This is a genomic window from Citrobacter sp. NCU1, assembly GCF_010231475.1.
Classification (GTDB): domain Bacteria; phylum Pseudomonadota; class Gammaproteobacteria; order Enterobacterales; family Enterobacteriaceae; genus Citrobacter_D.
Map to the genome: position 1 here is coordinate 1 of NZ_NRDO01000014.1, position 42,973 is coordinate 42,973.

Below are 42,973 nucleotides of genomic sequence, written 5' to 3' on the forward strand. Positions count from 1 at the left end.
GGTGATATGGATGACGGATGGCTGGCCGCTGTATGAATCCCGCCTGAAGGGAAAGCTGCACGTAATCAGCAAGCGATATACGCAGCGAATTGAGCGGCATAACCTGAATCTGAGGCAGCACCTGGCACGGCTGGGACGGAAGTCGCTGTCGTTCTCAAAATCGGTGGAGCTGCATGACAAAGTCATCGGGCATTATCTGAACATAAAACACTATCAATAAGTTGGAGTCATTACCGCCAACCTTATGTCATTCACCGCAACAATCCGTTTTAAAATATGGATGATAAACCAGGTAAATCTCGCCATACCCATGATTAAATTCGTCGGGCCTGCCAAAAATTTTTACGCCAGTAGACATTGTCGAGAGACGAACGCATCACCCCTCTACTGGTCGACGCATGGATAAATTGATTATTGGTGTCATAAATTCCGACATGCAGACCGCTCTCCCCCGAACCGGTTTTGAAAAAAACCAGATCGCCGGGCAGGAGGTCATCTTTGTCGATTTCCGTACCAATTTTGGACTGTTGTCGGGTGTCTCGTGGCAGTTGCAGATCGAACTGGTCACGCATCGTCATCAAAACAAACCCTGAGCAATCCACGCCGCTACGGCTCATTCCGCCATAACGGTACGGTGTTCCGCGCCAGTTTTGCAACTGATCATTAAGACCCGCGATAACCGTAATGGAATCCGAAAGTCTGGCATTTGGCGCAGGAGCGCGATGGCTACTACACCCAGCTAACACCAGTGCTGCGATAAGAAGGAACCAAAAACGCATTCAGGACGAATCCTCTTTTTTATTTTTATATCTATATAGCGTGGAAAGTGCCTTATTTTCAAGAGACCATTTAACTTAAGTGGTTGATATGAGCATTCTGTGTCCTTCTACATCCAGTCGCCGGAAGTTTAACCCATAAGCACGCGCTAAATTGGGCGGCGTCAGCACGTCTTCACGCGGGCCACAAGCAATCAACGCGCCACGTTTCAATAGCCACGCCTGATGCGCATGGCGTAGCGTATGGTTAAGATCATGGCTACTCATCACGACAGCAATTCCCTGGAGGCACAGTCGACTGAGCAATCGGTCCAATGCGTTTTGTTGCGCAACATCCAGACTGTTCATCGGTTCATCCAGAAGCAATAATTGCCCGTGAGGATTAGAATCCGGTGAAATTTGCAGCATCACCGCTGCAAGACGAACACGTTGCCACTCGCCGCCGGAAAGCTGATTCGTGCCCCGCTCCAGTTTATCGCCCAATCCAAGCGCATCTGCCATCTCTTTGAGCAGATCGGTTCGTGTTTTATCGGGCTGATGAAGCGTCAGGTAATGCCAGACAGGCATGGCAAAAGGGGGATTTTGCTGCTGCGCAAGGTAAGCGCGATGTTGGGCAAGTTTGGCGGCAGGCCAGGATTCCAGAGCCGTACCGCCAAATACGACAGTTCCGTCGCCGCAGGTCAAGCCCGCCATCCGCGCCAGAAGTGTGCTTTTCCCCGCGCCGTTAGGTCCGACAAGGTGCAAGATTTCCCCGGCTCTGATCGAACCTGAAAGTGGACCAAGCCGGGAGCCTTCAGCCACGTCCTGTAACTGCATCAGCACAGACATTATTTCTCCAACGCCAGTTTGATGCTTTCCATGACAATGGGATCTTCAGGCGTCATGTCGGGTGAAAAACGCTGCACGACATGTCCATCCCGGCCCACTAAAAACTTCTCAAAGTTCCACAAAATATCATCAGGATACAGCGGCGCACGACCTTTACTGACCATCCGTTCGTAAAAACCGCTTGCCTGTGGAGCAATAGCCGCAGGCGCGGCAGCGATCAATTTTTGGTACAACGGATGACGCGCATCACCATTCACATCAATTTTACTGAACATCGGGAACGTCACGCCCCAGGTCGTGGCGCAGTACGTTTTAATCTCATCTTCGCTGCCCGGCTCTTGTCCGAGGAACTGGTTGCACGGAAAACCCAGCACGGCAAATCCACGCTCTCCCCAGGTTTTTTGCAAGTTTTCCAGTTGCTCATACTGCGGCGTTAAACCACATTTTGATGCCACGTTAACGATCAACAGTACATTTCCGGCATATTTCTCCAGCGAGATGTCCTCACCGTCGATGTTCGTCACTTGAGTGTTGAGAATAGTCTTTTGCATAGCATCTCCCGGGTTACAGACGAATGAGTATGGAACAATGTCAGCTTTTAATCATAGACCGAACAGCGATGACCTTTATAGTTAACGTCCTGCTTTTAATAGCAACCAGATGAAGACCGGCGCCCCTAATGTCGCTGTCACCACACCAATGGGGAGTTCCGCGGAGGCGAGCGCCAGTCGGGCGATCACATCAGCCGTCAACAAAGCAATCGCCCCCGCCAGCGCACAAGCAGGCAATAAGACACGATGGTCGGTTAACCCGCACAAGCGCAATATATGGGGAATAACCAAACCGATAAAGCCGATTGCCCCAGCCAACGCCACGCTTACGCCAACCATCCATCCTGTCGCCACCACAAGAAGATTACGCCAGAACCATAAAGGCAACCCAAGCTGGCGAGCCGAGGTTTCGCCTAATGCCAGCATATTCATAGGCTGCGACTGACAGCAAATCCAGAGCAGAACCGGAATCAATGCAATCATCAACCAGCTCTGTTGCCAGTCAACGCCGCCGAATCCTCCCATCATCCAGTACATCAACTGGCGCAGGTCAAAAGAGGTGGAAAAATAGATCGCCCACGTCATCAGTGCGCTACAAATAATGCCCAGCGCGACACCGGCGAGCAGTAAGCGACTGGTCGAAAGATGACGACGCGCGAAACGCAGAAGAATTAGCGTGATAATGAGCGCACCTGCAATCGCACATAGCCCCAACGCCCAACCCGGAAGCTTCCCCTGCCCTAACAGCACGGCCGCAATCAGCCCCACGCCAGCGCCGTTGGAGACGCCGAGCAGTCCCGGCTCTGCAAGTGGGTTTTCAAATAGTGCCTGCATCACCGCGCCAGAGAGCGCCAGCGCGGCGCCTACCAGCAAAACAGCCAACGTCCGTGGCAGTCGAATTTGCCAGACAAACAGCTCGCCACGAGTACCAAACCACTCACCAGGAGCGATCCACTGTTCTCCAGCACATAAACTTACGGTAGCGGCCAGCAGCGTTAGCGCCGTCAGACTCAGAATCCAGCGCACATGTCGTCGCTGTTGTTGGCGGGCAAAAGTCAGCATATTTTCCATTCTGCTGAAAAGGGATGATATTGATTTTACGGTGCTTATACGGCAGTGAAAAGAAAAAAGGCCGCAAAAGCGGCCTTTTTAGTTAGTGAAAATTACTCTTCTTTGGGCGTTGCGTTTTCAACCCGACTCTTTAACTTCTGTCCGGGTCTGAAGGTCACCACGCGCCGTGCTGTAATGGGAATATCTTCGCCCGTTTTCGGGTTACGTCCCGGACGTTGATTCTTATCACGCAGATCGAAGTTACCAAAACCAGAGAGTTTTACCTGCTCACCGTTTTCCAGAGCACGACGGATCTCTTCGAAAAACAGCTCGACCAGTTCTTTGGCATCCCGCTTGCTAAGCCCAAGCTTATCAAACAGATATTCTGACATTTCAGCTTTTGTAAGCGCCATAGGTTCAATCCCTCAATGATGCCTGGAATCGCTCTTTTAATGCCTCTACACATTTGGCGACGGTAGCGGCAATCTCCTCTTCTTCGAGTGTACGGCTGGTATCCTGAAGGATCAGGCTGATAGCGAGGCTCTTATAACCCTCCGCAACACCCTTACCGCGGTACACGTCAAATAAGTTTACGCCAACTACCTGATTTACGCCAACTTTCTTACACTCAGATAAAATATCTGCTGCAGGAACGTTTTCTTCGACCACAACCGCGATATCACGGCGGTTAGCCGGGAAGCGAGAAATCTCACCCGCCTGAGGCACCACGCGGTCTGCGAGCTTATTCCACTCCAGTTCAAACACCAGAGTGCGACCGTTGAGATCCAGTTTACGTTCCAGCTCAGGATGAACAACCCCAATAAAACCAATACGTTCACCTTTCAGATAAATCGCTGCGGACTGTCCAGGATGCAGTGCCGGATTGGCTTCTGCTTTGAACTGAACGTCAGCAAGTTTACCGGTCAGGTCCAGCACTGACTCCAGGTCGCCCTTCAGATCATAGAAATCAACGCTCTCTTTTGCCAGGTTCCAGTGTTCATCGTGGCGGTTACCACAAATCACCCCTGCCAGCATCAGGTCCTGACGAATGCCCAGGTTCGCCTGAGTATCAGGAACAAAACGCAGACCGCTTTCGAAAATGCGTACGCGATTCTGCTGACGGTTCTGGTTATAGACAACGGTCGCCAGTAAGCCAGTCCACAGAGACAGGCGCATTGCTGACATCTCGACAGAGATTGGGCTTGGCAACAGCAGCGCTTCAACACCCGGGTGAATCAATTGCTGTACTTTAGGATCAACAAAGCTATAGGTGATCACTTCCTGATAGCCTTTGTCATTCAGCATCGTTTTGACGCGCTTCAGCGACAGATTGGCTTCACGGTGTGTCCCCATGATCAGACCCGCCTGAACCGGCTCATCAGGGATATTGTTGTAGCCGTACACGCGCGCCACTTCTTCAACCAGATCTTCTTCAATCTCCATATCGAAGCGCCAGCTCGGTGCAACTGCTTTCCACTCGTCCTGACCGTCAGTGACTTCGCAACCCAGACGACGCAGAATATCGCTCACCTGTTCATCCGCAACGTGATGACCGATCAGGCGATCCAGTTTGCTGCGACGCAGGGTAATGGTCGCACGCTTAGGCAACGTCGCTTCATGGGTGACGTCAATAACCGGACCGGCTTCACCACCACAGATGTCGATCAGTAGGCGCGTCGCACGTTCCATGGCTTTGTGCTGCAGAGCCGGATCCACGCCACGTTCATAGCGGTGAGATGCGTCGGTGTGCAGGCCATGACGGCGTGCGCGCCCCGTAATGGAGAGCGGGCTGAAGAATGCGCATTCCAGCAACACATTTTGCGTTTCGTCGTTCACACCGGAGTGCTCGCCGCCGAAGATACCGCCCATTGCCAGCGCTTTCTGATGGTCGGCAATGACCAGCGTGTCAGCGCTCAGTTTGGCTTCAGTGCCATCCAGTAGCACCAGAGATTCACCCTCTTTCGCCATCCGCACGACAATCCCGCCTTCGATGCGGTCTTTGTCAAACGCGTGCATTGGCTGACCCAGTTCGAGCAGCACGTAGTTGGTCACATCAACTACGGCATCAATAGAACGGATACCACAACGGCGCAGTTTCTCTTTCATCCACAGCGGCGTTGGTGCTTTAACGTTGATACCTTTGACTACGCGGCCCAGGTAGCGCGGACAGGCTTCTGGCGCGTCTACTGCGATAGGCAACGTATCATTGATCGTCGCCGCAACCGGCGCGATCTCCGGCTCAACCAACGGCTCTTTGTTCAGCACAGCGACGTCACGTGCGACACCGATAATACCTAAACAGTCGGCACGGTTTGGCGTCACACTGATCTCGATGGTGTTATCATCAAGTTTCAGATATTCGCGGATATCAGTACCGATCGGCGCATCCGCAGGCAGTTCGATGATGCCGTTATGATCGTCGGAAATTCCCAGTTCGGAGAAGGAGCACAGCATCCCTTCCGACGGCTCGCCACGCAGCTTAGCCGCTTTAATTTTAAAATCGCCCGGCAACACGGCACCGATGGTCGCCACCGCCACACGCAGCCCCTGACGACAGTTTGGCGCGCCGCAGACGATATCCAGCAGACGTTCACCACCGACATCGACTTTCGTTACACGCAGTTTGTCGGCGTTAGGATGCTGACCGCACTCCACCACTTCGCCCACGACCACGCCGTTAAACTCGCCGGCTACTGGCTCAACACCATCAACTTCCAGACCCGCCATCGTGATTTGGTTCGACAGCGCATCGCTATCGATAGCCGGGTTAACCCATTCGCGTAACCACAGTTCACTGAATTTCATTATTTATCCCTGCCTTTATTTAAACTGTTTGAGGAAACGCAGATCGTTTTCGAAGAATGAACGCAGGTCAGTCACGCCATAACGCAGCATCGTCAGACGTTCCATACCCATACCAAAGGCGAAGCCAGAGTAAATTTCCGGATCGATGCCGACATTACGCAGTACGTTCGGATGCACCATGCCGCAACCCAGCACTTCCAGCCATTTGCCGTTTTTACCCATCACATCCACTTCTGCAGAAGGTTCTGTGAACGGGAAGTAAGAAGGACGGAAACGGATCTGCAAATCTTCTTCAAAGAAGTTACGCAGGAAGTCGTGCAGCGTGCCTTTCAGGTTGGTAAAACTGATGTTGGTGTCAACAATCAAGCCTTCCATCTGATGGAACATCGGGGTGTGGGTCTGATCGTAATCGTTACGATACACGCGGCCCGGCGCGATGATACGAATCGGCGGTTGCTGGTCTTTCATGGTGCGGATCTGAACGCCAGAGGTCTGCGTACGCAGCAGGCGGGTCGCATCAAACCAGAATGTGTCGTGGTCTGCACGTGCCGGGTGATGACCTGGAATGTTCAGCGCATCGAAGTTGTGATAGTCGTCTTCGATTTCCGGGCCCGTCGCCACGGTAAAACCAAGCTCGCCAAAGAAACTTTCAATACGATCAATGGTACGGGTCACCGGATGCAGACCGCCGTTTTCGATACGACGACCAGGCAGTGAAACGTCAATCGTTTCAGCGGCCAGACGCGCGTTCAGAGCAGCATTTTCTAAATCTGCCTTACGTGCGTTCAGTGCTTGCTGCACCTGCTCTTTCGCTTCGTTGATAACCGCACCAGCGGCTGGGCGCTCTTCTGGCGGCAGTTCGCGCAGGGTCGTCATCTGAAGGGTTAAATGCCCTTTCTTGCCCAAATATTCGACGCGTACATTGTCTAACGCGGCAACATCTGACGCCTGGTTAATGGCTGCCTTTGCACTGGCAACCAGCTCTGCGAGATGTGACATGGTTTTCCTCATTGTGTCGGTGAAGACACCGTTTGTGGTCATTATTTTTGCTCTAACTATTTCGAGTTGCAGTCTGTACGCCTGCTACTTGAAATAGATCGCGCAATTTTAGATACAAAAAAAGCCTCCACTGGGGAGGCTTTCTGGCGCTGTTTTCCGTTTCATTTCTCACGCGCTAGCCTCCTGAAGTCAGGTGCTAAAGTAAAAAAAGAAACGGAAAATAGCAGCATTCATGCTTGCGTTACCTTGTTGGGTAAAAACCGAAAGACCTTTATTGAAAAGGGTTACGGGTAAATTGTCAAATGATTGATTGCACTACAAATAAAAGAGAGGGAGCCAGGCTCCCTCTTTTCACTGGCTTATGCCAGAGCTGCTTTCGCTTTTTCGACCAGAGCGGTGAACGCTAATTTGTCGAATACTGCGATGTCAGCCAGGATCTTACGGTCAATTTCAACAGAGGCTTTTTTCAGGCCGTTGATGAATTTGCTGTAAGAAATGCCGTTCTGACGTGCTGCTGCGTTGATACGCGCAATCCACAGTTGACGGAACTGACGCTTACGTTGACGACGGTCACGGTAAGCATACTGGCCGGCTTTGATAACAGCCTGGAAGGCAACGCGGTATACGCGAGAACGCGCACCGTAGTAGCCTTTGGCTTGTTTCATGATTTTTTTGTGACGTGCGCGTGCAATTACACCACGTTTTACGCGAGCCATATGTGCTCTCCTGTATCTATATTCTTAGTGAAAAAAAGTTAAACGTTAACGGCTTATGCGTACGGCAGGCACGCGATTACCAGACCCAGATCGCCTTTAGAAACAAGGCCTTTTGGACGCAGGTGACGTTTACGCTTAGTCGATTTTTTGGTCAGAATATGACGCAGGTTTGCATGCTTACGCTTAAATCCACCACCACCGGTTTTTTTGAAGCGCTTAGCAGCACCGCGTACGGTCTTAATTTTTGGCATTTTAATAACTTCCACTTCGCATTGTTAATAAACGAAACATAGGCGAACAACAGCTGTGGAACCCGTAGGCTCCACAGACATTGCTACTTGAAGGCCTTACTGTTTCTTCTTAGGAGCGAGCACCATGATCATCTGGCGGCCTTCGATCTTCGTAGGGAAGGATTCGACTACTGCCAGTTCACTCAGATCGTCACGAACGCGCGTCAGCACTTCCATACCGATCTGTTGGTGGGCCATCTCACGACCGCGGAAACGCAGCGTGATCTTAGCCTTATCGCCATCTTCCAGAAAGCGTACCAGGCTGCGGAGTTTTACCTGATAATCGCCATCGTCGGTACCAGGACGGAATTTAATTTCCTTAACCTGGATAACTTTTTGTTTCTTCTTCTGTTCCTTAGAAGACTTACTCTTTTCATAAAGGAACTTGCCGTAGTCCATAATACGACAAACTGGCGGTTCGGCGTTAGGGCTGATTTCAACTAAATCTACTCCAGCTTCTTCAGCTTTTTCGATAGCTTCTCTCAGACTCACAATACCCAAAGCTTCGCCTTCCAGACCTGTTAAGCGAACTTCCAGGGCGCGAATCTCGCCATTGATACGATTCGGACGTGCCGTTTGAACTCGTTTTCCGCCTTTAATACCTTATTCCTCCAGTTGTTGAAGACTGCGGCTGCGAATCTCTTGTTGCAGCTTCTCGATAACTTCATTTACGTCCAGGCTGCCCAAGTCTTTGCCACGACGGGTACGCACGGCAACTTTGCCTGCTTCTACCTCTTTGTCGCCACAGACCAACATGTAAGGGACACGACGTAAAGTGTGCTCGCGGATTTTAAAGCCTATCTTCTCATTTCTCAAGTCTGCTTTTACTCGAATACCCGCATTTTGTAGTTTCTGCGTTAATTCGTTAACGTATTCAGACTGTGAATCGGTAATATTCATGACCACAACCTGAACTGGCGCAAGCCAGGTCGGGAAGAAGCCAGCGAACTCTTCAGTCAGGATACCGATGAAACGTTCCATAGACCCAAGAATTGCGCGGTGAATCATAACCGGCACCTGACGTTCGTTGTTTTCGCCAACATAAGAGGCGCTTAAACGGGACGGCAGAGAGAAGTCCAGCTGTACAGTACCGCACTGCCATGCACGATCGAGGCAGTCATACAGGGTAAATTCAATTTTCGGACCGTAGAACGCGCCTTCACCCAGTTGGAATTCAAACGGGATGTTGTTTTCTTCCAGCGCAACCGCTAAATCCGCTTCAGCACGGTCCCACATTTCATCGCTACCGATACGTTTTTCGGGGCGAGTGGACAGTTTGACGACGATCTTCTCGAAGCCAAAAGTGCTATACATATCGTAGACCATACGAATGCAGGCATTCACTTCATCACGGATCTGCTCTTCAGTACAGAAGATATGCGCATCATCCTGAGTGAAGCCACGTACACGCATCAGGCCGTGTAGCGCACCTGACGGTTCGTTACGGTGGCAACTACCGAACTCCGCCATACGCAGTGGCAGATCGCGGTAGGATTTCAGACCCTGATTGAAGATCTGAACGTGACCCGGGCAGTTCATCGGTTTGATGCAATATTCACGGTTCTCGGAAGACGTGGTGAACATCGCATCTTTATAGTTGTCCCAGTGCCCTGTTTTTTCCCACAGAACACGGTCCATCATAAATGGGCCTTTCACTTCCTGATACTGGTACTCTTTCAGTTTTGAACGAACAAAAACTTCCAGTTCACGGAAAATGGTCCAGCCGTCATTGTGCCAGAACACCATACCCGGCGCTTCTTCCTGCATATGGTACAGGTCAAGCTGCTTACCGATTTTACGGTGATCGCGTTTGGCCGCTTCTTCCAGACGTTGCAGGTAGGCGCTCAGGGCTTTTTTATCGGCCCATGCAGTACCATAAATACGCTGCAACATCTTATTGTTGCTGTCGCCACGCCAGTACGCGCCTGCGGTTTTCATCAGTTTGAAGTGATGGCAGAAACGCATGTTCGGCACGTGAGGACCGCGGCACATGTCGACATATTCTTCATGATGATACAAGCCAGGCTTATCATCATGAGCAATGTTTTCATCAAGAATAGAGATTTTATACGTCTCGCCACGCTTCACGAAGGTTTCACGAGCTTCGTGCCAACTGACTTTTTTCTTAATGACGTCGTAGTTTTTCTCAGCGAGCTCGTGCATCCGCTTCTCGAGCGCGTCGACATCTTCCTGGGTTAACGTACGGTCAAGATCAATGTCATAGTAAAAACCGTTGTCGACAACCGGACCGATAGCCATTTTGGTATTCGGCCAAAGTTGTTTGATCGCGTGCCCTAACAGGTGCGCACAGGAGTGACGAATGATCTCAAGACCTTCTTCATCTTTCGCAGTGATGATGGAAAGCGTTGCATCATGCTCGATCAGGTCGGAAGCATCCACCAGCTCGCCATTTACACGGCCAGCAATGGTGGCTTTCGCCAGTCCTGGACCAATGTCCAGCGCAACATCCATGGGGCTTACAGCGTGGTCGTAATGGCGTTGGCTGCCATCAGGAAGAGTAATAACAGGCATGTTATATCCTTATTTGCAGTGGTGACCCACACGAAAGATCACATACAAAGAGAAAATGTATTTGTTTACAGTTAGTTGTGCGACCATCTAACCAACAATTGCTAAATTGGTACACAATCTGGTACACAAATGAAAATCCGCTAGGCGCCATCTTCATTCGGTCGAATGATGGTAACACTAAAAAAAGGGAGAATGCACTACCTTCCTCATTCCCTTGAGGAAGATCGTCATCATCGTCAGGAGGTGGCCCCGGACTCGGTGGTCGATGCTGCATATCCCCTCCCCGCTGACTCATATCAGACAGGTGGCATCGTCTGGAGTGGATGTTCCTGGCAGAGTTCCTTTCTGCATCCGTCACAGATGATTGTGCGAAGCATTGGTTCTCCTAGATCTGATTATTAATCGCAAATGAATAATATCCACACAAAACTTACTTCATATAACGACAACATTACTGAATTGCAGTATCGATCGAGTTTAATAATGGTGATACACTTCTCATCCATTGATTGTCATAGTTTTCAATGAGAAAGCTATGTGCCAGAACAAACCGATCACATTTAAAGTGGTACAACAGATGGGAAACAACGAATGCTATACTCGTATCTTGTATCTATAACCATTATTGGTAGCTTTATAATTTTTTGTGGTATTTTATCAAGATTAAATACGCTACCGCACCTGTCATCAGGTGATGATGTTAGAAAAAGATACACGCACGTGGATGGTATAAGAGGTCTTGCTGCTGTATTTGTTGTTTGCGCTCACAGCTGGAGAGTTGGATTATCCGGATTTTCCAATCAAGAAATACTTGTACCAAGCTTCAAATACAATGTAGCTCTTGGTGCCATAGGCGTTCAGATATTTTTTTGCATCACCGCTTTCTTATTCATAAAAAAACTAATAAACAATAGAAATCAAGATTGGAGTAAATATTTTTGGTCTAGATTCAAAAGATTGGCCCCTCTTTACTCATTTTTTGTTTTGGTGGTTTTGTCAATAGGATTGGCCATGTCATCATCTATTGATGAAAGATTCATTGTTAATTCAATAAAGTTGATGACTTTTGGATTCCTTTCTGATTCATATTTGCTTACCGGATTTGATGGTAGTCAACTTGTTACTATGGTGTGGACTCTTCCATTTGAAATTAAGTTTTACATTACCCTTCCTTTGATTGCTGCAATAATGTCTTCAAGAAAAGCATCTGCAGTATGCTTTATATGTTTAATATCTTTAGCTTCCTTTGTTTTTTACATAGATGGGAAAAACATGTGGGCGTGCTTCATTGCCGGAGGAGTCGCAGCTTTAATTGAGTCAAAAATAAATAAAAATAATATAATCAAATACTCATCCACAATAATATTTATTATGTCCATTGTGTCTACTGCGTACTTAACAACGATAAACACACACAATTATAGTTACATTAAAATAATGTCAGTATCAATCATGTTTATATCATTCATAATAAGCGAGCCATCAATATTTAAATGCAAGTCTTTGCAGTATATGGGAGAAATCAGTTATAGTATTTATCTATTGCATGTGATTGCATTTTACGCCTTTGCTATTATAGGAGGTAGTTATTTAAACGGAATTTATGTTTCAGGAACTCAATTGCTTTTAATACAGTCTTCGTTATGCCTTATTATATGTATGGGTTGCTCGCTAACATTTAGATATATAGAATATCCTTTTATAAGAAAGTCTTGATTGTTTATATTGGGAGGGCGCTCGCACCCTTCCAATTTGTGGATTATGATTTCACGCTAAATTCATAATCAGCAGTTGACTGCTTAACTCCATTATCAAAGAAGATGCCATACTCAGATGCGCCACCCTCTTGGCCATACACTCTATTTCCTACGGAGCTGAAGCTAGAAGACGTTGAGATTATACACCGCCTAAATACTCCACCTTGTGAATTTTCGCTGTTCCATGTGTTGTGACTTAATGATGACCTCAAATAACCTCTGGTGTCAGTGAATCCTGACCTGGTCATTGTACATCCAGTTACTACAGCAAATAACCCCTGAACGATACTGCATTGCGCATTCACTGCCTGTGTTGATCCATCTATAGATATGCAATCAGAAACATGCACCTCCTGAACCTCGGTAGCAAAAGCTATATATCTTGAGAGCTTAATGGAGCACATCCTTACGTTTAATCGCACTCCAGTTATCGGGTTGGTAGAGTTATTAACTTGTACAAGCAATTGTGGCTGAGTTCCTATCACGCTTGATAGTTGGTTTCCAGAAAGATTTATAATAACATTCCTGGTTACAGACGCCGACCCTGTCAATGTGCTTATAAGAATCTCAGAGTCAGTGACAGCCTCTCCGCTTCTGGGTATGGTATTCCTATCGACATTAATAGTAGTACCAGATGACTCTACATATTCTGGTTTGTATGCTACACATAGGAATGGTCTCGACCTGATAGTGGAAGAACCATGGCCTATGTATACATTGTCTGATATATTTATAATTCCGCTAACAAATACATTTATTGCGGAAATTGCTTCAGTTCTTGGCACTCCAGGCGTGTACGGTGTAACCCTGTCAATAAAGCAGTTAGATATCGTTAAATTCTTTATTGCTGCTGACGCGCCTGGTGAATGACCACCTATTGGCCTTGGTGGGTATGATTTTATAGAGCCATCTAAGTTCAGTTTTGGTACAAATCTACAGTTGCTGAAAACAGCGTTGGTGGAGCTTCTTCCGTCGAAGAAAGTATCATACTCTGGATGTCTCCATGACTGCCCGGCAGGGTCAGCCTCTGCAAGCTGGAAGGCCTCTGCATATTTATTTACTTGTGACCCAAGATTGCTACCAACAACCTGGCAGTTTGCTACCATTATTTCTGAGCAGCCAATTGCGTCTAGGACGTGACCATTAACAACGCATTCTTCAAATATGCAGTTTTTAATTGTGATTCCAACAACCATGCTCATATCAAAACATGCAATTGCCGATGTGTTATTTCCTACAAACCTTATATTGTCCACCGATATATTTCTTCGAAATCCTCCAGTTGCATAAGGATAAGCGCCAATCAGGAATCCGATAGTTATATTAACTATCGCTCCATCCTCACCGTATATTGAAAAGTTATCAACCTTTATTTCATGTGCTACAGAGTTTACAGGCCACTCTCCGCTTGGTATATAGATGGTGCGATAATCACTCTTCTGAGTGAACATCATGATATTGTTTATGGCTCGCGTGGTTGCTGTTGCATCACCTTGCTTGGCTCCATAGTACCTTATATCAAGAGTATCGAATTTTGTTGTTCTTAATGCGTATCCATTATTTGTTTTGAAAACATAACCAAAGTCTTCATCAGTGTTACCTTCCTGAATGATGCAGTCGAATTCAGGGATATCACCTGCCTCATAATACCCAAGAACTCTAACTTTTGTTCCGATTGGTTCATTTAGGAGGTGGAGCTCGCTAACAGTTTCAACTCTGTGGAATAGGGTGTCATATTTATCTAATTTATCCTGTAGCGTTCCACCACCATCTACGCCTATTAATGAAGCGCCGCTATCACTTCCCAGCTCTTGTCTTAGTTGGTCTGGTGAATATTTTAATATGTCTGGGAAATAGAACTGCTGCGAGTTATATAAATCATACACTGCCATGCTATGGTTTTGCACTGTAACAAATTTCGCAATCTGCCCATTGTATACAGGATATCCTCCTGAGTTAATTACAAGTGGCTGATCAATTGGTACGTGTGAGCCATCTTCATTCTCCAGGTATACTTGAATTTGATTGGATGGCGATGTTGGGTCGGTATCAGGAAGCCCTATGTAGATCTTCCCGTTTGCTACGGCCTTGAATTGACGAGGCATCGTAAACAATTGGCTTGGCATTGATACGACAACGTTGGCAGTAATGTCTGACATTTATTTTGCTCCGGGCGCAGCAAAGCCGCACAAGCTAAAACTTGCGCAGCATTGCGTTAAATTAAGTTATTGGTTGTTATTGCTGAGTTGCTTCGTTAGCCAGTAGCGGTCTGATGGCAACTGCAGCCTGGTTCAACGCCTTTTCATGTGCAGGAGTACCTGCCTTTGTGTTTGCAAGACGTAGAAGCGCATTTCTGGCTGGCTGGCTTTCATACATTCGCAAGGCAAGTCCATATCCAGCCTCAGAAGCAAGAGATATACCAAGTGTTGGTATGGCCGCCGCCACTCTTAATGGATTTGCCAGCGCCTGCCCTGTCTGCGTTACCACATTTGCAGCATCAGATCTGGCCGTCTCTCTCAGAACATCATGCAAAGCATCCAGTTCCTTCATGTGCTTCCCGCTGAAAATGGTGTTGTAGATCGCACCGCCAGACTGAGATTTTAGCTTGTTAACTTCCGTCATGAATTTTGCAGGTGAATCACCGGCGCGCTCTGCAATCTTGCTGATGTACGCCGCCCGCATTGCATCCTTGCCCTTATCATCAAGGGCGCTCCAGATGCGTTTAACATCTGATGGTTTGCGGCTATACACTACGCTGTTAATCAGTTCAGGGGTCGATTCACTGCTGGCCTTGTTCAGTTTATTGGCAATGTTCTTATTCAGAACCTTATTATAGACATTGGCGTAGTCAGAATTCGCTTTCAGATACGCCGATGCATCGCTCGGTCCAAGCGTTTTCCCAACGGCATTCCGCAAATCTCTGGACATGGCATTCTCAACCATATTGGTGGCCGCCTTTGCCTGATCAGGGAATACCATAGAGTCACCCTGAACATTTGAACGAAATGCGGTGCGGTGCTGGCGCAGTAAGTCAAACGTCATATCAAGATCTGCAGCCGGGTCGGCCAGTTCATCGCGAAGATTACGAAGAGAGGTAAGAAGGTTCTGATTCGCGGACGTACCTAGCCTTTCCTGTCTGGCGATAGCGGTATCCAGAGCATTCATGGTATTGGTGGTATCTACCGCAGTATTTCCCATCTTGTTGGTGACGTCATTAATAACGGCGCCAGCTGCATCCTTTCGGCCTCTTAACGTGCTGGTTAGCGACTGGACCACGTCATCAGGATTATATTCACCGAAACGGTCAAGGTAGTTGCTTACAAGCTTGCTCCTGGTTGCGTATTGCTCAGCACGTTTCGCGCCAGTTCCGAGAATGGCACCTTCACCGCCTTGCACAAGACCTCGTGTGAGTGCGCTTTCAGGCTTTATTAAGTCAGATGTCATAGGCGTTACACCCATGCTTTCTGCCGTCTCAATAACGCGTTTTGCTTCCGGTGCTATCTCACCCTTTAATGCTGTAACTCCACGCCCTATTACTTTTGCGGCGCCTGACAACAACCCCTGAGCACCAAGGTTAATTGCTGCATTCTTTGCGACGTTCTCAGCGAAATCTCCCTGCTGGTTGGCAGCCTCAGCAACGGATCCGGCCGCCATGCTTCCAGCCCCCTTAATTCCTGGAATAAGATACCCACCAATGGTTTCTCCAGCCTGAGCATATGGATCGGTTGGCTTGTCAATCGGTCGATACACGTCATCAAGAACCTTTGGACCACCTAATCCCTGACTAATAGCGTTAATCAGGCTGGCGCCGCCTTGCAGCACATCAAACGGGATGTTAACCAGTCCGCGACCAGCTTGCTCTGTAATCTGTCCGGCACTCTTCCCGCCAGTCAGGAAATCACCAGCGCGCTGCATTAATGATGTCTCTTGTTGCTGTGGATTGTTTTCTGTGGTCGTAGATGTGCGTTGCCGTTCCTGCTGTGCAGACTGCCCAGAAAAATACTCATCAATAGCCGATCCAATATCCTCAGTGCTTGTTCCTTCTGGGAATGTGAATGTCTTACCGTTGGCTGTAACTTTCATTATTCCACCGTGAATCGAATGCCGGATTTAGAGGTGTGCATTGCAGGCTGCTGTGGTGCTTGCTGTTGTTGCTTATTTTGTTCGGGTTGTTGGTCCTGATTGTTAGCAGCTGTAGACACAGCTAACGCGTCATATACTCGACCAGACTGACCGCGAAGTGAGTTGTATTGACCTTTCATTTTTCGCATTTTTGTATCGGTTGCGCCTTTTGAGTCGCCAGGTTGCGGTAGGTACATTTTCGAATACTCCTGCATTTCAGGAAGAGTAATCGCTGCCCCTGTTTCTGGTCGCAAAATTGCGTAAAGCGCATCCCTGGCATTAACCATATACTGCTGTTCTGCCGGAGATAGGCTCAGGTTTGCTATAGTTCCATCACCAAGAGAGCGGTTAATTAATGCTACACGCTTCGGGTCAATGGTTTTTCCAAGCTCGTTCATGGAGTCCATTGAATCCTTTAGGCGCAAGGCAAAACCTGCTGCTTTCTTAGAGCCTTCATTAGCCTTGTCGATGATCGACTGAGCCTGAGGCAGACTGATTGGTTTAATGCCGTCGCCATTGATGGGCTGGTTAATTTTCCCGGCCTCTTCGCTGCCGTCCGTGTAGTATTTCGTCACCGAACCATCAGGATTGGTTTCAACCTTCATCAGTTTTTTGGCTGATGGATTGATGCCTGCAGCGGCGGCAAATGTTGCCGCTGATTCAGGATCTGATTTCAGCAATTGCGCATACTGGTTATAGTTTTGCATCGCTGCAGTTGGCGCATTAGCTGAGCGAATGGAGTTTTCACGACTTATATTCTGACCGCGAATAGTGTTAGCTTCGCTAGCCTGGTTGCTGCGGATCTGCTCTGCAAGTTGTCCTCGAGAAATATCGCGACCAGCGATCTTGTCCTGGATATCGAAATACTTCTCAGGACCAACTGCGTGCATACCGAGCATGTCTGTTAACTGGCTAAATCCTTGCGGATTCTGCTGGTACGTCTCCCATGCCTGTTGGGGAGACACTCCGATCTGCTGCAGCGCATTCTGATTATTTGCAAGCTCCCTCATCACTGCGTCCGGACCCTGTGCCGCTGCAATGTTAAGGCGCGCCGACATGTCGCCCATTGACTGATTGCGATCAGCGTCAATAAATCCCATTCCCTGGCGGATTGTTTCAATCTGTTCTGGATTTGATGCCGCCAGTTGGCGCAATGCATCGCGATCGCCTGCCGCATAAGCCTGGCCGAATGCCTGCTGAAATTCAGACAGTCGCTTGGCAGCCTCACCCTGGCCAATTGCCTGAGTTATACCGCTAATTCCCTGCGCAAGTTGAACGCCAACATTTGGCCGCTGAGTAAAGTCATAACTGGATAGTGACGGCTGACCAGGCGCATTCTGGTTAGACACCTGCATTGATGGCAGGCCTGCAAGTTGAAATGTGGCCACGATAACCCCTTAAAACAGAGAGCCGAGAATCCCAATACCAGCACCAATGCCAGCACCCCACGGAGTTGATGATCCGAGAAGATTTGCGATGCCAGCACCGGCAAGCGCTCCGCTTGTTCCGCCGGCAACAGCATTGCCAAATGATGATTGCCCTGAGCCCTGAGACTTAATAGCCGCCATTTGCTGGGCAAGATTCCCGGCATTATTGGCATAGTTCTGCCCGGCTGACGCCTGACCTGCCGCAGCCGACTGACCGACGTTTAACAGGTTTCCGTAATTCTGCATTTGTCCGGATAGCCAGTTTTGCCCCAGCGTTGGCGCGATGGCCGCAAGCTGATTACTGGTTGCGGTGGATCCAAGACCACCAGTCGCTTCAGCTGCGTTGAGATTTTGATAGCGGGCCTGGTTTGCAAGTTGGTTGTACTGATCTGACCCGTAATACTGATTGAGGGCCTTGTTCTGGCCTTCCAGTGTTGACAGTTGCTGGATCTGCTGAAGAGCAGGAAGACCGGCTGCGGCGTAAGGTGCGAGCTGCTCCATCACTCTGTTGAATTGCTGGTTTTGAAGGTCTGCAGCGTATCGAGTTGCCTCAGCTGCATACTTTGCGCTTTTATCGGCACCGCCCCCACCTTTCCCACCTTTTTCAGGATAAAGAGGCTCCTCACCGCGCAGTTTCCTGCCCAGTGCAAAAATGTTGCTCATGATTAACTCCTGCTTTTTTGGAGGAAGGCTTCTAACTCTTCTCTGGTTGCTGAATAGAAGGTGACGTCATCGACGCCTTTGAAATACTTCCTGATGGTGCCTACGCGGGTCATGCCGATCATCGTGCAGTAGATCTGCCCGTGGCGAAATTTTCGCGCAGCATAGGAGATGACGCAGGCGAAATTGGTAGTGGCAATGATGTGTCGCCAGAATGCAAGGCCGATGTCTTTGCTGAATCCCCTGGCGTTTGGCAGATACATCGCATGGCAGTCGAATGTCAGGGGTTGCGTTTCTTGGTAGTAGACGATGCCGCCGAACTCACCATGCACATGCACCTCAAAGTATTTCGTGTCAGGCTTGTAGTCATACCCATCGCCATTGTTGCTGCCAGCGATGATGTCAGGATGGTTTCCGACGGCCTCAACCAGATCGGCGTCTCGCGTTTGCTTGAATGTGATCATCATTGCTCCGCGATAATTTTGATGGTGGTGGCAGTGAATGTTGCGCCGTTTGACTTAATAGTCAGCGTGCTACCATTGGTGGCAAGGAAGCCGTTTTTATCAACACTGAAGAAGGTTGCCAGCAAGATGTTGTCAGTGGTGGTAATTGCAGTCCTGTCGTTTACCAGCGTGTCAGGGACTGTGCCAGAGAACGTCAATTGCATAGAGCGGTTACCTGTTCCACCAGGCCACGACCCAACGAGAGACAACTTAAACTGGACGCTTTTATTCTCGTTGTAGACGACCATCTTGTTGTTGACGGTGTCGAAGAACGGCGCGAGTGTTCCTGATGCTGGCGTTAGAGTTTTTATCAACGAAATCAGGTTGGTCGCTGTTGTGGTTATCGGCAGGCTTATCCCGGTGTAAATAACCTCTGACTTCTTCCTCGTGACGGCGTATTCAAGAGCGTCAATTCGCGTTTCGTGGTCTGCAAGAGACGCCTGTATGGAAATGACTTCATCAGTCAGAAAATCAATGTCGTTTTCTGCTGTTGTCATCCGTGAATCAAGGCTAACTATGGCCGCTTCTGCGTTTGTTATCCTTGTTTCATGGTTTTGTATTTTTGCTTCTGCGGCGTCGAGCCTGATTTCGTGGTCAACGAGGATTGTATCCTGCTCATCGTTTTTTACCTGCGCATCGTATGCCCCTTGCCCGGCTTCGTTCGCCTTCCCAGCAACATTTTTAAAGTCTTCTGTCTGGCTTAAAACGTACTGCTGGTATGCGGGGGTAAATATCGATGGCAACGATGCAGCCATAACACCGATCGCCTGCACGATGACAGGCACATTCAGATTGGGATCTGCCATTATTCAGCCCTGATTGAGAGCCCTGATAATGTGACAGGAGCTTTTGTGATTACGCGGAATTTGAATGCTATGTTTTTCCGCACTCGCCCAACACGGCGCCAGATGGTTCGTGAGTCGTAGCGGAATGGCGCATTCCACGGAATCATCTGCTCTCTTCCCCAGTTAATTCCGTCAGTAGTGGCAGAGATAAGCAACCGATCGGCAATCTGCGCAACGCCGGTACTGGACTCAAGTTCCAGGTCGAATAACAGAGCGTTATCAGCCTTGATGAGTGGAGTAAACAGCAAGTGCTCCTGCTGCTTTCCGTACTGGCTTGAGATATCTGTTTTTGTATTCCCGGTCACCGCTTCTGTTTTATCGCCACAGGTGATTTCGTTGCCTTCATACATGAAGTCGATGGATCTATAGACATCATCGTTAAGTCCGGTTTTCAGCACCGACCATTGCGGGCCGTTCTGACTTGCTGATCCGTCATACACCAGCACATGGCGAGGCAAATGCACTATCAGTAACTCGTGTGAGTCAAAACGCAGCGATTCAAGAACACACGTGGCCAGTTCTCCCGCCGTGTATTCGCGAAGATATTTATCGATGCGCGCGGTGGAGATCGGAACAGCTCGTCCAGAGTCAACGAGATATACCGACGGGGCTCCGGACGCCTGGTTGCTGACAATCGCGAACGCATCCATAAACACGGTCTTGCAGAATGTTCCCGCGATGCCTTTTTGCACCATGTATGCAGGGTTGTTCACATAAAGCGCGGCGCCAGCAGTAGTTGCACCAGTCAGCGTGAAATACTCAATGGTTGACGAACCAAAGCACACGATATAGTCATGCCACACGCCCATTCCGATGATACCGTCAGGCTGCGATTCAGCCCGGTACTCTGCGGATAACCGGTCAGGGTGCGATTCATCCTCAAGGTCGGAAATGAAGAATGAATCAGAGCCATCTTTCGACCATGCGTAGCGACCACGGACGCGAACAACATCACGAGCGGATCCGAGCTCATACTGGATGTACGTCGAATCAACAGGCCAGTTGGCGATGGTCTTTACCGTTCCGTCATACCGGTACAGAACAACCTGGCCGCCGGTCACCACCGCCTGAGATGTACGGCTATGGGCCATAGGAGTACGCGCCGTCCCTGACACATCACCGACTTCAGCCTCTCCACGGTAAAGCTTCCCGCCACAGACGCGATAAACGGAGTTCTGAGACGTGTTGAACTGAACGCCACGCGATACACCGTTAACATCGCGTCGCTTCTCTATGCCCGGGAATGAACGCAAATACCCATTGCTGTTGAGTACCTCTTTCGGCACGGCAAGCATGTTTGTCGGCAACAGGTCGATATAGTCTGCGTCGCTGAAACTCTTACCAAGCCCGCGCATCAGTGGTATTTGCTGAACAGGCATCATTCGCTCCCGTTATTGCATGGATCTTTACGATGGAAGTATCGCCACCCAACCTGATTGGCCAGGCGATTTCCACTTCCAATCGGCATGCGGTTTGGATAACCGGCTTTGCATTTCGCATCGACCGCCCGCGACATTGCTGACAGTTTAACGAGTTGTTCTTTGCCGTATCTGGCTGTGGTTACGAGCTTGCCAGATGCTTCTCGGCCATAGTCAGTAGCGATGCGGCACGCAAGGTTGGTAATGACGGCGTTTAGCGTATTATTCTGCAATCCGTGGTCATCGCCAGGCTGTGCAGGTTCGCCATCAGGCGCAAACAGATATCCGATACTGATACCAGGCGAGTCATCACCGCCCAGCCATTCAGCCATCATCATCTCGAGGTCATTTACGGCGTCACCTGTAGACTGCGGCTCAACGTCGGTTAGCGTGGAATCGGAGGCGATACCGAGCTTGCGCAACGCCGCGAGAACCAGATCATTCTTCGTCGTCAGATTCATCTGCTACCGCCTTTGGTTTGCGGCCACGTTTAAGCAGGTCATCTGGATGTGACAACCAACCAGCATCGAGATGCTCACTAATCTGGTCTTCGCTCACGATTTTCCAGTCATAGCCGACGCCTTTCCACGTTTTCGCCTTTCCTGGCTTAAAAAGCATTTTTGACATGTCACGCTCCAAAAATTAAAGGGGCCGAAGCCCCTGTGATTACGACATCCGTGACATTAAGCCTGACTTGCCAGACCAACACCGATTGCTTCCGGACGCACTGCGGTAGGTGCGTACCAGAGAGCGATACGGCACTTTCCAGACAGCGTGTTGATGTCACCCTGGTACGCCACAACACCATTCAGGCCGACGCTCGGAATTGCGAAGCTCTTCGTTTTCATGCCGGAGAACAGTTCGTGGTTGATCGGGATTGGCTGCGACACCAGGCGGATGGAGTCATCAGCCCAGAACACGTTGGTTTCTGCGGTAGTGGTGTTAAGCACGGTAACAGGCGTCGTATCAGCCAGAGAGGTGTTTACGTTAGCGTAAGCCAGTTGCTCTTTGGTCAGAGACGTGTCGTTCAGCGCGATCGGTTTCGGCGTGATTTCGACGTGAGTCGCATCGATAACGCGGGTGATGCTGAACGTTGCGTCGTGAGTCAGGACGTTCTTCGCCATCTGAGACAGGAATTTCACGCCGGTAAAGCTGATCTTGTCGCCACGCTTGAAGCCGGTGGTGGAAGACAGCACCACCGTTGCAACGCGGTTGTCCACGTTTTCACGGTTGCCGTCGGTATCAGCAACCCATGCCAGCGGCTGGAACTTCTGCGCACCGCTTACCGTGATGCCGGTTGCGGTTGACGCTGTCAGCGTCGGCATCTTCGGGGAACGCAGCACATCGTTGAAGCCTGCAACCTGCTTCTGAATGGTTCCGCTCTTGTAGGCGTCTTCCGGGATGCGACCGTAGAAGTCTTTGCCCGTCAGATCCTGCCCGGCGCCGCGGTAGTCTTTCCCGTTGAAGAAGAAAGACAGGCCAGAGCTACGGTTAAGCTCACGGGAGAAGATCAACTCTTCGGCTTCAGAGATGAAGTCCCACCCCGTGGTTGCGGTGCCAATCGGATCCGGGCTGGTAACCACGAGAGAGCCCATCTCTGCCGCCTGCTTGGCGATAGCCGACTCAACGTTGTTTGCCAGTTTCTTACCGGACGCCTGGATGCGACGACGCAGAGATCGCTCATCACGCAGATCATCAGCGCGCAACTGGAAGAAGTCGTTATCCGGTACGCCCATGTTGCATTTTACGGCCAGCTCAAGAATGCCGGTCGCCTGCCCGGTCAAGTCCCAGCCAGGCATCGTCGGAGCTTCCTGCTCCAGCGGCATCCACACGGTGTTCTGCGAGCGCTGCATGTCTGCAGTAGGAGGTTCGTATTTTCCGACGCGTTGAGCCATCGGCGTGAGATTTTCAATGGTCTCGATAACTTCATCGAGCATAAAGGTGATTACCTGACCTTCATTAAGTGCCATTATTTAATTCCTTTCAATTGAGCTTTTAGCTTGCGGTAAGTGTCCGTGTCACCCTTACTGGCCGCTTCATTCATGCGCTTTTCTAACGCTGAAATATTGGCAGCAACAGCCTGACCCTGTAGAGGCTCGTCAGGATTGGGGGCGGCGGAAACTTGCTGACCGCGCGGCTTGAGAGTTAAACGATCTGATAGTCTGGCCAATTCAATCAGCGCGAGCTGTCCGTCCATCGCCAGCAACTGGCGGGCTTTCTCCGGGTTGGCTCCCAGGTGATACATGAGCGCGGCGGATTTCTCGGGGAACAGGCGCATGATGTCAGTCGCCACCGGTGCCGGTACGATCTGCATGAACGCATCTTCTTTCTCCTGATAATCAGGAATGTTGAGTTTCTCCGCCGCGTCATAGTGTTTACGGGCTGCTTCGACGTATTGCGCTGACTGCTGGGAGTATTCCTGAGTCTTTCGGACCTGTTCGGCAACAGCATTGCTACGGGCGTCCTGAGCTTTGATAAGCCACTCATTGTTCGCCTGCTGGAATGCTGCCTGAGCGCGGCCGCTGTCCCATCCATATTTCTCCATCGCTTCATCAGAAAAGAAGTCGTTGGCGTTTGGCTGAGGTGGGAGATCAGGGTTTACCCGCAAGTTCTCCGGCAATTCTCCGCGCTGCACTGCGGCGGCCTGCTGCTCAAGATCGCGTTGACGCTTGCGCTCAAGTCGACGCTGTGCAAATTGCGCGTTGGTTGCCGGGTCTTGTTTTGGTTTGCTCTCATCGTCTTTCAGGACGACATCAAAGCCTTCTTCCTGTCCAGTTTCGCTATTGGCATTTAGCGAAGGATCGACTGCGGATGCCGCCGTAGTATCGATGGGCAGGAGGTGGCCTTCAGCTTCCTGAATTTCGGTGGTTTTCATGATTAACTCTCTCTTATTGAGGTTTGCTCGGCTGCTCTGCCGGTGAGGTGTTTTGTCTCTGCGATTGCAGGATGTTGGCTATGTCCATGCGCTGTGAATGCTGCTGGCCATTGCCTTTGAGTAGTAATTCTGCGTTTGCCCGCGCGTTGGCTGAGCTTTCGTTCTGCTCGCGCTGCATGAGGTCAAGGAATTCACGGAAAGCGGCTTGCTTATCCAGATCCATATTGTTGAAGATTTCGGCGATCTTCGCCTGGTTAAGTTGATTGGCGCTTTCGACCTTGGCAGCATCGACCTGCAGTTGAACCTGCTGGTTCTGCGCCTTGAGAAGCTCAGCCTGACCCTGAAGAAGAATTCCTTGTGCCTGAACTTGCTCAGGTGACGGCTCTTTCGGCTGCTGTTGAGCCTGCTGTACCATCTGGATCTCTTCCTGCGTCTCCGGCTTCTTCATGCCCATCATGACGAGTTGCTTGTTGGCGTACTCGCGCATCATCTCGACACCCTTACCGTCGAGTAAAGTGAAGTATTGCAGCAACAGCATCTGCCACTCTGGTGTTCCCGGTGGAACCTTAGTCAGCAAGTCCTGAATCTCAGCGCGGTTCTGCTCCTTCATGCTCTGGAATGATGGCCCGGTGTCGGTGTAGCACTCATAGCGACCGCGAATGTCGTTAAGCGTGACAACGTTGCCTGACTGATAGTCGACAACCTGAGTAAGAATTTTCACATCCTTCTCGCTGCCGTCTTCCAGCGTCATAGTCACATCGCGCGGCACGTCGTAGATGTCGTTAACCATCGACTGGTAAATCTCACCATCACGGCGCATTGCAGTAGCGAGGTTGTCCTGGAATACGAAAGTTTCCAGGTCTGCGCGCTGGTTCAACTGGTTGACGGTATCGAAAGCCACTTGGCTGCGGACTGTCTCCGGGTTAACGCCGATGCTTGATACTTCCTTCACAGAGCTGGTTGCTGCTTCCAGCATGTAGGCGTTGGCCTGCGGAACTTCCGGGCTCTCCATGTAGGAAACGGGTGACGGAGGAAGGTCGGCCCCGCTCTCATCCTTCATGTTTAGCAGGTAGTACGGATAGGCATCATCACCGCCGTACATGTGCTCATATCCGGCTATTTGCTCGGCGTAGAAGAATGGCTTCTTCTGCGGGTTGCGGGCGACGATATCAGCGTTGAATGACATGATCATGTTACGCAGGCGCTGGCCGTCTTTGGTCAGTCTTACGACGCCCTCGAACACCTCTTTGTCGCCAGCAAATCCCCACTCACCGTATGCCGGAACGATAGGGATATGCTCACCGGCGATAAGCTCTCGGTCTTTCAGAATGTCGGTGCAGGTGATAATCGACTTGTAAACCCGGCGGCGCTTAACCTTGCGCTCGCCAATCTTCACGAAGCCTTTCTCTGCCAGTTCGTCGATTACCTCTTTGATATCGCGCTGGTAGTATGCCGACGGCTGCCCGGTTAGCGGATCCTGGTAGATGAATACCTTCTCAGTTTTCGTCTCTACCTCGTAATACTCACCGACATACACGACATCCTTCGACATCCACGGGAAATCCCAGTTGCTGTCCGGACTCTGGAATGTCGGCATCTCTTCAGCATCGAAGCCGTTCTCTTCTGCGTAAACCTTCCAGCCTTCGCGACTGAATGGCTGAATCACCGTACAGTGGCGCGCGTCGCTCTTGTCCTGCTCTTTCGCGTTGCAATCCCATACGACATGAGAGCATGACTCGTGAAGTGGTCGACGTCGGATCACCTGGTTGCGTGACGTGAGGCTGTTGTCTTCGTACTCGGTGACCAGGCGCCAGTGACCAACGCCACATTCAATCTGCTCGCGGACGGCGACGTTTACCGCTGAACGGGCAGCATTATGACGCATGTCGGTTCGGTACATCCCCATCAGCACATCAGCGCTGTTCGGATCCGCTCCGTCCTTCGGACGATAAAGCACATCAATCGGGTTCTGCCGCATCTCTGCTATCAGTTTTCGAACTACCGGGCGAACCACATCGAACTGCCCCCTATAGGCAAGCGTCGTGTAATCGCTAAGCCAATCATCCCACTGGCTGATCCGACTAAAATAAAGATCGTTTGTCGCCTCAGTTCTGGCTTCATCGCCCGACGACCAGTCTATGTCGAACTGGCACAGAATGGCGTTGAGTCGTTCATTGTCTGCCATCATCTTCTCCGTGCGACAGGTTTAATCGGTGCGGGTATTTTTTTCTCTTTCGGGGTTTTGATGTCGCGCATCAGTTTGGCGAAGCGTCTCATCATGTAGCCGTAGCGCACGGCATCAAGCACATCGTCATTTGTCTTGACGATCTTCCCGTTCTCGTCCCGGTGATACAGTCGGAACTCTTCAAAGAAAGGCTCGCAGGTATTGAAAACTTTGAACCGTCCTTCGAGCATCAAATCGCGTAGCTCACTGATGCCAGACTCGACAGAGTTACCGCCTTCAGCGAAGGTGGCGTGTTCACCTAGCATCAGGAATCCTGCATCGGCATACTGTGTCTTGAGCTGCTCACCGCCGCCCTTCTCATGCTGATGACCATCATGAGGCCACGCGACAGGTATTTTATTTGCCCACGACTTAACGGCGCCCCACGCTTGCACGGCTGTATTCTCTGACTTCTTCCAGACCCTAGCCAGATAGAACACATCTTCGTCTTTATCCCACCACAGCTGGATATGAGCCTGCGGGTGATTCCAGCCGAAGTCCTGCCCGTCGATAACGTAGAAGTGATCAGGGCACTCGAACGGCTGACACTTCACCGTTTCTTCAGGGATCTGGAAGATGCGGCCACTACCCATTGTCGGGATACCCTTGGCGCGAGCTTCACGTTCGTGCTCTGGATAGCCAGCGATGATTTGCTCTTTCAGTTCGTCGCTGTAGTGGTCGGCGTCGTAGATTGTCATGGTGACAACCTTCTGCGCCTTGCTCGGATTCTTCAGGAATTTGGTAACAACGTCTGACATACCCATCAGTGGGGTAAACGTCAGCATTGAAAACTGTCCGTATTTGTTAGTACGGGTAAGACCTTCGCCGTAAATACTGTATGGCGGCTCTTCATCGAACCAGACGCCGTGGATTGTGTCACCTTGCCAGCGGGCGCGACCCTGCGAGTACGGTTTGAAGTAGCAGATGGATATGCCGTCTTCTACGCCGTCGGCGTTGTGATGCTTAACCAGCAAGTGATCGACAAGGTTCGGAAAGAATGGCGACTTCTTCCAGCTGATGATGTCCTCTTTCGGTATTGACCCGTAGCCAGGTTCATCATTCTCCTCGATACGACCGCACAGGATGCGCTGAGTCGTCTTCGTTACAGTTTCGTTTGTCTCGCCACCAACCCAGAACACAACCGGCTCATAGAAGCGCTTACCGCCCCACGTATCGCCGTATGCGCCATCAGCAGGATAACCTTTCGTGCCGGGATAGCGGCCGGTGAGATGGAATGCTACCTCTGCGCCGCCAGTGTAGGACTTGCCCAACTGGTTACCAGCCATGAAGCAGCGTTCAGGATAATCAGCTCCAGCCTCGATAAACTCACGCTGTTTGCCATAAGGGGAGAACTCATACAGCAGGTGCGTTTCCCGGTATCGCTCCTCTTCCTCCAGAAGCTCAAGCAATTCGATCTGCTCGTCTTCCGTCAGGTCATCAAGAATCGCTTCGCTTTCCACGGTTGAGTAACTCCTGAATACGAGAGCGGCGCTTATCGCGATCTCCCTTATCAGGTGTCACGTCTTCAACTTGCGACTGCTCTTTGAGGCCCAGGTCACGGGCGATGATGTTGGCGTTGAGAAGGTCGGCTGCTGCTCCGGAGAACTTCTGGTCGTAGATGATTTGCTCTGCTCGCGTGACGACCTCAGATAAATCTTCTCGCATTCGATATGTACGCCAGGTTTCCAATGTCACATCGAGGAATAGCGTCAGTCCAGTGATGGTCATTGCACGCATCTTGGCGATCGGTTCTTGCGTCACTTCTCCCTGATACGAGAATGCCTTCATCTCCCACAGCGGATGTTCTTCTACCCACTGAAAGTATTCGCAGCATGCTGACCACAGCGCCTCAGGCGATTCGAACTTCGGGTTGCGCCCATGACTGCTGCGAGCCTCCCAGAATCGGTTACCTTTTGGCGCTGCCATGATTAATATCCCTTCTTCGGTTTCTTCTTTCCCTTACCGGCTTTATCCATTGCGATGGCGATCGCCTGGTCCTGCGGCCTGCCTTTTTTCATCTCGGTTGCGATGTTTTCACCGATAACCTTTTTGCTGCGACCTTTTTTAAGCGGCATCTTTCTTTTCCTGTATGTAGGGAAGGAACGCGTAAACAATTCTCTGAACCAGATAGCAAAACGTCTCATTCATTTCGTTGTTATTTGTTGGCACTCCGACGTGATGACAAATCTCAAAGGCCAAATGGCATGCCTCATGAGCAAGAACCGATGGCTCATGAACGAAGACACCCATAATCAGGAGTGGTGCCTTTCCCTTTCTTGTGTGGCTATATGCGAATCCGTTAAATCCAGACAAGTCCCATTCAAGATCAAGTTTCGCTAAATATTCCTTTGCTTCATCACGATCCATTAGCAACACGACATCGGCGCAGTTGAATAGAGGAATCGAATACTTAGGTGGATTCGCCATGGTTATTTCCTGTTAGATTTTTGTGTATCCAGATTCAAATGCCTCAACTGGTGAATATGATTCATATCCATCCTCATAGACAACGTAGTAACCACCAGGCATAGGACGGTGCTTGCAGATATATTCTGCGCTTATATCGAATGGCTGATACGTTTTGTCTTCTGGATAGATAGTGCCACCGTAGCTTGCCGCTCCGCTTGCGCCAGTAATATCAGGATTTGGATTATGGCTAACATGTTCAATTTTCAGAGCCCATACTTTTTTGTGACACTGATAGCGCGGGAGTTCTTGCTGATTCATTGTTTAGACTCCAGTAGAGAAGAGAGTTAATGCTTCCTTCGCTTCACGGATCGCTTTTTCAGTCCGGGATAGCGGAGTGGTTTCGGCGCCAGCCAGTTGATACTGATCTTTAAACAACTCGAAGTTGAGCCTGTTTCCACCAACGAATCCGATCGCCTTTTCGGCTGCTGCGGTGTCAGACATAACCAGTCGAAGGATTTCGAGGTTCATCTGCTGGACGTCCGTCATTTCTGTAATCTCTGACATTTAGAATATTCCACTGGGTTATAGGTGTATTTTGCCGGGACTGCCCGACACTGCGACTGCTACAAACCTATACAAAACTCTGTGAAAGCCACCGTACAGATGGCCTTGTCAGAATTTTATAAACGAAGTTAATCGCTAAGTTTGCTCAGGTGCTTGCTGTATCTGTGCTTGTCGCACTTAACGCATCGCCATTCGCTTCTTGCGTAGTTGGCTTCATCGCCGTGAATGGTGCGGAACAGCCGATAATGATGGGTACAGAACAGGCGCTTGATTAATTTCATTTTCACCTCAGACACTGCGTGTTGATGTATTCCTGCAGGCCAGCTACTTGCCTGGTGATGATTTCAATTCGCTCTCGGAGAGTGAAATAATCCCGTTGAGCGGATCCAGTAAGTTCGGTGCCGGCTGCATCATCCACGCTGGGGGATTCGGCGGCTTCACGCACGTTATTGCAGGTTGCGGCGACGCGCAGCCGTTTAGCGCCAGAATCGACATCCCGACGCAAATCGCTAATGGTTTTTTGCGCATCGTCTAATTCCTTCGTGTATTTCGCATCGAGCACCGCAACGTCACGCTGACGGGTGGTCATGTCGGCGATGGTGGCGTTAGCCAGGTTGAGCTTTTCAGTGGCTTTATCGCGCTGGCCTTTGTACTCAATGGCGTTATCGCGGTAGTGATTAACCGCCCAGCCAAGACAGACGAGAGCGCATATCACCACAGCGGAAATGATGGCTGATAGTCGGCTCATTTCTGACCCCACAGGCATACTTCGCGCTCAATCTCGCGGCGAGTCACCAGGCCTTTCCACTGCTTTCCACCGGCGTATGTCCAGCGACGAAGCTGATCGCATGCGCCTTTGTTATCACCCTGGTTGATTTTGCGAAGCAGAGTTGATGTCTGGAAGTTACCGGCACCGACGTTATAAACGAAGGAGTAAAGCGCCCCGCGCATCGGTTCCGGTATGTCAGTTTTGATATATGGGTCAATCTGGCGCGCTACAGTGTTGAGGTCTTTATTCAGCAGAGCGCGGCATTCAGCTTCGGTGTATTTCTTGCCGAGCATGATGTCTCTGCCAGTGTGTCCGTAGCAGACGGTCATCACTCCGACAACATCACGATACGGATCGTAACGAACACCTTCAAGCCCATCATTGCCGGTAGGGCCGGTTATCAGTGCGGAGGCAATCGCGATAGCCCCACCACCTGCCGCCGCCACAACACTATTTCTGAACGCTGGGGGCATTGCCATTTAGACGATCCTCTCGTTCTTTTCGTTTGTAGTACCAGTTAATACCAAAGGTTCCCACGGTGCATACGATACCAATGATGATTGCCCAGTCATTTAGAGATAGGACCCCGCCCATTGTCGTAATCCCTCCAAACCAGTAGCTGAGCCACTCTCTGATTTTGTCCATGCGATACATACTCTCACCTCCGAAATTTTTGTCGGGGTGCTGTGTGTTTTGAAAAGGTCAGGCTTCACGGGCTGGTGATCAACGAGGTATGTCGAGGGTGATTCCCGTGAGCCTGGAATAAAAAACCCGGCAGCAGACCGGGAAGATGAGGGTGTTTCAAATGTCGACTCTTTGGTCGAAGGTACCCTGGCTGGGTTATGGTTCGCCTGGCTGGATTCGAACCAGCGATCATCCAATTATGAGTTGGGTGCTTTACCGCTTAGCTACAGGCAAATAAAAAGCCCAAGGCGTTAACCTCGGGCTCATTAATTAGAAATGTTATGTCACACACAACAATGGCAACATATACGATTAATTGTGCTCATTTGTTCATTGGAATGCAAGCGACTTTTGCGTGTTTTTCGCAATTTTTCTCGCATTATCGCGCTCGATGAACGCATTTTGCATCGGTTGGTACAAACAGAACAGCGCCGCATTGATGGTGTCCTTCACTTCTCGGCGAATAGTGGAGATGCTCGGGCGCTTATACTGGTTGCCGGATCTGGTCTTCATCACTCGCGGGCCGGAAATAGCATGCTGCCAGGTGGCGATCCGTATTTCACTTGAGTTGCAAACGTAGTAAGCGAAGATAACCCGCCATGCGTTCTCATCGATGTTCTTCAGGTAATGGCGGAGAACTGCATCAATCAGCATGCCGTCGTCGTCGCTGCACACTGGACGGGATACCTCCTGCGGCTGAACGGTAGCCATGAACTTGGCAATCATGTTGATCATCGATTTGTTAATCTTGCCGGTCTGCGCCCACGCCCCCCAGAGTTGGAGCCATTGGTCAATCCACTGATGCTGCTCGTTGTTTAATTCCAGTTTCATGCGGCTGCTCCTTCTGGCTTTTTGGTTTTGGTATGCTGGTTTTGGCTGTGCTTCGCTATTGGTTTCAGATATGCGCGAGCTATGCTTTCCGCCTGATAGCGTTCGATCTGTTCCCTGGTCATGCGGCCTCCTGCTGTTTCAATGCGCGAAGATTTGCTCTGGCCTGCGCCCGGATGTCTGCCAGTTCTTCCCGGGTATATCGGTGGGTTTCGTTGTTGCACTCCAGCGCCGTAACGCGTTCCTCGCCAATCAGTTCAACCAGAGCAACGCGATACGCCTCAATGTTTCCTGATTTGTGAACGTTGCAGGCGCTGCACTGAAGCTAGATGTTGTCGTCAGTAAAGCGGAGTTGCGGGGCGGCGGCCGTCGTCCTGTAGTGACCGGCATGCCAGGCGAAAGCGGTTTTGGTGCCACAGGATATGCAGCCATGTCCGGCGGCCAGAAGCATTTCCCGGCGCCAGTCGTTCACCGCGCGCTGAGTCATGCTGATCCAGTGGCTGAGTGGCTTAACGGCGGCTTTTCTTTCCTGCCAGGCGGCGCGCTCTGTTTTGTCCTTCTCTCGCTGTTGCTTCTCGCGTTTCCTCTCGAGTTCCTGCATAGAGAACTGAGCACCATGCTCCGGACAGCACCAACGAATGTTGTCGTATTGCGGAGTAAACTTCTCTCCGCATACCTTGCACTTGCGGCGGGATGGTTTACGCATGGTCACCCCGCTGAAGATTCACAAACGTAAGATTTCCGCAGAACACGGCACCAGTATCGATGTACATCTGGTTGGCGTATTTGAGGGGTGCGCGCGCCGGGGTATGCCCAAAGATGAACAGGTCGGCACCAGTGATTTCGTGGGTGATCCAGTCCTGCGCATCACTCACACGTTCACGGTTCCAGATAACCATCTCAGCATCTACTGGCTTGTCGAATTCGTATTCGTTGCTCGGGTAGTCTGCATGGCAGATGACCGTTTTCTTATCGCCGGTCACCACTTCGATGATTAGAGGAAGTTCAGCGGCTTTGTGCACCAGCGCCTTTGCCAGTACCTCTTTGTCATAGTCGAGGTTGAAGAACCAGCCACCACCGTTAACCAGCCAGTGATTGACGTTGCCATACTCTGACAGGCCATCAATCATCATCTGCTCGTGATTGCCACGTACAGCGCGGAACCACGGCATCATAATCAACTCAAGACATTCCACGTTTTCGGCCCCACGGTCTACCAGGTCGCCGACGGAGATCAGCAGGTCTTGTGCAGGGTCGAAGCCAATAGCATCAAGTTCATTCATCAGCAGCGTGTAGCAACCATGCAGATCGCCAACGACATAGATATTGCGCCAGTCAGCGCCGTTAATGCGTTGATACATGCTCATGGGGATTTCCTTCTGGCAGCGTGGCGCAACCAGCGAACGTCAGCCAGGTGAGCCGTATAGTGAAATGTGGGTATGTCGGATGGCTTAAGCTCCGGCTTGCGCTTGCGGCGTGCCGGGACTTTAAATATGTGGTTGCTGATGACGCGAGCGAGTGGATTAGCCATTACGCCTCCTGCTTATCGCGCAGCAGCTGATACTCGCAGCTCTGCGGAATGGTCAGGTGGCAGCCGATATTCATCGACCATGCTTCGACTTTGCACAGGAATACGTACATGTCGCCAGTATCCAGATCGGCAGTGTGGCGCAGCGACTGAATGGCCGTTACTTCCCCGGTTACAACGTCGATACGCTCTTTGGTTTCGTATCCGAGATAGGTGTGCTTGAGAGCGTCCTTCACCCATTCAGGAGTGGCAAACGCCTTTCCGCGCGCAATGAGATAGTCACTGATTTCGGTGTACCACATGTGGCTGAGCGCGTTCTGAGAAAGGCTGCGCTTCTCACGCCACGGTTTAACCTGTAATCGGAAGCACTGGCCAGCATCGAGCAATGGCTGAATCTGCTGGACTATCGCTGCAAAATTACCGCGATGAAGTTTGATGCCGTCAACTGGAAGGATCATACGGCCTCCATGACAGAAACCGCAGAATGCAGAAAATCGCAGGTGCATTTCTGCATCTGTGACAGGGTGATGTGTTCAGATTGTGGTCGCATATAATTTCCCAATCATATGCGCAGAAGTCACCGGAGTTGTTCAGGCTCCGGTGACATGATTATGGCTTATTGATTACGCGTTATCAACGTTGCTTGATGTTGCGTTTGTGTTATTTAATTTTTCCGCACTTAGGGCAGTATTCTTGAATAAAACCAAAGTGCCCTCCAATATTGTCAGTGCAAATAATGTGGAAATGCTCGCACCAGTTGTGTGCGCAGAATCGCTGATGAAGACCAATAACCAACTGTCTATAGAATGATAAGTACTGGATTTTTTCTGGGATTAATATCACAGCAGCACCTCCTGCTGCGGTGCTGCTGCGAGCATTGCATCCCACTGATGGTCCGGGCTAACAAAGCTATCAGCCTCATCATTTGCCTTGTGAAAGGCCTTGCGCATTTCTACTGTCGGCTCAATCGGCACCATCACCCAGCCATCCGGAATTACCGGAGAGCTGCCAGCCGGAAGCATGGCGGCGCGGGAGTCCTTCCACGCAATCCACGCTAAATCGACATGCGGGTCACGGTAATTGGCACCGCCGTTAGCCCGGTGCAGTTTTACGATTGAATGCTCGTTGCCGTAGTGGAACTTGAACCATTCTTCGAATTGGTCGCGTCCATCATCCGATGACAGCACCTCATTAATCAGCTTCACCGCGTCAGACATCGCATAGCCAATATCTCCACCGTCACGTTGTGCTGCGGCTTTGCTGAGTATGTCGCGCATCTGGTGAAGACGACGGGATGTCAGAGGGGAGTGTGCCGGGTGGTTGTTAGTTTTCATGATGCGATTCCTTCTGGCTTATTGACTATCACGCCGTCATAAATTTCATTGAGGTGCCCACGCAGTTCCATGCGACGCAAAGCAGACAGCATGTAATCGCATTCGACCTGCTTGTTGCCTGTGAACGGCTTATCTTCAGGACTTCCCCAGCAGCAGTTACCAATTGGCCAGCCATGCACTTTGCGCACCTTTCCGTTAACCACGTGCAGCAATCCCCACCCGCTCGGTAAGTCTTCAACTGAAATGATGCCAGGCTCACTGATAAAAAACCGCCAATCTCCCATGCCTAATTCAGGTTGCTGGCGAAACCGCTTTTTCCTGTCTGCAAGCAGATCTGCGCGTGAACACTTCGCTTCGATTAGGCAAGATGCAAAATTTCTGAACCCCATAGCATCAGGCTGCTCACCTGTGCTGGTTACCGCAATAAAGCGGTCATGAAAACAAACCTTGAACCCATTGCGCTTAAGGAATGAGTACGCTATTTGGCAAAGTTCGTCATGAGTTAAAGCCATCTCACTTTCCTTTTATTTTGATGCCAGCGGCGACGCGTTCGGCTTCGCTTTGCTCCCAAAACCACTTGTGAAGCGCCATAAGCTCTTCGTCAATCGGAGCATATTTACGGTTAAAGTAGTCCTGAGCATCTTTCTCTGCTTCGTCCGGCAATTCGCCAGGGCCAAACAGCGTGTTATAAATCCATGACAGACCGTTCTTCGCATCGCCAGTTGCCTGCCATTCAATAATCGCAGCCTGCATGACCAGAATGTTTTTCCCGATTAACAGGTCCAGTTCTTTATACCGGTTGCGGATGTATGCATTATCGCTTTGCTGCTCTGCTATGCGCTTGTCTTTGGCTTCCAGTTCATCCAGCAGCTCCAGTACGGTGGAAGGGTTAGCGGTAGCGATGAATGTCGCGTCATTATCATTTCTCCATCGAGAGAGATTTCCGGTATCTGCATGTCGAACTGCATCTCGCTTATTATCGGTTGCAAACACTTCCAGCACGTCGCTTCCAACAAACGCCACCATTGCTTGTCCGTGAGAATCAATCCACCACTTACCTGGAGTCGCCTTCTCCGCCGCTTCACGCAGCGCCTGTTTGTTGATGATGCTCATTTGGCCTCCTGGCGAAGCTGTGCGGCATGAGTTCGAAGAATATTAATCGCCGTTCCAATTGCATGATGCTGGTGATTCATGTGGATCATGATAATTTCAATAGCCCCTTCCACACCCTGCGCCAGCACTTCAGCCAGGAAAGCGTCGGTCGACGGGGTTTTAACTTGCTTGCAGCAAAGAATTTCGAATGCATCCATCATGCCGCCTTCTGGATAATCATCCTGAGCCTCGAAAGCATCAAGAGCCTCCATCATGGCTGCACCACCGGGCTGTGGTCTGTACTCTTTCAGCCCAGCATTCTCCGCAGCCAGCGCCGCGCATCTTGCTTCCATCTCGGCAACTACAGCAACGTGGTCATCGTAATTAACATATGAACCATCAGCGCTTTCCCCCAGGACATCAAATCGTTCTGGGCCTCTTGATTTCTCAACCATTTCATAACGTTTAATATTCATGCTCTTTTCACTCCGAATGTCTTCACCAGTGCCGATTCCATGCGACCAACACAGGAGCGGATACGGGCTATCTCTGTCTCAGGGAACATGCTGGATGCCATCTGCTCCAGTGCGCCTTTGAGTGGCTTGCTATCAACCTTTTCGATACGGGCAAGAGCAAAGCCTTTCAGTGCCTGTTTGATGCTGCGACCGTCTATACGAGCACATGCGCGGCATAGTTCGGCGTGGAGGATGGTCTCGGGGAATTCCGGGTATTCAGCTTCGATAATTTCCCGTGTGTTACGTGATTCGTTATTAGCACTCATAATCCATCTCCTGTGCGTCGCGTTCGTTTTGAGTCCATGCCACCGGATCCAGTCCGGAGTAACGACTGCTGAAGTGATATGTTTTTTCGGCGCCCGGCGCGTGGCGGGATTTAACGCAGATAATTTCCGTGATTCCTTTCAGTTCGGTATTCGGGTTGTATTTCTCATCCCGGTACACCATGAAGATCACGTCAGCTTCTTGCTCAATAACACCGGATTCACGCAGGTCTGCGGCGACAGGCCGCTTATTTGCGCGCTGCTCAAGGTTTCGGTTTAGCTGAGCCAGAGCGATGACCGGGCAACGCAACTCTTTCGCCAGGTTCTTCAGGCCGGTAGCGATCTCCCCTACGCTGCGGTTCATATTTTCCGGGTCTGACATGCGCATTTTCTGGAGGTAGTCGACAATGATTACGCCAAGACCGCCGAGTTTTTTGCTCATGCGGCGCGCTTCAGATCTGACCTGGTGAACGCTGAGCGACGTTTTGTCGTTGATGTAGATCGGGGAGTCGATGAACTCCTTCATGCAGTGGCCAACCTTCCCCCACGCTTCATCCATCACACCACTTCGGTTGCTAAGTAAATCCTCTTTGCTGACGCGCGCCCGGTGGAAAGCAACTCGTTCAGAGATCTGCTCTACTGGCATTTCCAGGCTGAAGAAAAGGACTGGCTTGTTGTTTTTCAGGCCAACGGTTTCCGTTACGGTGGTGCTGAACATGGTCTTACCCATACCCGGGCGTCCGCCAACGACGATGAAATCCGTGTTGTTGAATCCGCCGAACGCACTGTCGATGGTGGACATGCCCAACTCGGTTTTGTACTTCCAGATGTCACCGCTGATAATCGCCTGGATGGTATCAAGCGACATGTCGATCCCGGTGGTGATGTGCTCAGTGCCGTAATCAGCGTTATGCTCAATACCGGATATATCGGCCTGAATATTTCCGATAATGTCAGTGATTCCATCCGTAGAAGGTTCTGACAGTTTCTGGATTCCTACCTGAAGAGCCAGTGTCATCCGGCGACCAAGTTGCATCTCGCGGAGTTTCTCGCAGTACACAGCCAGGTTTGCAAAGGACGGCGTGTTTTTGCTGCACTCTGCCAGATATCCGAATCCACCGGCCTCGTCCAGCAATCCGATCTGCTCAAGGTCGCTGGTAAGCGTCAGGAGGTCTATCTTCTCCCCGGCATCGTTAAGGCGCTTGTAAGCGCGCAGCGCCAGCTTGTGTGGCATTGAGGTGAAATGCTCTTCCGTCAGCCCTTCAATCGCGTCTGTCGCCATATCAGCGCCATCCGCGCGACCCGCAGCGAGCATGATCGCCCCGATAACGGACTGTTCAACGTACAAATCGATAAAGCGGCTCATGCTGTAACTCCATTGCGCTGGCGGTGTTCGTTGATGGCCTGTTCGTAAACCTGCCCCCAGTTCTTAGGGTTCAGGATCCAGTCCAGCGTAAGCCAATGCTTACCTGCCGAGTCGGAGAACAGGTTCGATTTTCCGATCAAGTCGAAAGCTCTGGACATGTGCTTCAGCTCGCGCCAGTTACCCTGGCTGGTCTTACCGTTCCAGACCGCTTCGAGATTCCGGTACGCCGGGCGGCGGCGGTTCCATTCGTGCTGAGCAATGGCTTTCTCCGGGAACTTGCTGTTCCAGGTCGAAATGATTTCTTCGTGAGGGCATGCCGTCGGGTTACTTCCCTGCCCATCAGCCCAAATCAGGGCGTCTGACAGGTATCCATCAAACCGGGTCATGCGGCACAGGTTCTCCGGTTTGAAGCTGTGACCCCAGTTCACATGGGCCCACCGGATAACCAGCTTCAGTTCGTCAGCTGTGTAGCACTCCCCTTTGCTTTTCACGGTGGAGAGAACTTTTTCAAATGGAGCCAGTTTTGAGCAACGGCTTCCTGTCAGCTCGTTGAAGTAATCCATCACTCCCTGAGCGAGAAGGTTTCCCCCCTCGGGGGATTTAGGGGGATCTTGTCTTTCTGTCTTTTGGTTATTGTCTTTTGTGGTTAGCAACTTCTGCTTAGTTCCGTTAGCAACTTCTGCTAATGTTTTCTTAGCAGGTTTAGCTAATGTTTTGCAGAATCCGTTAAACTTCGTTTTCCACTCAGAAATGTTGGTATTCATGCCAACTTTCCGCCCTTCCTGGATAAAGACTTTCTTGGTGATCAGCAGGTTTTTTGCTGTTGAACAATGGGTGTGATGCTTGCCAACCATTTGCTCAAGCTGTTCGTTGCTAACCCAGTCAATTTTCTTGTTGAATCCGTATGTCTTGCGCCAGACTGCCAGCACAATACACATCTCTGTTTCGCTTAATCCTGACGCCATGACAGCATCAATAAGCTCATTAGCAACGCGAGTAAACCCATCTTCAAGCTGCGCCACACGATGCTCCACGACCTCCAGCGGCGGCCTGTAGTCTGCTATCTGCTTAACGACGCCCATTCTTCACCCCCGCACTGATCAGAGCCAGACGCACCATGCCGACGAAACGTTCAGCAAACGCCCGGTTCTTTGACGCGGCGACGACCAATCCATCCGGTGAATCCGGGTGGCGCCGCTCCTCTTTTTCCTGGTACTTTTTGCTATTAGCCATTAAAATGACTCCTGTTGAATGCGTTAAAATTCAATCGTTAGTTGTGAAGAGTCCCGGGTTGCCGCCTGGGACTTTTTCTTTGTCAGAACCTCAGCGACCATCTCCGCCAGCCGGGCCATATCCTCATCAACAACGCCCCACTCCAGAACAGCCAACAGCATTGCCATCTTCGGCAGCCAACTTTCTTTCCATCGGGTGATCTGCGATTTATCGACGCCAATTGCTTTTGCTATGTTGCAAGACCCACGAAGGGATATTTGATTGAGCAACCAGGACTCAATGCGTCTGGCATTGGCCTTGTTGCGGTTAGTTGCATTTTCCATGTGTGATAATTCCTATGGTGTTGAAATAGTTAAAGGCCATGCGCGAACACGCAGAGCCATAGAGACTTGTTTGTTTTGATGCGCCCTTTTTCAGGGCTGAGATGTGATAAGAGCGGGTGTTACTTAGGCGGCTTTGCCGTCTTTTTCTCCGTACTGAAGCCACGCAGGGTCACAGTTAAGAGCTATTGCAATCTCAAATAAGAAGCGAGGACGCTTTGTGACTCCAGCTTCAATCAATTGGATTGATTGCTGTTTTATACCGGCTTTTGTAGCAAGCTCGGATTGGGTCATCTTCAGTGACACTCGTTTATTTTTGAGGCGTTCCGATAATGTTTGCATAATGCCTCCTCCTACAAACTTTCTTGTATTTTCATACAAAGTATCTTGTTTGTCAATTACAGTTTTTCTTGTAACCATGGAGGTTAATTTACAGGGGTGTCTATGAGTATTTCTTCCAGGGTAAAAAGCAAAAGAATTCAATTAGGGCTTAACCAGGTTGAACTTGCTGAGAGGGTTGGTACGACACAGCAATCGATTGAGCAACTTGAAAACGGCAAAACGAAGAGGCCCAGGTTCCTGCCTGAGCTTGCTATTGCATTAGGAACTAGTGTTGATTGGCTTTTAAATGGATCTCCTGAAGCCAATGTAGAATATGCGGGCCCAAATAGCCCAAAGGGGAAATATCCGTTGATTAGTGCGGTAAGTGCAGGATGCTGGGCGGAAGCATGTGAGCCATATAATCTCAAAGACATTGAAGAATGGTATGACAGCGATATTCACATGTTAGGTGATGGATTCTGGCTTCGAGTGGAGGGGGATTCAATGACATCACCAGCAGGACAAAGCATACCAGAAGGGCATCTGGTTCTTGTTGACACCGGGAGGGAGCCATCCAACGGTAGTCTTGTTGTTGCGAAGCTGATTGATGCTAATGAGGCTACCTTTAAAAAATTAGTCATTGATGGCGGCATGAAATATCTAAAAGGATTGAATCCAGCATGGCCAATGATACCTATCAATGGAAACTGCAAGATCATCGGCGTTGTTGTTGAGGCAAGGGTTAAATTCATATGAGAAAATACATAATTGCCATAGCATTCCTTTCTCTATCACCTGTAGTTAACGCAGATTGCTGGATTATCTCAGGGCTTCAAGGAAAATCTTCATTTAGCGAAGATGGATATGATTTCATTGACGATGCAATGACAGGGGTTGCTTTCAAGCTGACTATCAATGGTGACGTTGCGACATTAAAAAATATGGATGGCTCATCTGTTTCTGATCTTTCTTACGTTCCGCTATCTGGCAATACCATGGTTGGAAGCTACCAATCTGGAGGCGGAATAACCGTGGAAACATGGTCCGTAACGAAAGATAAAAAAGTCATATATTCCAAAGTAATGAACATCCCGGGATATCAGAAGCTCACATCTACAAAAGCTTTTGTCGGTGACGTAGCTGGAACATGCACTAACTAACCCGCACCCCACCTCAAAGCACTCATATAAAAAACAAACTATTTTCCGTTTAAAAACAACGGAGTTTGTTTTTCATGCCTAAAAATACAATATTCCTTGTAGGCACAATACAAACTATCTTGTAAATTTATCCCATCAGCAGGACGCACTACTCACCAGGACGGTGATGCTCTTAAAAATCTGGCCCTGAAGAAGGGCGTAATTCAAAGCAGAAAGCTTTGGGGTGGCGTGAATTGCAGCTGCATCGACAGCAACCGGAAGATAAGCACCCGGCGCGGCACCACCAAAGCTAACTGACAGGAGATCCACAATGGATGCACAAGCACGCCGCCGCGAACGCCGCGCAGAGAAACAGGCCGAATGGAAAGCTGCAAATCCCCTGTTAGTTGGGGTTAGCGCTAAGCCAGATAACCGCCCCGTTCTGTCGCTGACTCGCAAGCCGAAATCACGCGTAGAAAGCGCTGTGAACCCAATTGATTTGACGGTGCTGGCTGAGTATCGGGAGGAGATGGAAAAACGCGCTGAAGCTGTTGAGCGCAATAATCACCGCACCTGGTACAAGGATGAGAACCCGTTCGGAAACAAAATTCATGCGGTACAGAAATCCCGCGGAAAATCTACCCCACTGATTTAAGCAGGTTACAGCACGATAAGGGCGCAATTATGAAAACAGCACACTACTACGCAAGCCGGTCACAGAAGTTCCTGGTCATTGGTGTCGATGGTCGCCTGACGGAAGAGAAGTACGAAGTCGGCGGAAAGGCAGAGGCGAGAAAGCTGGCGAGTGAGTTGTCGGCTAAACCGTGGAATTTCTGACTTATTCCAGCCCATTCAATGAGTGGGCTGGGCTGAATCACAAGAGGATTTTTTATGACTCAGCCATACATTCCGGCGTGCTTAAGAAACTTGCCGAAGAAGCGCCAGAAACCACGGAAACAGGCGATTAAAGAAGCGCAAGTTGAAGTTCTGAACAAGGCGATCGCATCGATCAAAGACGATATGCGTACGTACAAAACAGAAGATCAGCGGCGTGGTCATTACCTGGCAATCAGCACGCTCTCACAGATTCGTGACGAGCTGTAGGTCATGGCGTGTAACTGACCAGATTTAACATTTCTCCCCGCAATGCGGGTAACTACAGAGGGTAAGGCGATGGAATGGGTTAAGTGCAGCGAAAGACAACCACCGAAAGTACGACTGCTACTGCTTTTCGTTGATGGTGATTATGAGTTCGGAAGGCTGCAGGAAGATGACTTCTGGATCTACACAAATGGCGCGTTTAAGAAGCGCTATGCCCCGCAAGAAGTAACGCATTGGGCAATGCTCAATCATCCAGAATGACCCGCTCCGGCGGGTTTTTTAATTCCTCATACCCTGACCCATTCACAGAGTGGTTCAAGTTATGACAAACGGCGGCCATCCACCGCCAGTCCTTGCACAAGCGCAGAAGTCTTGTATCAACCTTGTTCGGCGGCGCGGCCTGAAGCGCGGGAGATGATTATGAGCAAAGAAACGGGCGGACCGGCATTCCCATATTCTGGAGTGCATAAGGGGAAGACAGAAAACTTCATCGTTGATAGTCAGGGTATGACGCTGCGGGACTATTTCGCAGCAAAGTCGATGGCGGTGGCGTGGTCCGCTTTAGAGGGTGGCTACTTCGAGGCAGAACCTGATAGTTCTGCTGACAAAATGGCTGAATGCGCATATCAGCTTGCAGACGCCATGCTACGCGCACGGGAGGCATCATGAGTCTACATCACTATGGAACGCAGGAAGTAAACCGCGGCGCCGTACAGCCCGGCATGCTCGTTAAGCACAAAGACGCCACCTGGACAGCATCAGCACACAAGCGCGGAAAGCTGTATCTGCATCGTGGCTGCGAACGCACATTCACCCGCGAGTTGCTTGTTGAGGTGTATCTCGACGGGCGCGGCAATGGACTGAAGCATTGAGGATGGAATAATGGAATGGATTAATTATTCAGATCGAAAGCCAGAATCAGCTGGCATGTACTTGTGGCGAATGAAAAGTCGAGTGGTTGAAGGAGTTTTCGTAATCGCCCGTAAAAAATTCAGGCTGCGCGGCGCTGGTTATCACAACGTGCTTTCTCCTGAATTCGATCATTGGGATGGATATTCGGTTAATGTGATCCTACCCGCGAATAGTGGACACGCGATTAAGTGAGTAAACTCTCAACCAGAGGTGACTC

The 42,973-nt window shown here is 50.1% G+C and carries 59 protein-coding genes, 1 tRNA gene, 1 pseudogene and 1 other annotated feature; of the genes and pseudogenes, 11 read left to right on the forward strand and 50 right to left on the reverse strand.

Translation table 11 applies throughout. The features are described 5' to 3' along the window. Positions 1 to 220, forward strand: a 220-nt coding sequence (locus CJP72_RS05980) for an IS1 family transposase (protein ID WP_024169687.1), incomplete at its 5' end; no start/stop codon positions are given. A gap of 94 nt (positions 221 to 314) precedes the next feature. On the opposite strand, the gene CJP72_RS05985 is transcribed toward CJP72_RS05980, so the two are convergent. From CJP72_RS05985 to thrS, 12 genes are all read right to left on the reverse strand, one after another. After that, complete coding sequence (locus CJP72_RS05985) at positions 315 to 779, reverse strand: NlpC/P60 family protein (RefSeq protein WP_162379980.1); 465 nt, start codon at positions 777 to 779, stop codon at positions 315 to 317. A 75-nt stretch (positions 780 to 854) separates the two neighbouring features. Beyond that, the gene (gene btuD / locus CJP72_RS05990; RefSeq protein WP_162379981.1) at positions 855 to 1,604 is read right to left on the reverse strand and encodes a vitamin B12 ABC transporter ATP-binding protein BtuD; all 750 of its coding nucleotides are present in this window, start codon (positions 1,602 to 1,604) and stop codon (positions 855 to 857) included. Further along, positions 1,604 to 2,155, reverse strand: coding sequence for a glutathione peroxidase (locus CJP72_RS05995; RefSeq protein WP_162379982.1), 552 nt, complete (start codon positions 2,153 to 2,155; stop codon positions 1,604 to 1,606). Before CJP72_RS05995 ends, btuD begins: the two co-directional genes overlap by 1 nt. 81 nt (positions 2,156 to 2,236) lie before the next feature. Next, positions 2,237 to 3,217 (reverse strand): vitamin B12 ABC transporter permease BtuC, encoded by a 981-nt coding sequence (gene btuC / locus CJP72_RS06000; RefSeq protein WP_162379983.1) that lies wholly within the window; start codon positions 3,215 to 3,217, stop codon positions 2,237 to 2,239. Between the two features lie 101 nt (positions 3,218 to 3,318). Continuing rightward, the gene (gene ihfA / locus CJP72_RS06005; protein ID WP_003030571.1) at positions 3,319 to 3,618 is read right to left on the reverse strand and encodes an integration host factor subunit alpha; all 300 of its coding nucleotides are present in this window, start codon (positions 3,616 to 3,618) and stop codon (positions 3,319 to 3,321) included. A 4-nt stretch (positions 3,619 to 3,622) separates the two neighbouring features. Next, complete coding sequence (gene pheT, locus CJP72_RS06010) at positions 3,623 to 6,010, reverse strand: phenylalanine--tRNA ligase subunit beta (RefSeq protein WP_162379984.1); 2,388 nt, start codon at positions 6,008 to 6,010, stop codon at positions 3,623 to 3,625. 15 nt (positions 6,011 to 6,025) lie between these two features. After that, positions 6,026 to 7,009, reverse strand: a complete 984-nt coding sequence (gene pheS / locus CJP72_RS06015) for a phenylalanine--tRNA ligase subunit alpha (protein ID WP_162379985.1) — start codon at positions 7,007 to 7,009, stop codon at positions 6,026 to 6,028. Positions 7,010 to 7,123: 114 nt separating this feature from the next. Next, positions 7,124 to 7,248: a sequence feature (Phe leader region), on the reverse strand. Next, positions 7,199 to 7,243, reverse strand: a complete 45-nt coding sequence (gene pheM, locus CJP72_RS06020; protein ID WP_001386830.1) for a pheST operon leader peptide PheM — start codon at positions 7,241 to 7,243, stop codon at positions 7,199 to 7,201. (Overlaps the previous feature by 45 nt.) 120 nt (positions 7,249 to 7,368) lie before the next feature. Then, positions 7,369 to 7,725 (reverse strand): 50S ribosomal protein L20, encoded by a 357-nt coding sequence (gene rplT, locus CJP72_RS06025; protein ID WP_162379986.1) that lies wholly within the window; start codon positions 7,723 to 7,725, stop codon positions 7,369 to 7,371. Positions 7,726 to 7,778: 53 nt separating this feature from the next. Next, positions 7,779 to 7,976, reverse strand: coding sequence for a 50S ribosomal protein L35 (gene rpmI / locus CJP72_RS06030; RefSeq protein WP_003030583.1), 198 nt, complete (start codon positions 7,974 to 7,976; stop codon positions 7,779 to 7,781). A 96-nt stretch (positions 7,977 to 8,072) separates the two neighbouring features. Then, complete coding sequence (infC, locus tag CJP72_RS06035) at positions 8,073 to 8,615, reverse strand: translation initiation factor IF-3 (RefSeq protein WP_071828920.1); 543 nt, start codon at positions 8,613 to 8,615, stop codon at positions 8,073 to 8,075. 3 nt (positions 8,616 to 8,618) lie between these two features. Continuing rightward, complete coding sequence (gene thrS / locus CJP72_RS06040) at positions 8,619 to 10,547, reverse strand: threonine--tRNA ligase (RefSeq protein ID WP_162379987.1); 1,929 nt, start codon at positions 10,545 to 10,547, stop codon at positions 8,619 to 8,621. Between the two features lie 591 nt (positions 10,548 to 11,138). Here thrS and CJP72_RS06045 point away from each other — a divergent pair. Continuing rightward, on the forward strand, positions 11,139 to 12,263 hold the full coding sequence (locus CJP72_RS06045) for an acyltransferase family protein (RefSeq protein ID WP_162379988.1): 1,125 nt from the start codon (positions 11,139 to 11,141) through the stop codon (positions 12,261 to 12,263). A 43-nt stretch (positions 12,264 to 12,306) separates the two neighbouring features. Here CJP72_RS06045 and CJP72_RS25410 read toward each other — a convergent pair whose 3' ends face one another. The 38 genes and pseudogenes from CJP72_RS25410 to CJP72_RS06220 form a co-directional block, all read right to left on the reverse strand. Then, a complete protein-coding gene (locus CJP72_RS25410; RefSeq protein WP_238340008.1) occupies positions 12,307 to 14,463 on the reverse strand; it encodes a phage head-binding domain-containing protein in 2,157 nt (718 codons plus the stop codon). Positions 14,464 to 14,539: 76 nt separating this feature from the next. Continuing rightward, on the reverse strand, positions 14,540 to 16,387 hold the full coding sequence (locus tag CJP72_RS06055; protein WP_162379989.1) for a DNA transfer protein: 1,848 nt from the start codon (positions 16,385 to 16,387) through the stop codon (positions 14,540 to 14,542). Continuing rightward, entirely contained in the window at positions 16,387 to 17,814 is a 1,428-nt protein-coding gene (locus tag CJP72_RS06060) for a phage DNA ejection protein (RefSeq protein ID WP_162379990.1), read from the reverse strand. Before CJP72_RS06060 ends, CJP72_RS06055 begins: the two co-directional genes overlap by 1 nt. A gap of 9 nt (positions 17,815 to 17,823) precedes the next feature. Beyond that, positions 17,824 to 18,516, reverse strand: a complete 693-nt coding sequence (locus CJP72_RS06065; protein WP_162379991.1) for a DNA transfer protein — start codon at positions 18,514 to 18,516, stop codon at positions 17,824 to 17,826. A gap of 2 nt (positions 18,517 to 18,518) precedes the next feature. Continuing rightward, on the reverse strand, positions 18,519 to 18,977 hold the full coding sequence (locus CJP72_RS06070; RefSeq protein ID WP_162380023.1) for a DUF2824 family protein: 459 nt from the start codon (positions 18,975 to 18,977) through the stop codon (positions 18,519 to 18,521). Further along, positions 18,977 to 19,822, reverse strand: coding sequence for a tail needle knob protein (locus CJP72_RS06075; protein WP_162379992.1), 846 nt, complete (start codon positions 19,820 to 19,822; stop codon positions 18,977 to 18,979). The genes CJP72_RS06070 and CJP72_RS06075 overlap by 1 nt, the downstream gene beginning before the upstream one ends. Further along, entirely contained in the window at positions 19,822 to 21,240 is a 1,419-nt protein-coding gene (locus tag CJP72_RS06080; RefSeq protein ID WP_162380024.1) for a packaged DNA stabilization protein, read from the reverse strand. Before CJP72_RS06080 ends, CJP72_RS06075 begins: the two co-directional genes overlap by 1 nt. Beyond that, positions 21,240 to 21,740 carry a packaged DNA stabilization gp4 family protein gene (locus tag CJP72_RS06085; protein WP_162379993.1) on the reverse strand — a complete coding sequence of 167 codons (501 nt, stop codon included), beginning with the start codon at positions 21,738 to 21,740 and terminating at the stop codon, positions 21,240 to 21,242. Before CJP72_RS06085 ends, CJP72_RS06080 begins: the two co-directional genes overlap by 1 nt. Beyond that, positions 21,718 to 21,906, reverse strand: a complete 189-nt coding sequence (locus CJP72_RS06090; RefSeq protein ID WP_162379994.1) for a hypothetical protein — start codon at positions 21,904 to 21,906, stop codon at positions 21,718 to 21,720. The genes CJP72_RS06085 and CJP72_RS06090 overlap by 23 nt, the downstream gene beginning before the upstream one ends. 56 nt (positions 21,907 to 21,962) lie before the next feature. Next, complete coding sequence (locus tag CJP72_RS06095) at positions 21,963 to 23,249, reverse strand: P22 phage major capsid protein family protein (RefSeq protein ID WP_162379995.1); 1,287 nt, start codon at positions 23,247 to 23,249, stop codon at positions 21,963 to 21,965. Next, entirely contained in the window at positions 23,249 to 24,157 is a 909-nt protein-coding gene (locus CJP72_RS06100) for a scaffolding protein (RefSeq protein ID WP_162380025.1), read from the reverse strand. The genes CJP72_RS06095 and CJP72_RS06100 overlap by 1 nt, the downstream gene beginning before the upstream one ends. Positions 24,158 to 24,167: 10 nt before the next feature. Further along, on the reverse strand, positions 24,168 to 26,339 hold the full coding sequence (locus tag CJP72_RS06105) for a portal protein (RefSeq protein WP_162380026.1): 2,172 nt from the start codon (positions 26,337 to 26,339) through the stop codon (positions 24,168 to 24,170). Continuing rightward, entirely contained in the window at positions 26,339 to 27,838 is a 1,500-nt protein-coding gene (locus CJP72_RS06110) for a terminase large subunit domain-containing protein (protein ID WP_162379996.1), read from the reverse strand. The genes CJP72_RS06105 and CJP72_RS06110 overlap by 1 nt, the downstream gene beginning before the upstream one ends. Continuing rightward, complete coding sequence (locus tag CJP72_RS06115; protein ID WP_162379997.1) at positions 27,816 to 28,304, reverse strand: DNA-packaging protein; 489 nt, start codon at positions 28,302 to 28,304, stop codon at positions 27,816 to 27,818. Before CJP72_RS06115 ends, CJP72_RS06110 begins: the two co-directional genes overlap by 23 nt. Before the next feature lie 2 nt (positions 28,305 to 28,306). Further along, on the reverse strand, positions 28,307 to 28,453 hold the full coding sequence (locus tag CJP72_RS25205; RefSeq protein WP_193568610.1) for a hypothetical protein: 147 nt from the start codon (positions 28,451 to 28,453) through the stop codon (positions 28,307 to 28,309). Beyond that, positions 28,443 to 28,805 carry a hypothetical protein gene (locus CJP72_RS06120; protein WP_162379998.1) on the reverse strand — a complete coding sequence of 121 codons (363 nt, stop codon included), beginning with the start codon at positions 28,803 to 28,805 and terminating at the stop codon, positions 28,443 to 28,445. Before CJP72_RS06120 ends, CJP72_RS25205 begins: the two co-directional genes overlap by 11 nt. Positions 28,806 to 28,817: 12 nt before the next feature. Next, positions 28,818 to 29,105, reverse strand: coding sequence for a hypothetical protein (locus CJP72_RS06125; RefSeq protein WP_162379999.1), 288 nt, complete (start codon positions 29,103 to 29,105; stop codon positions 28,818 to 28,820). A gap of 3 nt (positions 29,106 to 29,108) precedes the next feature. Beyond that, positions 29,109 to 29,351 carry a DUF2560 family protein gene (locus CJP72_RS06130; protein ID WP_162380000.1) on the reverse strand — a complete coding sequence of 81 codons (243 nt, stop codon included), beginning with the start codon at positions 29,349 to 29,351 and terminating at the stop codon, positions 29,109 to 29,111. A 283-nt stretch (positions 29,352 to 29,634) separates the two neighbouring features. Next, a complete protein-coding gene (locus CJP72_RS06135) occupies positions 29,635 to 30,099 on the reverse strand; it encodes a lysis protein (protein WP_162380001.1) in 465 nt (154 codons plus the stop codon). After that, positions 30,096 to 30,593: a lysozyme gene (locus CJP72_RS06140; RefSeq protein ID WP_162380027.1), complete on the reverse strand. Its 498-nt coding sequence runs from the start codon at positions 30,591 to 30,593 to the stop codon at positions 30,096 to 30,098. The genes CJP72_RS06135 and CJP72_RS06140 overlap by 4 nt, the downstream gene beginning before the upstream one ends. After that, entirely contained in the window at positions 30,571 to 30,774 is a 204-nt protein-coding gene (locus CJP72_RS06145; RefSeq protein WP_162380002.1) for a phage holin family protein, read from the reverse strand. Before CJP72_RS06145 ends, CJP72_RS06140 begins: the two co-directional genes overlap by 23 nt. Positions 30,775 to 30,963: 189 nt before the next feature. Then, positions 30,964 to 31,038 (reverse strand) — tRNA-Ile (locus CJP72_RS06150). 96 nt (positions 31,039 to 31,134) lie between these two features. After that, a complete protein-coding gene (locus tag CJP72_RS06155; protein WP_162380003.1) occupies positions 31,135 to 31,635 on the reverse strand; it encodes an antiterminator Q family protein in 501 nt (166 codons plus the stop codon). Further along, positions 31,632 to 31,757 (reverse strand): hypothetical protein, encoded by a 126-nt coding sequence (locus CJP72_RS25415; protein ID WP_238340009.1) that lies wholly within the window; start codon positions 31,755 to 31,757, stop codon positions 31,632 to 31,634. Before CJP72_RS25415 ends, CJP72_RS06155 begins: the two co-directional genes overlap by 4 nt. After that, positions 31,754 to 32,338, reverse strand: a pseudogene (locus CJP72_RS06160) (recombination protein NinG). Before CJP72_RS06160 ends, CJP72_RS25415 begins: the two are co-directional and overlap by 4 nt. Continuing rightward, positions 32,331 to 32,999, reverse strand: a complete 669-nt coding sequence (locus CJP72_RS06165; protein ID WP_162380004.1) for a serine/threonine protein phosphatase — start codon at positions 32,997 to 32,999, stop codon at positions 32,331 to 32,333. Before CJP72_RS06165 ends, CJP72_RS06160 begins: the two are co-directional and overlap by 8 nt. Continuing rightward, positions 32,996 to 33,163, reverse strand: a complete 168-nt coding sequence (locus tag CJP72_RS06170; RefSeq protein ID WP_162380005.1) for a NinE family protein — start codon at positions 33,161 to 33,163, stop codon at positions 32,996 to 32,998. Before CJP72_RS06170 ends, CJP72_RS06165 begins: the two co-directional genes overlap by 4 nt. Next, positions 33,163 to 33,618 (reverse strand): YbcN family protein, encoded by a 456-nt coding sequence (locus CJP72_RS06175; protein ID WP_162380006.1) that lies wholly within the window; start codon positions 33,616 to 33,618, stop codon positions 33,163 to 33,165. The genes CJP72_RS06170 and CJP72_RS06175 overlap by 1 nt, the downstream gene beginning before the upstream one ends. A gap of 381 nt (positions 33,619 to 33,999) precedes the next feature. Further along, the gene (locus CJP72_RS25210; protein WP_193568611.1) at positions 34,000 to 34,494 is read right to left on the reverse strand and encodes a hypothetical protein; all 495 of its coding nucleotides are present in this window, start codon (positions 34,492 to 34,494) and stop codon (positions 34,000 to 34,002) included. Next, a complete protein-coding gene (locus CJP72_RS06185; protein WP_162380007.1) occupies positions 34,491 to 35,006 on the reverse strand; it encodes a hypothetical protein in 516 nt (171 codons plus the stop codon). The genes CJP72_RS25210 and CJP72_RS06185 overlap by 4 nt, the downstream gene beginning before the upstream one ends. Before the next feature lies 1 nt (position 35,007). Continuing rightward, positions 35,008 to 35,607 carry an ead/Ea22-like family protein gene (locus CJP72_RS06190; protein WP_162380008.1) on the reverse strand — a complete coding sequence of 200 codons (600 nt, stop codon included), beginning with the start codon at positions 35,605 to 35,607 and terminating at the stop codon, positions 35,008 to 35,010. After that, on the reverse strand, positions 35,604 to 36,062 hold the full coding sequence (locus CJP72_RS06195; RefSeq protein WP_162380009.1) for a hypothetical protein: 459 nt from the start codon (positions 36,060 to 36,062) through the stop codon (positions 35,604 to 35,606). Before CJP72_RS06195 ends, CJP72_RS06190 begins: the two co-directional genes overlap by 4 nt. After that, positions 36,059 to 36,367, reverse strand: a complete 309-nt coding sequence (locus CJP72_RS06200; RefSeq protein WP_162380010.1) for a hypothetical protein — start codon at positions 36,365 to 36,367, stop codon at positions 36,059 to 36,061. Before CJP72_RS06200 ends, CJP72_RS06195 begins: the two co-directional genes overlap by 4 nt. Then, positions 36,357 to 37,730 carry a replicative DNA helicase gene (locus tag CJP72_RS06205; RefSeq protein ID WP_162380011.1) on the reverse strand — a complete coding sequence of 458 codons (1,374 nt, stop codon included), beginning with the start codon at positions 37,728 to 37,730 and terminating at the stop codon, positions 36,357 to 36,359. The genes CJP72_RS06200 and CJP72_RS06205 overlap by 11 nt, the downstream gene beginning before the upstream one ends. Next, complete coding sequence (locus tag CJP72_RS06210; protein WP_162380012.1) at positions 37,727 to 38,812, reverse strand: replication protein; 1,086 nt, start codon at positions 38,810 to 38,812, stop codon at positions 37,727 to 37,729. The genes CJP72_RS06205 and CJP72_RS06210 overlap by 4 nt, the downstream gene beginning before the upstream one ends. After that, positions 38,799 to 38,963, reverse strand: a complete 165-nt coding sequence (locus CJP72_RS25215) for a hypothetical protein (protein ID WP_193568612.1) — start codon at positions 38,961 to 38,963, stop codon at positions 38,799 to 38,801. The genes CJP72_RS06210 and CJP72_RS25215 overlap by 14 nt, the downstream gene beginning before the upstream one ends. 23 nt (positions 38,964 to 38,986) lie before the next feature. After that, positions 38,987 to 39,286 carry a CII family transcriptional regulator gene (locus CJP72_RS06215; protein ID WP_162380013.1) on the reverse strand — a complete coding sequence of 100 codons (300 nt, stop codon included), beginning with the start codon at positions 39,284 to 39,286 and terminating at the stop codon, positions 38,987 to 38,989. A gap of 123 nt (positions 39,287 to 39,409) precedes the next feature. Further along, entirely contained in the window at positions 39,410 to 39,625 is a 216-nt protein-coding gene (locus CJP72_RS06220; RefSeq protein WP_162380014.1) for a helix-turn-helix domain-containing protein, read from the reverse strand. Positions 39,626 to 39,727: 102 nt separating this feature from the next. On the opposite strand from CJP72_RS06220, the gene CJP72_RS06225 reads away from it, so the two are divergent. From CJP72_RS06225 to CJP72_RS06265, 9 genes are all read left to right on the forward strand, one after another. Further along, positions 39,728 to 40,360, forward strand: coding sequence for a LexA family protein (locus tag CJP72_RS06225; RefSeq protein ID WP_162380015.1), 633 nt, complete (start codon positions 39,728 to 39,730; stop codon positions 40,358 to 40,360). After that, positions 40,357 to 40,764: a hypothetical protein gene (locus tag CJP72_RS06230; protein WP_162380016.1), complete on the forward strand. Its 408-nt coding sequence runs from the start codon at positions 40,357 to 40,359 to the stop codon at positions 40,762 to 40,764. Before CJP72_RS06225 ends, CJP72_RS06230 begins: the two co-directional genes overlap by 4 nt. A 310-nt stretch (positions 40,765 to 41,074) precedes the next feature. After that, a complete protein-coding gene (locus tag CJP72_RS06235) occupies positions 41,075 to 41,398 on the forward strand; it encodes an antitermination protein N (protein ID WP_162380017.1) in 324 nt (107 codons plus the stop codon). A 29-nt stretch (positions 41,399 to 41,427) separates the two neighbouring features. Beyond that, positions 41,428 to 41,580: a hypothetical protein gene (locus tag CJP72_RS06240; RefSeq protein WP_162380018.1), complete on the forward strand. Its 153-nt coding sequence runs from the start codon at positions 41,428 to 41,430 to the stop codon at positions 41,578 to 41,580. A 54-nt stretch (positions 41,581 to 41,634) separates the two neighbouring features. Further along, entirely contained in the window at positions 41,635 to 41,847 is a 213-nt protein-coding gene (locus CJP72_RS06245; protein WP_162380019.1) for a hypothetical protein, read from the forward strand. Between the two features lie 69 nt (positions 41,848 to 41,916). Further along, the gene (locus CJP72_RS06250; protein ID WP_162380020.1) at positions 41,917 to 42,105 is read left to right on the forward strand and encodes a DUF551 domain-containing protein; all 189 of its coding nucleotides are present in this window, start codon (positions 41,917 to 41,919) and stop codon (positions 42,103 to 42,105) included. A gap of 159 nt (positions 42,106 to 42,264) precedes the next feature. Then, positions 42,265 to 42,513, forward strand: coding sequence for a hypothetical protein (locus CJP72_RS06255; protein WP_193568615.1), 249 nt, complete (start codon positions 42,265 to 42,267; stop codon positions 42,511 to 42,513). Then, positions 42,510 to 42,716 carry a cell division inhibitor protein gene (locus CJP72_RS06260; RefSeq protein ID WP_162380021.1) on the forward strand — a complete coding sequence of 69 codons (207 nt, stop codon included), beginning with the start codon at positions 42,510 to 42,512 and terminating at the stop codon, positions 42,714 to 42,716. Before CJP72_RS06255 ends, CJP72_RS06260 begins: the two co-directional genes overlap by 4 nt. 10 nt (positions 42,717 to 42,726) lie before the next feature. Next, a complete protein-coding gene (locus tag CJP72_RS06265) occupies positions 42,727 to 42,948 on the forward strand; it encodes a hypothetical protein (RefSeq protein WP_162380022.1) in 222 nt (73 codons plus the stop codon). Positions 42,949 to 42,973 lie beyond the last annotated feature (25 nt).

What these genes read in the sequence shown, in the direction of transcription:
- CJP72_RS05985 (WP_162379980.1), bottom strand. Translation starts at nt 779, where the DNA reads ATGCGTTTTTGGTTCCTTCTTATCGCAGCACTGGTGTTAGCTGGGTGT.
- btuD (WP_162379981.1), bottom strand. Translation starts at nt 1,604, where the DNA reads ATGTCTGTGCTGATGCAGTTACAGGACGTGGCTGAAGGCTCCCGGCTT.
- CJP72_RS05995 (WP_162379982.1), bottom strand. Translation starts at nt 2,155, where the DNA reads ATGCAAAAGACTATTCTCAACACTCAAGTGACGAACATCGACGGTGAG.
- btuC (WP_162379983.1), bottom strand. Translation starts at nt 3,217, where the DNA reads ATGCTGACTTTTGCCCGCCAACAACAGCGACGACATGTGCGCTGGATT.
- ihfA (WP_003030571.1), bottom strand. Translation starts at nt 3,618, where the DNA reads ATGGCGCTTACAAAAGCTGAAATGTCAGAATATCTGTTTGATAAGCTT.
- pheT (WP_162379984.1), bottom strand. Translation starts at nt 6,010, where the DNA reads ATGAAATTCAGTGAACTGTGGTTACGCGAATGGGTTAACCCGGCTATC.
- pheS (WP_162379985.1), bottom strand. Translation starts at nt 7,009, where the DNA reads ATGTCACATCTCGCAGAGCTGGTTGCCAGTGCAAAGGCAGCCATTAAC.
- rplT (WP_162379986.1), bottom strand. Translation starts at nt 7,725, where the DNA reads ATGGCTCGCGTAAAACGTGGTGTAATTGCACGCGCACGTCACAAAAAA.
- rpmI (WP_003030583.1), bottom strand. Translation starts at nt 7,976, where the DNA reads ATGCCAAAAATTAAGACCGTACGCGGTGCTGCTAAGCGCTTCAAAAAA.
- thrS (WP_162379987.1), bottom strand. Translation starts at nt 10,547, where the DNA reads ATGCCTGTTATTACTCTTCCTGATGGCAGCCAACGCCATTACGACCAC.
- CJP72_RS06045 (WP_162379988.1), top strand. Translation starts at nt 11,139, where the DNA reads ATGCTATACTCGTATCTTGTATCTATAACCATTATTGGTAGCTTTATA.
- CJP72_RS25410 (WP_238340008.1), bottom strand. Translation starts at nt 14,463, where the DNA reads ATGTCAGACATTACTGCCAACGTTGTCGTATCAATGCCAAGCCAATTG.
- CJP72_RS06055 (WP_162379989.1), bottom strand. Translation starts at nt 16,387, where the DNA reads ATGAAAGTTACAGCCAACGGTAAGACATTCACATTCCCAGAAGGAACA.
- CJP72_RS06065 (WP_162379991.1), bottom strand. Translation starts at nt 18,516, where the DNA reads ATGAGCAACATTTTTGCACTGGGCAGGAAACTGCGCGGTGAGGAGCCT.
- CJP72_RS06070 (WP_162380023.1), bottom strand. Translation starts at nt 18,977, where the DNA reads ATGATCACATTCAAGCAAACGCGAGACGCCGATCTGGTTGAGGCCGTC.
- CJP72_RS06075 (WP_162379992.1), bottom strand. Translation starts at nt 19,822, where the DNA reads ATGGCAGATCCCAATCTGAATGTGCCTGTCATCGTGCAGGCGATCGGT.
- CJP72_RS06080 (WP_162380024.1), bottom strand. Translation starts at nt 21,240, where the DNA reads ATGCCTGTTCAGCAAATACCACTGATGCGCGGGCTTGGTAAGAGTTTC.
- CJP72_RS06085 (WP_162379993.1), bottom strand. Translation starts at nt 21,740, where the DNA reads ATGAATCTGACGACGAAGAATGATCTGGTTCTCGCGGCGTTGCGCAAG.
- CJP72_RS06090 (WP_162379994.1), bottom strand. Translation starts at nt 21,906, where the DNA reads ATGTCAAAAATGCTTTTTAAGCCAGGAAAGGCGAAAACGTGGAAAGGC.
- CJP72_RS06095 (WP_162379995.1), bottom strand. Translation starts at nt 23,249, where the DNA reads ATGGCACTTAATGAAGGTCAGGTAATCACCTTTATGCTCGATGAAGTT.
- CJP72_RS06105 (WP_162380026.1), bottom strand. Translation starts at nt 26,339, where the DNA reads ATGGCAGACAATGAACGACTCAACGCCATTCTGTGCCAGTTCGACATA.
- CJP72_RS06115 (WP_162379997.1), bottom strand. Translation starts at nt 28,304, where the DNA reads ATGGCAGCGCCAAAAGGTAACCGATTCTGGGAGGCTCGCAGCAGTCAT.
- CJP72_RS25205 (WP_193568610.1), bottom strand. Translation starts at nt 28,453, where the DNA reads ATGCCGCTTAAAAAAGGTCGCAGCAAAAAGGTTATCGGTGAAAACATC.
- CJP72_RS06120 (WP_162379998.1), bottom strand. Translation starts at nt 28,805, where the DNA reads ATGGCGAATCCACCTAAGTATTCGATTCCTCTATTCAACTGCGCCGAT.
- CJP72_RS06125 (WP_162379999.1), bottom strand. Translation starts at nt 29,105, where the DNA reads ATGAATCAGCAAGAACTCCCGCGCTATCAGTGTCACAAAAAAGTATGG.
- CJP72_RS06130 (WP_162380000.1), bottom strand. Translation starts at nt 29,351, where the DNA reads ATGTCAGAGATTACAGAAATGACGGACGTCCAGCAGATGAACCTCGAA.
- CJP72_RS06135 (WP_162380001.1), bottom strand. Translation starts at nt 30,099, where the DNA reads ATGAGCCGACTATCAGCCATCATTTCCGCTGTGGTGATATGCGCTCTC.
- CJP72_RS06140 (WP_162380027.1), bottom strand. Translation starts at nt 30,593, where the DNA reads ATGCCCCCAGCGTTCAGAAATAGTGTTGTGGCGGCGGCAGGTGGTGGG.
- CJP72_RS06145 (WP_162380002.1), bottom strand. Translation starts at nt 30,774, where the DNA reads ATGTATCGCATGGACAAAATCAGAGAGTGGCTCAGCTACTGGTTTGGA.
- CJP72_RS06155 (WP_162380003.1), bottom strand. Translation starts at nt 31,635, where the DNA reads ATGAAACTGGAATTAAACAACGAGCAGCATCAGTGGATTGACCAATGG.
- CJP72_RS25415 (WP_238340009.1), bottom strand. Translation starts at nt 31,757, where the DNA reads ATGACCAGGGAACAGATCGAACGCTATCAGGCGGAAAGCATAGCTCGC.
- CJP72_RS06165 (WP_162380004.1), bottom strand. Translation starts at nt 32,999, where the DNA reads ATGAGCATGTATCAACGCATTAACGGCGCTGACTGGCGCAATATCTAT.
- CJP72_RS06170 (WP_162380005.1), bottom strand. Translation starts at nt 33,163, where the DNA reads ATGGCTAATCCACTCGCTCGCGTCATCAGCAACCACATATTTAAAGTC.
- CJP72_RS06175 (WP_162380006.1), bottom strand. Translation starts at nt 33,618, where the DNA reads ATGATCCTTCCAGTTGACGGCATCAAACTTCATCGCGGTAATTTTGCA.
- CJP72_RS25210 (WP_193568611.1), bottom strand. Translation starts at nt 34,494, where the DNA reads ATGAAAACTAACAACCACCCGGCACACTCCCCTCTGACATCCCGTCGT.
- CJP72_RS06185 (WP_162380007.1), bottom strand. Translation starts at nt 35,006, where the DNA reads ATGGCTTTAACTCATGACGAACTTTGCCAAATAGCGTACTCATTCCTT.
- CJP72_RS06190 (WP_162380008.1), bottom strand. Translation starts at nt 35,607, where the DNA reads ATGAGCATCATCAACAAACAGGCGCTGCGTGAAGCGGCGGAGAAGGCG.
- CJP72_RS06195 (WP_162380009.1), bottom strand. Translation starts at nt 36,062, where the DNA reads ATGAATATTAAACGTTATGAAATGGTTGAGAAATCAAGAGGCCCAGAA.
- CJP72_RS06200 (WP_162380010.1), bottom strand. Translation starts at nt 36,367, where the DNA reads ATGAGTGCTAATAACGAATCACGTAACACACGGGAAATTATCGAAGCT.
- CJP72_RS06205 (WP_162380011.1), bottom strand. Translation starts at nt 37,730, where the DNA reads ATGAGCCGCTTTATCGATTTGTACGTTGAACAGTCCGTTATCGGGGCG.
- CJP72_RS06210 (WP_162380012.1), bottom strand. Translation starts at nt 38,812, where the DNA reads ATGGGCGTCGTTAAGCAGATAGCAGACTACAGGCCGCCGCTGGAGGTC.
- CJP72_RS25215 (WP_193568612.1), bottom strand. Translation starts at nt 38,963, where the DNA reads ATGGCTAATAGCAAAAAGTACCAGGAAAAAGAGGAGCGGCGCCACCCG.
- CJP72_RS06215 (WP_162380013.1), bottom strand. Translation starts at nt 39,286, where the DNA reads ATGGAAAATGCAACTAACCGCAACAAGGCCAATGCCAGACGCATTGAG.
- CJP72_RS06220 (WP_162380014.1), bottom strand. Translation starts at nt 39,625, where the DNA reads ATGCAAACATTATCGGAACGCCTCAAAAATAAACGAGTGTCACTGAAG.
- CJP72_RS06225 (WP_162380015.1), top strand. Translation starts at nt 39,728, where the DNA reads ATGAGTATTTCTTCCAGGGTAAAAAGCAAAAGAATTCAATTAGGGCTT.
- CJP72_RS06230 (WP_162380016.1), top strand. Translation starts at nt 40,357, where the DNA reads ATGAGAAAATACATAATTGCCATAGCATTCCTTTCTCTATCACCTGTA.
- CJP72_RS06235 (WP_162380017.1), top strand. Translation starts at nt 41,075, where the DNA reads ATGGATGCACAAGCACGCCGCCGCGAACGCCGCGCAGAGAAACAGGCC.
- CJP72_RS06240 (WP_162380018.1), top strand. Translation starts at nt 41,428, where the DNA reads ATGAAAACAGCACACTACTACGCAAGCCGGTCACAGAAGTTCCTGGTC.
- CJP72_RS06245 (WP_162380019.1), top strand. Translation starts at nt 41,635, where the DNA reads ATGACTCAGCCATACATTCCGGCGTGCTTAAGAAACTTGCCGAAGAAG.
- CJP72_RS06250 (WP_162380020.1), top strand. Translation starts at nt 41,917, where the DNA reads ATGGAATGGGTTAAGTGCAGCGAAAGACAACCACCGAAAGTACGACTG.
- CJP72_RS06255 (WP_193568615.1), top strand. Translation starts at nt 42,265, where the DNA reads ATGAGCAAAGAAACGGGCGGACCGGCATTCCCATATTCTGGAGTGCAT.
- CJP72_RS06260 (WP_162380021.1), top strand. Translation starts at nt 42,510, where the DNA reads ATGAGTCTACATCACTATGGAACGCAGGAAGTAAACCGCGGCGCCGTA.
- CJP72_RS06265 (WP_162380022.1), top strand. Translation starts at nt 42,727, where the DNA reads ATGGAATGGATTAATTATTCAGATCGAAAGCCAGAATCAGCTGGCATG.